This window comes from Vibrio albus (assembly GCF_003144035.1).
GTDB classification, from domain to species: domain Bacteria; phylum Pseudomonadota; class Gammaproteobacteria; order Enterobacterales; family Vibrionaceae; genus Vibrio; species Vibrio albus.
In genome coordinates this window covers 173,015-223,296 of sequence record NZ_QFWT01000008.1, presented here as the reverse complement: position 1 = coordinate 223,296, position 50,282 = coordinate 173,015, and the positions used below count along the sequence as shown (strand labels likewise).

At 45.1% G+C, this 50,282-nt stretch carries 36 protein-coding genes and 3 pseudogenes (1 of these 39 cut by a window edge); 24 read left to right on the top strand and 15 right to left on the bottom strand.

From position 1 onward, the window contains the following. The first annotated feature begins 613 nt into the window (after positions 1-613). Entirely contained in the window at positions 614-1,588 is a 975-nt protein-coding gene (locus DI392_RS14920; protein ID WP_109320481.1) for an integron integrase, read from the top strand. 36 nt (positions 1,589-1,624) lie between these two features. On the opposite strand, the gene gnpA is transcribed toward DI392_RS14920, so the two are convergent. Together gnpA and DI392_RS14910 are read right to left on the bottom strand one after the other, a co-directional pair. Then, positions 1,625-3,808, bottom strand: a complete 2,184-nt coding sequence (gene gnpA, locus DI392_RS14915) for a 1,3-beta-galactosyl-N-acetylhexosamine phosphorylase (protein WP_109320480.1) — start codon at positions 3,806-3,808, stop codon at positions 1,625-1,627. Between the two features lie 74 nt (positions 3,809-3,882). After that, positions 3,883-5,052, bottom strand: coding sequence for a glycoside hydrolase family 88 protein (locus DI392_RS14910; RefSeq protein ID WP_109320479.1), 1,170 nt, complete (start codon positions 5,050-5,052; stop codon positions 3,883-3,885). Between the two features lie 449 nt (positions 5,053-5,501). Here DI392_RS14910 and DI392_RS14905 point away from each other — a divergent pair, with 449 nt between their 5' ends. The 3 genes from DI392_RS14905 to DI392_RS14895 all read left to right on the top strand — a co-directional run bounded on the left by DI392_RS14905 (position 5,502) and on the right by DI392_RS14895 (position 7,443). Next, positions 5,502-5,807: a PTS fructose transporter subunit IIB gene (locus tag DI392_RS14905; protein ID WP_109320502.1), complete on the top strand. Its 306-nt coding sequence runs from the start codon at positions 5,502-5,504 to the stop codon at positions 5,805-5,807. A 6-nt stretch (positions 5,808-5,813) separates the two neighbouring features. Next, complete coding sequence (locus tag DI392_RS14900; protein ID WP_109320478.1) at positions 5,814-6,629, top strand: PTS sugar transporter subunit IIA; 816 nt, start codon at positions 5,814-5,816, stop codon at positions 6,627-6,629. 415 nt (positions 6,630-7,044) lie between these two features. Continuing rightward, the gene (locus DI392_RS14895; RefSeq protein ID WP_109320477.1) at positions 7,045-7,443 is read left to right on the top strand and encodes a VOC family protein; all 399 of its coding nucleotides are present in this window, start codon (positions 7,045-7,047) and stop codon (positions 7,441-7,443) included. A gap of 82 nt (positions 7,444-7,525) precedes the next feature. On the opposite strand, the gene DI392_RS14890 is transcribed toward DI392_RS14895, so the two are convergent. Then, positions 7,526-8,371, bottom strand: coding sequence for a helix-turn-helix transcriptional regulator (locus DI392_RS14890; RefSeq protein ID WP_109320476.1), 846 nt, complete (start codon positions 8,369-8,371; stop codon positions 7,526-7,528). Between the two features lie 384 nt (positions 8,372-8,755). Here DI392_RS14890 and DI392_RS14885 point away from each other — a divergent pair, with 384 nt between their 5' ends. Then, positions 8,756-10,666: a PTS fructose transporter subunit IIABC gene (locus DI392_RS14885; protein WP_109320475.1), complete on the top strand. Its 1,911-nt coding sequence runs from the start codon at positions 8,756-8,758 to the stop codon at positions 10,664-10,666. Between the two features lie 224 nt (positions 10,667-10,890). After that, on the top strand, positions 10,891-12,090 hold the full coding sequence (gene manA / locus DI392_RS14880; RefSeq protein WP_109320474.1) for a mannose-6-phosphate isomerase, class I: 1,200 nt from the start codon (positions 10,891-10,893) through the stop codon (positions 12,088-12,090). A 58-nt stretch (positions 12,091-12,148) separates the two neighbouring features. Here the strand turns inward: manA and DI392_RS14875 are convergent, their stop codons facing one another. Further along, a complete protein-coding gene (locus DI392_RS14875; protein ID WP_245884079.1) occupies positions 12,149-13,000 on the bottom strand; it encodes an SIS domain-containing protein in 852 nt (283 codons plus the stop codon). A 245-nt stretch (positions 13,001-13,245) separates the two neighbouring features. On the opposite strand from DI392_RS14875, the gene DI392_RS14870 reads away from it, so the two are divergent. Continuing rightward, positions 13,246-14,676, top strand: a complete 1,431-nt coding sequence (locus tag DI392_RS14870; protein ID WP_109320473.1) for a diguanylate cyclase domain-containing protein — start codon at positions 13,246-13,248, stop codon at positions 14,674-14,676. Here the strand turns inward: DI392_RS14870 and DI392_RS14865 are convergent. The 3 genes and pseudogenes from DI392_RS14865 to DI392_RS14855 all read right to left on the bottom strand — a co-directional run. After that, positions 14,673-18,368 carry an AAA family ATPase gene (locus DI392_RS14865; RefSeq protein ID WP_109320472.1) on the bottom strand — a complete coding sequence of 1,232 codons (3,696 nt, stop codon included), beginning with the start codon at positions 18,366-18,368 and terminating at the stop codon, positions 14,673-14,675. The two genes, DI392_RS14870 and DI392_RS14865, sit on opposite strands and share 4 nt — an antisense overlap. Continuing rightward, entirely contained in the window at positions 18,365-19,603 is a 1,239-nt protein-coding gene (gene sbcD / locus DI392_RS14860) for an exonuclease subunit SbcD (RefSeq protein WP_109320471.1), read from the bottom strand. The genes DI392_RS14865 and sbcD overlap by 4 nt, the downstream gene beginning before the upstream one ends. 121 nt (positions 19,604-19,724) lie before the next feature. Further along, positions 19,725-19,966 (bottom strand): annotated as a pseudogene (locus DI392_RS14855) (acetyl-CoA carboxylase, carboxyltransferase subunit beta); the annotation flags it as partial. Between DI392_RS14855 and DI392_RS19800 the strand changes: the two are divergent. From DI392_RS19800 to DI392_RS14835, 4 genes and pseudogenes are all read left to right on the top strand, one after another. Next, positions 19,967-20,305, top strand: a pseudogene (locus DI392_RS19800) (carboxymuconolactone decarboxylase family protein); the annotation flags it as partial. 91 nt (positions 20,306-20,396) lie between these two features. Beyond that, positions 20,397-21,293 carry a DMT family transporter gene (locus DI392_RS14845; RefSeq protein ID WP_109320469.1) on the top strand — a complete coding sequence of 299 codons (897 nt, stop codon included), beginning with the start codon at positions 20,397-20,399 and terminating at the stop codon, positions 21,291-21,293. Positions 21,294-21,404: 111 nt separating this feature from the next. Continuing rightward, entirely contained in the window at positions 21,405-21,665 is a 261-nt protein-coding gene (locus DI392_RS19940; protein ID WP_109320468.1) for a protein adenylyltransferase SelO family protein, read from the top strand. Further along, on the top strand, positions 21,622-22,773 hold the full coding sequence (locus tag DI392_RS14835; RefSeq protein WP_181388431.1) for a protein adenylyltransferase SelO family protein: 1,152 nt from the start codon (positions 21,622-21,624) through the stop codon (positions 22,771-22,773). Before DI392_RS19940 ends, DI392_RS14835 begins: the two co-directional genes overlap by 44 nt. 178 nt (positions 22,774-22,951) lie before the next feature. Here the strand turns inward: DI392_RS14835 and DI392_RS14830 are convergent, their stop codons facing one another. The 3 genes from DI392_RS14830 to DI392_RS14820 form a co-directional block, all read right to left on the bottom strand. Next, complete coding sequence (locus DI392_RS14830; protein ID WP_109320466.1) at positions 22,952-24,838, bottom strand: methyl-accepting chemotaxis protein; 1,887 nt, start codon at positions 24,836-24,838, stop codon at positions 22,952-22,954. A 361-nt stretch (positions 24,839-25,199) separates the two neighbouring features. Beyond that, entirely contained in the window at positions 25,200-27,773 is a 2,574-nt protein-coding gene (locus DI392_RS14825) for a bifunctional aconitate hydratase 2/2-methylisocitrate dehydratase (protein WP_425445697.1), read from the bottom strand. A gap of 185 nt (positions 27,774-27,958) precedes the next feature. Then, positions 27,959-29,560, bottom strand: a complete 1,602-nt coding sequence (locus DI392_RS14820; RefSeq protein WP_109320465.1) for a sensor histidine kinase — start codon at positions 29,558-29,560, stop codon at positions 27,959-27,961. Positions 29,561-29,915: 355 nt separating this feature from the next. Here DI392_RS14820 and DI392_RS14815 point away from each other — a divergent pair, with 355 nt between their 5' ends. The 4 genes from DI392_RS14815 (at position 29,916) to DI392_RS14800 (ending at position 34,201) form a co-directional block, all read left to right on the top strand. Beyond that, entirely contained in the window at positions 29,916-30,899 is a 984-nt protein-coding gene (locus tag DI392_RS14815; RefSeq protein WP_109320464.1) for a Bug family tripartite tricarboxylate transporter substrate binding protein, read from the top strand. Between the two features lie 15 nt (positions 30,900-30,914). Further along, entirely contained in the window at positions 30,915-31,403 is a 489-nt protein-coding gene (locus DI392_RS14810) for a tripartite tricarboxylate transporter TctB family protein (RefSeq protein WP_109320463.1), read from the top strand. A 22-nt stretch (positions 31,404-31,425) separates the two neighbouring features. After that, positions 31,426-32,940, top strand: a complete 1,515-nt coding sequence (locus tag DI392_RS14805; RefSeq protein WP_109320462.1) for a tripartite tricarboxylate transporter permease — start codon at positions 31,426-31,428, stop codon at positions 32,938-32,940. Positions 32,941-33,145: 205 nt separating this feature from the next. Further along, positions 33,146-34,201, top strand: coding sequence for a 4-oxalomesaconate tautomerase (locus DI392_RS14800; RefSeq protein ID WP_109320461.1), 1,056 nt, complete (start codon positions 33,146-33,148; stop codon positions 34,199-34,201). Positions 34,202-34,314: 113 nt separating this feature from the next. Here the strand turns inward: DI392_RS14800 and DI392_RS14795 are convergent, their stop codons facing one another. Continuing rightward, a complete protein-coding gene (locus DI392_RS14795) occupies positions 34,315-35,028 on the bottom strand; it encodes a response regulator (RefSeq protein ID WP_109320460.1) in 714 nt (237 codons plus the stop codon). A 572-nt stretch (positions 35,029-35,600) separates the two neighbouring features. On the opposite strand from DI392_RS14795, the pseudogene DI392_RS14790 reads away from it, so the two are divergent. The 5 genes and pseudogenes from DI392_RS14790 to DI392_RS14770 all read left to right on the top strand — a co-directional run. Beyond that, positions 35,601-35,720: pseudogene (locus DI392_RS14790) on the top strand (acyl-CoA thioesterase); the annotation flags it as partial. 142 nt (positions 35,721-35,862) lie between these two features. Beyond that, on the top strand, positions 35,863-36,885 hold the full coding sequence (locus DI392_RS14785; protein WP_109320459.1) for a Fe(3+) ABC transporter substrate-binding protein: 1,023 nt from the start codon (positions 35,863-35,865) through the stop codon (positions 36,883-36,885). 86 nt (positions 36,886-36,971) lie between these two features. Beyond that, a complete protein-coding gene (locus DI392_RS14780; protein WP_109320458.1) occupies positions 36,972-38,600 on the top strand; it encodes an ABC transporter permease in 1,629 nt (542 codons plus the stop codon). Further along, positions 38,600-39,640 carry an ABC transporter ATP-binding protein gene (locus DI392_RS14775; RefSeq protein ID WP_109320457.1) on the top strand — a complete coding sequence of 347 codons (1,041 nt, stop codon included), beginning with the start codon at positions 38,600-38,602 and terminating at the stop codon, positions 39,638-39,640. The genes DI392_RS14780 and DI392_RS14775 overlap by 1 nt, the downstream gene beginning before the upstream one ends. 93 nt (positions 39,641-39,733) lie before the next feature. Then, complete coding sequence (locus DI392_RS14770) at positions 39,734-39,970, top strand: hypothetical protein (protein WP_181388432.1); 237 nt, start codon at positions 39,734-39,736, stop codon at positions 39,968-39,970. Between the two features lie 16 nt (positions 39,971-39,986). On the opposite strand, the gene DI392_RS14765 is transcribed toward DI392_RS14770, so the two are convergent. From DI392_RS14765 to malF, 3 genes are all read right to left on the bottom strand, one after another. Continuing rightward, the gene (locus DI392_RS14765; RefSeq protein ID WP_181388430.1) at positions 39,987-41,432 is read right to left on the bottom strand and encodes a GGDEF domain-containing protein; all 1,446 of its coding nucleotides are present in this window, start codon (positions 41,430-41,432) and stop codon (positions 39,987-39,989) included. 338 nt (positions 41,433-41,770) lie between these two features. Then, complete coding sequence (gene malG / locus DI392_RS14760; protein WP_109320454.1) at positions 41,771-42,661, bottom strand: maltose ABC transporter permease MalG; 891 nt, start codon at positions 42,659-42,661, stop codon at positions 41,771-41,773. A 12-nt stretch (positions 42,662-42,673) separates the two neighbouring features. Beyond that, positions 42,674-44,242, bottom strand: a complete 1,569-nt coding sequence (gene malF, locus DI392_RS14755; protein ID WP_109320453.1) for a maltose ABC transporter permease MalF — start codon at positions 44,240-44,242, stop codon at positions 42,674-42,676. Between the two features lie 863 nt (positions 44,243-45,105). Here malF and malK point away from each other — a divergent pair. Together malK and DI392_RS14745 are read left to right on the top strand one after the other, a co-directional pair. Beyond that, positions 45,106-46,218: a maltose/maltodextrin ABC transporter ATP-binding protein MalK gene (gene malK, locus DI392_RS14750; RefSeq protein ID WP_109320452.1), complete on the top strand. Its 1,113-nt coding sequence runs from the start codon at positions 45,106-45,108 to the stop codon at positions 46,216-46,218. A gap of 189 nt (positions 46,219-46,407) precedes the next feature. After that, entirely contained in the window at positions 46,408-46,935 is a 528-nt protein-coding gene (locus DI392_RS14745) for an XRE family transcriptional regulator (RefSeq protein WP_109320451.1), read from the top strand. Positions 46,936-46,983: 48 nt separating this feature from the next. On the opposite strand, the gene mqo is transcribed toward DI392_RS14745, so the two are convergent. Further along, complete coding sequence (gene mqo, locus DI392_RS14740; protein ID WP_109320450.1) at positions 46,984-48,579, bottom strand: malate dehydrogenase (quinone); 1,596 nt, start codon at positions 48,577-48,579, stop codon at positions 46,984-46,986. Positions 48,580-49,045: 466 nt separating this feature from the next. Between mqo and DI392_RS14735 the strand changes: the two genes are divergently transcribed. Both DI392_RS14735 and DI392_RS14730 read left to right on the top strand, forming a co-directional pair. Then, a complete protein-coding gene (locus tag DI392_RS14735; protein ID WP_109320449.1) occupies positions 49,046-49,519 on the top strand; it encodes a DoxX family protein in 474 nt (157 codons plus the stop codon). Between the two features lie 384 nt (positions 49,520-49,903). Beyond that, positions 49,904-50,282: the 5' portion of a hypothetical protein gene (locus DI392_RS14730; protein ID WP_109320448.1), read on the top strand. It continues 323 nt past the right edge of the window; only the first 379 of its 702 coding nucleotides appear in the window; it begins with the start codon at positions 49,904-49,906; its stop codon lies beyond the right edge, outside the window.

Below are 50,282 nucleotides of genomic sequence, written 5' to 3'. Positions count from 1 at the left end.
CCGACCTCATAACGCCCAACTAAAGGGCAAAAACCAAAGCCCATTTACCCAACCGCACCAGCCGAAACCTCAAAAACAAACCGAACCAAATGTGCCGCGTGTTTTTGTCCCTTTGAGTTGTTTGTTATGACGGCGGCTCCGAACCGAACAAAAACGGCTGACACAAAGAATAGAATGAACGGGCATCAACAGAAAGATTCAAGACACCGCGTTTTCGAGCGGCTTAACCCTTTTTAATAATTGGCAATTAAAGCGGTGAGCCAACGGATTAACAAGGCTCATTTTGCACCAGCGAGAGCTTACAGCCGCAATAAAGACAAGCCTGGAAAATCACCTACAAAACGAAACGCGGCAAGCCACTGAAACCAAAAAGAAAGACCGACCTCATAACGCTTCTTAGACAGAAGAAAAACGCATAGTCACCCTGTCATAGCGTCCACCTATCTTTCTTATCTTTACCATTAAAAAAAGAATAGCACCGATAAATCAGAAGGTTAAATCCCACATCATGGGAAATAAACAGGAATTAAGTGGAATTAGTCCTTTTATCATACTTTTGCGAGGTAAAAATCCTTTACCGTACAGAAAACAGACAAGCAAAAGATCATAACCAATGGAAACCAACTCCCCTTTCCTCAACTATATTATTGAGTTTATGTATGCCCGGCATTATGCCAAAAAGACGATTGAATCCTATCTGTATTGGATTAAACTTTACATTGTCTTTCACAATAAACAACATCCGGAAAAACTCAACGAACTGCATGTTGAGCAGTTCCTGACTTACCTGGTCATGAAACGGAACGTCGCCAAAAAGACTCAGGCACTAGCCTTAAACGCCATCAGCTTTCTATACCGAGAGATCCTGTCCCGACCACTTGAGCTTAATATGCGTTTCCGGCGCTCGGAACTTGAGCGAAAAATCCCAGTGGTATTAACCCGAATAGAAATAGCCCAACTGTTAGATTGCGTAAAACCAGAGCATAAGCTTATGGCTCAGTTACTCTATGGAAGTGGTCTAAGGCTCATGGAACTGATCAGACTACGCTATCAGGATATTGATTTTGATTATGGCCTGATACGGATCTGGCAGGGTAAGGGAGGGAAAAATCGTGAAGTAACTGTGGCAACAGAGCTATACAGCTCACTAAGAGACCAGCAGAAAATCGTAAAAAAGTACTATGAATACGATATTCAGAATCCGGACTATCGCGGCGTCAATATGCCGACAGCCATTGAGAGAAAATACCCGAACGCTAACAAAACACTGCCCTGGCAGTACCTCTTTCCGTCACGCAAACTCAGTACCGATCCGAAAACGAATTTAGTCAGGCGTCACCATGTGAACCCATCGTCGTTACAAAAAGCCATTAAGCAAGCATCAAAACAGGCTCTGATACAAAAAACGGTTACCTGCCATACCTTAAGGCACAGTTTTGCCACCCATCTGCTGGAATCCGGGGCCGATATAAGAACCGTTCAAGAACAGCTCGGGCATGCAGATGTCAAAACCACCCAGATATACACACATGTGCTGGACAGAGGGGCGACCGGCGTCACCAGCCCCTTATCTCATATACTTAAATAAAAGGAGGTGACATGCACCTCCTTTCCATTGGCTTTATTATGACACCCACTGCCACTCATAAGGAGCCAGAGTCAGCGTTACTTCCTGACCTTGCAGATCCGTCACCCGGATCGTCTGAGGCTCATCGCTGAAGTTTACTGCCGTCGCCGCTTTTGTTTCAGGGTAATACGCCACATCCACATAAGGGTTTTCAGACAGCCACGCATGCTGACAGGTTTCGTTGCTACCCAGCCAAACCAGAATATGCTGCAACAAACGTGCGTTATTCATAGTAAACGGCAGGTTACTCAGATACACCGCACGGCCTTCACCATACTCACGAGCCGTCAATGCCAAATGCTGACCCTCGGCGGCAATTACAGACAGGTCATCTGCCTGCGGATAAACATAGCTCAGGTTGCCGAAATCTTCATTACCACATACAAACTGACTCAGGTAATGGCTTTTATCGGCGCTCACCGGCATCGCTACGCGACCCATGGTAAGAGCAGTCTCTTTTTCCAGACCGAAGATATCACCAAGCTGGAAATAACGACCGTTCTTCTGCCATGCCGACGGATCCGACACACCCAGCAAACCACCACCGTTGGCCACAAACTGGCGCAGAGCCACCAGCACGTCCGGCTTATCCCAGCACTCACCACCACTCCAGGCTGAGTTAGCATCACCGGTATTGATGATCACTTTAATATCATCGCTGATACCGTTTTCCTGAATATCTTCGAAGCTGATAAATTCAACATCAAACGGCAGGCCAGACAGACACTCCAGCAGGTTGTTACCGACAAACTCCATCACATCCGGTCTTGGCGGCACATAAAAACGCTGATCACGAGCCTGGTTCTGCAGCCAGCTACGCGCTTTGCCCCATGCACTCAGCACGGCAACCTTACCCGGCAGTTTCTGTGATTCACTGCGCTGAGTATGATTCAAATAGTCACCAAACTCCTGAGAAATATCAGCCACATGGTCGATAAAGTGCGGGAACTTATTTGCCAGAGACAGATAACCACCATAACCGATACGATCCAGCGGTTTTTGCAGCATCGCACGGCGGATCTTGGTCCAGTTCGACATCGACTCAACCACCGGATCGTTGCCTTCACGGAAGACATCCGGGAAGAAGTACGGGTAGAAACGTGCTTCACGGGTCTGCTTACCACAGGAATCCGTCAGGCGACGCAGCGCCACCCCGTCTTCGACCGCACCGATATTGATATCCAGACCAATCTTCTGATAGCTCTCAAGGAACGGTTCGGTACCAATCCAGTGATCGCCCTGGAACATCGCGGTTTTCTTACCCGCTTTATGGGCCATCGACACCAGTTCACCGGCAAAGTCGACTACAAATTCCTGCACAAAGGTCATCCAGTCGCGGTAACGCTGGGACGGAACCTTATAAGTACCGTTGTAGTAACCCGCATCGACAAAGTCTTCCGGGCTCAGCTTATAGCCAAAGCGCTGTTCGAAATCCTGCAGGGCGCGTGGACTTACGGTTTCACCATAGCCTGTCCAGTCGCGATAGATATCCTGATTCTTCTCACCCGTATCGATCACAAACAGAAAAGCAAACGTCGTGAATCGAACCACCGTCGTGTGTGGATGTTCATCCAGCCATTTCTGGAAATGTCGGATCAAATGGGCCCGACATTCCGGGTGATACGGGTCCAGGCTTTTAATGCGAGGCCCGTCCCAGTCATTGGTCAGTGCGTTGTACATAGACACACTGTCCCACACCTGACGGGCCATAAAAGTCACTGTGTACTCATGATATGGCGTCGTATTACGGATCACGACACTTTTCGTATCCGGTTCAAAATCCCACTGTTGGGTATCAATAACCTGATTGGTAGTACGATCCCGAACTTCCCACCATTGTTTTGGATCACTGTCATCATCCAGCTCATATTTGTCTTTGCTGTAACCGCTTAGCGGAGAGATAGATGCACTCTCTTCCATTGCCGTTACCGGGAAAGACATCAGATATTTACGGTGCAGGTATTCCGGATGCTGGTTGGCATACGCCTGATCCCCGCGGACCAGACACATCACCGAATAGATATCACTGTCCTGTTTCGCCAGTGAATCCGGCATGCTGGTACCGTCACTGTCACGCAGTGCATCGGCCTGCCAGCGTTGGTACAAATCTAAAACAACCTCTTCCTGTCCCACTTCGACAGGCAGAGTCATATGACCTTTACGAGAGGCAACCTTTGTCATGAATTACTCCAGAGAATCTGTAAAAGGGCGGGTGACATCATCACCCGCGGCTATAACCAATTATGAGAATCGTATTACCAGAAGAACTTCTGATAGCCATTGGCGCGCATCAGCGCCTCAAGATAGTAGTAGTCACCATAAGGCAGCATGTTGTCACACAGACCCACTTTGACAAACGACGCCCCATGGGCAAGCAGCCCCTGAGCCTGTTCATCATTGGTGAGGTCACAGGTATCCATCAGCCCCTGCAGCAGATACAGACCCCAGTCACGGAACGGTTTGGCTTCCTCTTCATCATCGATGCACTGAGCAATCAGCAGCAGACCAGCCGCTGTGATGGCTCCGGCAGAACTGTCTTTATACTGAATCTCGGTTTTTGGCAGCCGGTAATCCCATACAGGAACACCATCATCAGTGATCTGCTCCACCGCATGTTGTGCCAGCTTTTTAGCCAGAGTCAAAAACGTTTCATCACCGGTATACAGATACGTTTGTGCGAACCCATGTACCGCCCATGACTGTCCTCGCGCCCAGCATGAATCATCCGCATACCCCTGGAAGGTTTCCCCTTTGATTGGCTGCTGAGTGACCGGATCAAAATTAAATGAATGGAAGGTCGAAAAATCATCACGGACAATATACTTCGCCAGCGTTTCACTGTGACGTTTTGCGGCTTCAGCATACACCGGAGAACCCGTCACTTCAGAAGCCCAGAATAGCAGTGCCGTATTCTGCAACGAGTCAATGATGGACTTACCCTGGGTGATCTCAGGGCCAAGAGGATGCGTGTCATTCCACGCGACAATATAACCGCCGATTTTACGGAAGCGGTGCAGCAAATGATCCGCCGCGCGAATCGCCATCATTTTCGATTCTTCATCACCGGTCAGCTTATAATCGGCAACACAGCTCAGGCTATACTGAAAGCCCAGATCATGATCCAGCCAGAAAGGATCCAACAACATATCGGCAAAATAAGATTTACGCAGTTTCGCACTATTCTTAAACTGCTGATCGGCGGTCATCTGATAGCAGAGCCACAGCTCACCAGTCCAGAACGAGGACACCCAGTCGAACTGACCACAATATTCCCACTGATTTTTTTCAGTACCAATTTTTGGGTTGCGCTCACCTATTTTAGGAATATTGCGTTTAATTGCATCTACCACATGTTCTAAATGACCAATAACACGTTTCTCGTCCAACGGAGCCGGTACAGGTCTCAGGGTTACAGATTCTTGCATAAAACCACTCTTATATTCATCTATTAGCTCTTTACGGTTTGGATTATATCTTCAGGAAAAATATATAAAACAGCTTTTCATTTTGTTTGAGGTGATGAGTTGAATTATGCGACAGACATTTTAAAACGGCGTTTTATATTATTGCAATTGACAAGATTAATGATAGATTCCCGTTCAGGAGCTGCGGTGCGCTTTCACTGCTGATTTGGTCGTCGGCGCAGATGAAAGCCCATGCATTGCTGTGAATAACAAGATATAGCTATTCCCTTATTATTTTTTACCTTCGTTGTATTCGGGCACGTTCAGTGCCCTTTTTTACCTCCGCCGATCATCGGTCTAAGCATAGACAAAGTTGACAAGCCTTCCTTTCATTCCAGTCAATCACTTTGTGCCACAAACAGAAACACTATAAAATGACCAGCACCGACTCAGAGAAACAGATAAGAAGCATGAAGATAGCCGCCGTCACCGCCTGTCCGACAGGCATTGCCCACACTTATATGGCCGCAGATGCCCTGCGCAAAGAAGCTCAGAAAAGAAATATTCAGATAAAAGTGGAAACTCAGGGAGCAATGGGCATTGAAGATCACCTCAGTGCGACGGACATCGCTCATGCCGATCTGGTGCTGATTGCGTCAGATATTGAGGTGGAGCAAAGAGCTCGCTTCAGCGGCAGTAAAATCCACTGTGTGACCATTGAAGAAGTGCTGACCGATGTCTCCGGTGTCATGGCCCGCTGCGAGTCACTGTCTTAAACGACCATGAGAATTGAAAGACGAATAACCTTCGTTATTGGTAAAGAAGGGTTTGCAGCCTGGAAGTTAAACCGGTTAAAAACTCTGGCGGGGTATTTTCGTTCTGTCATTATCCTGCAGAATATTACAACCGGGGAGTCCGCCAACGCAGAGCATACCCTGAAAGTCATCAGTCTTGGCTGCAAAAATCTGGATCTTTGTCAGCTATGGATTGAAGGGTCAGATGCTGAGCTCGCCTGCATGGTACTGACCGACTTCATTGCCGACCAATTTGCGATTGTAAATACCTCTCACAAGCGCCGTGAAGATGATATTAACTCGGTTATAAAGCACCACCCAGCCTTCCAGCTACCGTTCCAACTCAAATATGTTTTTGAAGATATTACCGCACATTCGGGTATCAATAAGATGGTTGTGCTTTCAAAAATCAGTACCGCTCTGAACCCTCGCATGGCTCAGTCCGTCTATGAAGCAATGCTCAATAGAGAAAATGTATCCTCTACTGCCATAGGCCATCACATTGCCCTTCCCCATGTGCTTCTGGAAGATATTACAGAACCTTCTATCGCCATCTTTCGCCTGAGTCAGCCTATAGACTGGCACTCACGAATGGGAGATGTCCGTATCATTATTGCTCTTCTGCTCCCGGCCCCACCAGAAATGAACATGATCAAAGCTTTTACAGGTATAAGCCGCACACTACTGAACCCTGATTACTGCCATCTGATCACGACAACTAAAGAGCCTGAGGCGATAAAAGCCATTCTCCTGAATATGATGTCACGATCCTGTCCTCCTTCTGAAATTGACAGAAATGAATAATTCACCAAAATCATCAAACAGTGTGAACTATAAATTATCGTAATCCGGATAAAATAAAACCAGATAAAACACCCCATCAACTTTTACATAAAACAAACATCTTTAATTAAGAATAAGCTCATTAAAACAATGGTCTCGGGTATCATCTTGACCATGAGCCACCATAAAAATTAACATAAAATCACAAAATCAAACTTAAGCACCTTTCATCCCTTTTTGATCTGGTTAACAAATAAAAATACATTTGTGAATTTTTATTGCTAAATGTTCATCGATACGGTTAAAGTTAGACAAAAGTGCAACCCCCTCACTTTTGATCAGGCCATGGACGTGCTGACCAATATACAGACATCGCTTTCCGTATCAGGACGTTCCACCCTCGTTAATAGTTTATGATTTATCGCTTGGAGACATTATGATTGCTAAAGACGCCGTGTTACGGGTAACAAGAAGGACAGATAACCTGGAAAAAATCGCGGACATGTATAAAAAGGCACTAGGGTTCGAATCGCTGGCTGAATTCAAAGACGAAGAAGGTTTTGACGGTGTGGTGCTCGGTCACCCACATCACAGTTACCACCTTGAGTTTACCAATCGTCATGATACAGAAATCCCAAAACACGAAGCCGATGAAGGTTTTCTGGTTTTTTTCCTTCCTTGCAGTAGAGAATGGGAATGGGCATGCCGTTCAATGATTGATGCCGGGTTCTCCTATGTCACCTCAAGAAACCCTGTCTGGCAGCGTGTAGGAAAAACGTTTGAAGATGCCGACGGCAACCGTATCGTTCTTCAGAACCGCGACTGGCCAGCATAAGTTTCGTTTTCATATCACAATATCATTTGGCTAAATAAGACCACGCATCCTCTTCCGAAAGTGGTCTTTTTTAATCGCTTCGCTATCCCATACTCCGGTATTCTGTCGGAGTGCGTCCAGTTTTATTCTTGAATACCCGGAAAAAATAGTTCACATCCTGAAACCCGCAACGGGTTGCCACTTCATTCAGCCGGAACGAATACTTGCGCAACATAAACTTCGCCCGATCAATCCGTACCCAGGTAATATAATCGGCCAGAGTCATATGCCCCTGCTGACGAAACAGCCGGGAAAGATGATTTGGGGAAATATTAAACCTGGCAGCAATACTGGCGCGGGTAATAGAGCGATGGAAATTCTCCTGAATATAGATGCATATTCCCTGGTACAGGTCTTCACTGCGTTTTTTTGCCGCATGTGCCGGGTCAGCGATCATCAGTTGAGCATAGCTCATCAGCGCCAACAGAAGGTGTTCATCAACAGGGCTTCTCTTCGGTTCATTGGCCAGGGCATTCAGTGCTTCAAGAATATGATCAATCGCGTGGCCGGTCCGGGTCTGGATGCTGTGTTTACGCACATCAAAGAAGCCACTTTCTCCTTTCTTTTTACTGACCAGACTGAACCCCATCTGACGTCTGCCAAACAACAAACTCAATACAGAACAGTCCGTATCCCAGTCCGGTTTATTCCAGCAGTTAGGTGGAATAAACAATGCGTCGCCAGCAAGGATATTCACCTTGCTGATACCGTGCTCCGGCTCTTCAATCTCATTGATATATGACCCGCTGATCACCAGCTCCAGACGCGGAAAATTCACCTGATAGCTAAAAGGTGGCGGTGTCAGCTTATCTGCTGCAAACCAGATTCGGTTAACGTTTTCTCTTTCAGCCAGCAGAGTCTCTAACAAATCATGAAACACAGCACCCATGGTTTTATCTCCATCGTCATCACACGAATTCACCCGGACAAACGGCCTGCTTAAGTGACGTCTGGCACAGTTTCACACGCCAACAGAACGCAACTTTAATCCAGAAGACAAAGAAAATAAATAAAATCCAAAGAATAAAAGCCATTAAAAAGATAGACGAAACCAATATAAATGTATGAATTTTAGTTGTTTTTTATTTAAAAATAAGCATAACGATATAGAATTCAATACATGCGTCAGATCACACTTAGATAGTATTGTTACAATAATCCAGTAAATGTCTCTCTTATACACTACCGGATTTTGTTCTGCTGAACGACAATACTCATGACACAGCGAGGGCCTTCGCATCAATACAACAACATAATGTATAGGTGAAACATCATGATCACTGACTTAATCAATGAACAGTTGATATGCCTTGATCTCAATGCAAAAACCAAAGACGAGGTTTTTGCCGAGCTGATCGACGTACTCTACACTCAGGGCAAAATAAACAACCAGGCTCAGTTTCTCGCGGATATTAAAGCCCGGGAAGAGCTGGGAAATACCGGCTTTGAAGAAGGTATCGCCCTTCCCCATGCGAAAAGCTCAGCAGTAACCGAACCTGCTGTAGCGATTGGTATCAGCCGTAGTGGGATAGAATACGGCGCAGAAGACGGTCAGCCATCCAAACTTTTCTTTATGATCGCCTCTCCTGACGGCGGTTCAGACCACCATATCGAGGTACTGGCAGAGCTGTCATCAAAACTGATTGAAGAGGGCTTTGTCGAAAGCTTTATGAATGCAGCCAGTAAAACAGAAGCACTGGAACTCCTGCTGCAAAAAGTAGAACCGGCAGAGGATAACCCAGCAGCAAACAAAGGCTTTCTGATCGGTGTAACCGGCTGTCCTGCCGGGGTAGCGCATACCTATCTGGCAGCGGAATCTCTGGAAAAAGGAGCCGCAGAGCTGGGCTATCAGATCAAAGTGGAAACCAACGGTTCTATCGGAGTTAAAAATCAGCCAACTGAAGATGAAATCGCCAAAGCCGATGCCATTATCGTAGCCTGCGATAAGCAGGTAGATATGAACCGGTTCGCGGGTAAACGTGTGATTGAAACTGGCGTAAAAAGCGCTATCAAAGATGCAAAAGGCCTGATTCAGGAAGCTCTGGATTCACCAAAATATCAGGCAGACGGAGTAAAAACCGAGAGCAAAAAACCCTCTCAAGGCCGTTCTGAACTATACCGCTACCTGATGAATGGCGTGTCTCATATGATCCCATTCGTGGTTACCGGTGGTTTGCTGATCGCTCTGTCACTGGCCATTGGCGGTGAACCAACCGAGGCGGGCATGGCCATTCCTCCGGGCAGTCTGTGGAATAAAGTACTGGATGTCGGTGTCGTCTCCTTTACCCTGATGATCCCGATTCTGGCGGGTTACATCGCCTACGCCATTGCTGACCGTCCGGCTCTGACTCCAGGCCTTATCGGTGGCTGGATTGCCAACAATGGCTCATTCTATGGCGCTGACGCGGGTACAGGTTTTATCGGTGCGATTGTTGCCGGTCTATTGGTCGGTTATTTTGTTCGCTGGCTAACCAGCATTAACTACCATAAGTTTATTCAGCCACTGGTGCCGATCATGATTGCCCCGATCGCAGGCTCTCTGTTCATCTCCAGCCTGTTTATCTTTGTTATTGGTGCACCTATTGCTGATCTGATGAACAGCCTGAATGCGCTGTTAACCAGTATGAGTACCGGCAGCAATGTCATTCTTCTTGGTATCGTTCTGGGTGGGATGGCTGGATTCGACATGGGTGGTCCGTTTAACAAAGTCGCTTTCCTGTTCTCTGTCGGCATGATAGCCAGTGGCCAGACCCAGTTTATGGGCGCGATGGCCTGTGCTATTCCGGTTGCTCCGCTAGGCATGGGACTGGCCACTGTATTAGGTCATAAACTGAACCTGTTTGAAGCCTCAGAATTTGAAGCGGGTAAAGCTGCCGGCGCAATGGGGCTGGTCGGTATCTCTGAAGGGGCGATTCCGTTTGCTGCTCAGGATCCACTCTCCGTTATTCCGGCCAACGTTATTGGTTCGATGGTCGCTGCGGTAATGGGCTTCTCATTTGGTATCACCAACAGTGTCGCGCACGGTGGTCCGGTTGTTGCCCTGCTGGGTGCGATGAATAAACCACTCCTGGCACTTATTTGTATGGCAGCCGGTGCCGTGGTAACCGCTCTAGTCTGTGTCACTCTGAAGAAAATGCGTCAGAAAAAAACGGAAACAGAGTTTAAAAGCACCGTAATGAACTAACCCATACAGCATCACAATATGTCCCTACTTATGCTCCAAGCCTGTATTGTGATGCCTTTTGTCCCTTCTTCGGAAGGGACATTTTTATTTACTAAGTAAGCCATTAAATGTTGATCTCATTTATGGAACACCTACAGTCACTGACGATACACTCCAGACGGTGCAATTCGTAACATAGATCACGTACACTAGGCTCAGGATAAAAACTATATCAGAGGATAACCATGACTCAGGCATCAATGCAGTACTTCTTCCCAATGGACAACGTCATCCAGAATTACGCATGGGGTAGTACAACGTCTATCAATGAACTTTTTGATATCGCTAACCCAGGCAATACACCCCAGGCGGAAATCTGGATGGGGGCCCACCCGAACGGCTGCTCAAAGATTGTTGAGAATGGTGAGATTCAGTTACTGTCCGATTTTATCGATTTAGATAAGTCCGGTATTTTGCACGAAGGGACGGATATCCAGTTTGGCGAGCTGCCATACCTGTTTAAGGTGCTGGCGGCAGGTAATGCGCTGTCTATTCAGGTTCATCCAAGTAAAGAACAGGCAGAAATCGGTTTTGAAAAAGAAGAGCAGGCTGGCATTGCCCGCACTGCGGCTAACCGTAACTATAAAGATCCTAACCATAAACCAGAACTGGTTTATGCCCTGACCCCTTATCAGGCAATGAACGGCTTCCGTGAATTCCCGGAAATCCTGAGTTTATTCAATACAATAAACCTACCATCGATTGCGTCTCTGGTGAGCGCATTTGCCGCTTCACCAGATGAAGAAGGCTTACAGACTTTTTTCCGTTCCATGCTTTCCCTTGAAGGAACAGAGAAAGAGACCGCCGTTCAGGAGCTGCTGACATACGCCAACGCCCATCAGAATGACGATCTATTTGCACTGATCCTCGAGCTTGCCGAACTGTATCCCGGTGATATCGGCCTCTTTTGCCCATTAATCCTAAACGTACTAACACTACAGCCGGGCGAAGCCATGTTCCTGCATGCCTGCACCCCTCATGCCTACCTGAAAGGGACTGGTCTGGAAATCATGGCCAGTTCAGATAACGTATTGCGATCCGGACTGACACCAAAATATATTGATGTGGAAGAGCTGGTTAGCTGTACCCGCTTTGAAGCCAAACCGTTAAAAACCCTGCTGACTCAACCAGAAGAGCAAGACGGAATCCTCGCTTTTCCTGTCCCGGTAGACGACTTTAAATTTGCGATTATTCAATCAACCGACGGACTGACCCTTCGGCCGGAAAGCGCAGAAATACTGTTTGCCATTGATGCAGACATGACTCTGACTCACAAAAGCGGTGAGGCAGTAACCGTCAGAAAAGGCGAATCCGTTTTTATCCCCGCCTACACCAGCAAATATCAGGTGGCCACCGAAGGCAAAGTCGCCCGCGCTTATAACTGATCTCTCTTTCAAAAGAGCCCTGCGGATAACCACCAGCAGGGCTTTATTAAAGTCTTAACTACTCCCGTAATCCCAGAGCTTTATGTGTCGTATTCAGGTTCTTTTCCGCCACATCCGGCATCTTATTGACTATAGTGGCATACAGGCAGTCGATCATGGCCAATTTTACCAGCCTCGCTGTACCATTTTTTCCCATTACCGGCTCGGGAGAAGAAGGAGCATACAAAGGAATATCAGATAACTGTGACAACTCAGCATTATAGTTGTTGGTGATAGATATTATCTTCGCCCCGGACTGCTTTGCCAGGCGAACAGAATCCATCAAATCGGCTGTCTGACCCGAATGAGAGACCACCAGAACAACGTCATGTTCGGTAAGCAGGCTGGCAGACATCAGCATCAGATGCCGCTCCATCGGCACCGATGCTTTCATACCAATACGCAGCAGTTTTTGCTGGAAATCTTCGCACACAATACTGGAAGCCCCGGCAGCGTAAAATTCGATACTTCTTGCGTTTAAAATGGCTTCCGCCGCAGCGCTCAGACTTTGGGAATCAATAAAATCCAGTATCTCAGTCAGCGCATTAATAGAATTATGCAACACCTTGCTTATAATTTCATCACAACTGTCATCAGGCAACAACTGTTCACTCGGCGTAAAATCCGAAGACTCCAGTTGAGCCGTCAACGCATCTTTCAACTGTTTAAAACCACTGTAACCCAGCTTTTTCGACACCTTGACCAGCAGTGCCGGAGACACTCTCAGCCGCTCTGCCACTTCTTTAATGGATGTATTTTTATGCAGAAAGTGGGGCTGAAGAAAGCTCTCGACAATTGACTGCTCTGTCTTGGTCAAAGAAGGCATTCGCATGCGAATATTCGGCAAGGGCTGATCGATATTCATTGACATATAATACATTCCAGTGGAAAACAGGCCCTATTATATACCCGGTAAAAAACAAAAAGAGTGTTTTAATTTACACTTTAAAAAAATTCTGGACAAAAAGGTATTTTATCAGACACATAAACCTCTTTTCAGGATGAACTATACTAATAGTAAGATTGCATACGTGATGGCAAATGCAAAAATTACCACAAACAACAATAGTAATATAAATGCATATATAGATAGTCCGTCAGAGTGGAGTACTTACCATGTTCCATAGAAAAATGACCAGGGTACCTATACTCATACTGGTATCAACGTTCCTTATTCTGGACTTCACTCTGCTGTTTATAAACGTAAATTTAACTCAAAATCTGGAAAGTGATGCTCTGATCATTAACGTAACCGGCCGACAGCGGATGCTTTCACAGAATATCGCCAAAAACCTTCTGTTACTGAGCGAACAACCTAAAACACCACCACTGACAGCCGAAAAAAAAGAACTTAAAGACTCCGCCGAAACATTTAACCAGACTCTGTATACACTGAAAAATGGCGGCAATCTGACCACCCCCGCGGGGACCACCGTCACACATAAAGCCATTCAGGATCTGCGTAGCCAGCAGATTCTGACCAAAACGCTTGAACTCTGGATTCCTGTTTATACTAGCTTGCAGGCCAATCCACTTAATATCCTCAAGCCAGTTCTGCAACACTATGCGCTACAGACCAATAAATCGGTCCTGTTTCAGATGAATGAGCTGACGGTTCGTTCGGAAGAGCTCTCTGTACAAAAATCTCAATTCTTACGTATTGCCCAGATTGGTGTGTTTGCTCTGGTACTGATTAACTTTAGCCTGATTCTTTACCGGTTACACCTGGCAAACAAGAACAGCAGTTACTTTCAGACCAACCTGGAAAGACTATTAAAAAACATGCCTCAGGCCGTGCTGTTGCTGGACGAAAGAAACCGGATTATCTACGCCAACAAAGTCGCACAAGCATTATTTAATCAGTCTGCAATGCAATTAAACGAAACTCCGGTAACCAACTTTATCCCTCACCCTTTGGAAAATAAACAAATCCAGGTTGGTGACCAGCACTTTCAGATCTGCTGTTCTAATGCGATCACCATACCGCATGAACTGAAGCTACTCAGCCTGATGAACATCACCGAATCCGTCGAGCTAAAAGAAAAATCCAATTATGACGTACTGACGCCACTACTCAACCGCAGTGGCCTGATTGAGGAATACATGAAGCTGGCCAAAAAAGTTGATCAGATCTGCTGTCTGTTTCTGGATCTGAATAAGTTTAAGGCTGTGAACGATAATTACGGGCACACTGTCGGAGACAAGGTACTGACAGTGGTTGCCCAGAGACTCAAATCCAGCGTCAAAAAAGCGGATATTATCGCCCGTTTCGGTGGGGACGAGTTTGTCATCATGCTGGAGAAACCGGCCAATATTAAAGATATTGATATCCTCTGTAACCGACTGGAAGCGGTCACCAGAGAAGAGATCAAAATCGGCCAGCATTCCTTCCATATTGATGTCAGCATCGGTGTTTATATCGGAGACCCGCAAACCGAATCATTCGATATGATCATCAATGAAGCGGATCAGGCCATGTACGAGAACAAACACTCCAATAAACTGGTCGAGCATCTTATTCAGGGAAAGGCCTTACATCACACTTAACCCTGGCCTGCTCTGTACCCGCTTTCTAATTCGCTCACCCCCAGCCCACTCTGTTTCTGAACCTTAATCTGGACCGGAATGCGCTCTTTCATGGCTTCCACATGGCTGATCACGCCGATCATCTTGCCGGAGGCATTCAGGCTGTCCAGTGCGTCCAGCGCCATGTCCAGTGTTTCCGCATCCAGCGTGCCGAACCCTTCATCCAGAAACAGAGAATCAATACTGGTTTTGTGACTGACCAGATCGGACAAGCCCAGTGCCAGAGCAAGACTGACCAGAAAGCTCTCCCCGCCAGACAATGTTTTGGTGTCCCGGACGACATCGCCCTGCCAGGTATCCACCACCGACAGCTCCAGCCCCTCACTCTCTTTTCGTTGCAGCTCATAGCGTCCATGTAAGCGCTGAAGCTGTTTATTCGCCAGATACACCAGATTATCCAGCGTCAGTCCCTGAGCGAATTTGCGGAATTTATCCCCGCTTTGTGAGCCGATCAGAGAATGCAGATACTGAATATCATCGTGCACACTGCGATAGGCATCGATCTCTTTGAACAGGGCCTGCTGGCTCTTACGGCGATTAGCGTCTGACTGCAGCTCATTCGCCACTTCACCCTGCCGCTTCGTTCGCGCTTCCATAGTTATCTGCAGGGCCTGGACCTGTTGTTCAAACTCCGCTTTCGGAGTCTGTTGATACCCCTGCGTCACATCATCGGTCAGTAGCTGCTGTTCGGTTTGTACCGCCGCATCCACCAGCGTCTTCGTTTTGCTCCGCTCACTCTCCAGTGCGTCTTTCAGCGCCACCAGCCTTTGCCGCTCTTCTTTCTCCAACAAGGCGGATTCAAACGCCTGAGTCGAATCGAACTGACTCTCCTTCAGTAAGGTTTCCCACTCATGAATGCGGGATTTCTGATTCTGCTGCGCTTGTTCATAAGAGGCCTGCAAATTCGCTATCTCCCCTTTCAGAGACTGCAGGCTTTTTTGCAGCTCCGCCGTCTTTTGCTGCTGATGCTGGTGTGTCTTTTCAGCCACATTCCAGCGTTCCTGAGCGGTCTGCCTTTCCTGATCCACGCGCTTATCCCCAAACAGAGAATATCTTTCCTGTTCAAGCACCTGCAGTCGTTTACCCTGCTGTTCCAGGTCCTGCTCCAGCGCCGCCAGACGCTGCCTTGCTTCCGATACCAGCTTCTCGCCGGTTTCTATATTCGCCTGACTTACGGCCAGCTCGCTCTTATGCTGGTCCCGCGTCTTAATCGCCTCTTTCCAGGCGGTGGCATCCGCCTGTTTTCCCTGCAGCCAGACAGGCAGCGATGCCCGCTCCGGAGGCTCAAACCCTTTTTCACGGATCTGATCAATCAGTCCTGCAGACAGACCGTCTATTTCGCTGAGTGACTTGCTGTGCTGTCCCTGCTTCTTGTCCAGATTGCCACGAATGTGTTCCAGTTGCTGCCCGAGCAATGTCAGTCGGGACTCGGCCTGATGATGGCGCAGTTGTATGGCATCCAGCGACTCTTTGGCCTCGGCCAGACGCTGGTTCAGCCTGCGGTACTCATGAATCGTTTTGTACAGGGTTTCGCTCTGTTTTTCGGTTTCAACCGCCAGCGATTTCAGCGTGTCCGCATCTTTAACGGGAGCGGTGTAGTCCGTCTTACCCGCATGCTCCGCCCAGCTTTCCTCCAGCCTGTTTTGCTCCTGAGCAATGTGCTGCCGGCGTTTTTGCTCATCACCGATGCGGCGCTCCAGAGAGCCAATATCCAGATTAAGCTTATCTCCCTGCTCCTTTATATGGTCCCGCTCTTTCTCAGCGTCCTGCTTTTGCTGTTGAGTTTCAGAAATACTGACCGTTTCATTCTGCTCCGCATACGGGTGTTCAGCCCCACCACAAAGCGGACATGGCTTTCCAGGCACAAGCTGACTACGGTATTCAGCCAGGCGTTCTTCCTGACCAATCAGCTTATCCAGAGCCTTGACCAGCTCATTCTGCGTGGCATAGCGCTGACGCAATTGCAGCCTGTCCTGCTCCAGTTTCTCCTTTTCCTGTAACAGAGCCGGTATCTGCTGATCCTTTTCCTGCTTTTCATTCTGAAAGCTGAGCCACTGGTTCTGTACCATTTGCAATGCAGACAGGGTTGCCATGGTCTGATTTCGCTGTTGCAGCTGATTTTCAAGCTGATGAATATCCTCTTCAACAGCCCGCTCGGTCAGAAACTGTTCTCTCTCACTGTCCGTGTCTGTATAGGTTTTCTGCAACTTAGCGAGGCTGTCAGACTCCAGTTTAAGCTTCTGCTGATCAGCGGCATATTGCTGCTCTTTCTGCTTTAGCTGTGCGGCATCGGCTTCTGTCTGAGCGGACAGTTCCTGAGCCGCTTTCTGTTGCGTCTCTATACGCTCATATTGCGCATTCCAGAGGCCGAGATATTGCTCCAGGCTGGCATCCGCCTGATGCTCGTTAAGGTATTGACTGATTTGTTGCAGAGAGTGTTCCGTTGTTGCGGCATACTGCTGCTGCTCAGACAGGGCGTGCTTTTGCTTGTCCAGATCAGACTTCAACTGCTGCTGACGCCGCGCCAGTTCGGTCTTTTTATCTGTTTCTGCCCGGATGGTTTGATCCAGCGGAATCACCTGCTCATTAAGAAGCTTTTCCAGAGCCCGGCTGGCCTGTTTGGCCTGCTCCAGATGTTCGTTTTTTTCCCGTAACCGGGCTTCCGCATTCTGATACGCTTGCTCCGCTTCTTCACCAGCCTGAGACTTTTGCTTTAGGTTTTCTTCCGTCTGACGACAGTAAGCACTCGCTTCATTCATCAACAGATACGGTACACGTATGGCCTCCGCGGGTTCACTACGGGCAAGTTTATCCAGCTCTTTTGCCGAAGCTGCGACAGCCTCCTGAGCCAGGGTGAATGCCTGTTCCGCTTCCTGTTTATTTTTCCGGACTTTCTCCAGATCATTCCACCAGCGCAGCCCGGCATCCAGTTCGTTTAATGCCGTTTTCTGCAGCTTCTGCTCCTCGACCAGTGCCGCCTGTTCTCGTTCCAGAGTCTGGCATTCTTCCTCACTCAGTAGCTGAACACCCTGAGCTCTGGCCTCCAGCTCGGCCATGGTCTGTTTTGCCTGAGTATAGTGCTCATGCACTTTTGCTGAGATCTGTCCGTAAATTTCCGTTCCGGTCAGCTCTTCCAGCAGCTCTGCCCGCTCAGCTTCCCGGGCATTCAGAAATGCGGCAAATTGTCCCTGCGACAGCAGCATAGATTTAGTAAAGCGACCGAAATCCAGCCCGGTTACGGATTCCACCAGTTCCAGTTTTTTCGTCACCTGATTTGCCAGCACGGTACCAGAGGCGACTTCCGCAAGCTCCGCCTGGGGTGGCTGCAGGTTACCATCAACCTTGCCACGCGAGCGGCGCATGTTCCAGAATGCCCGGTATGCCTTGCCTTTTACCTCAAATTCGACCTCGGCCTTACATTCAGCCGTGCCGCGAGTCATCAGTTCATTACTGGACGCAGAGATATTCCCCAGCCTTGGCGTTTTGTGGTAAAGCGCCACACAGATGGCATCGAGAATGGTGGTTTTCCCGGCTCCCGTAGGCCCGGTAATGGCAAACAGACCCGTGTCTGAAAACGGCGATTGGGTAAAATCGATATACCACTCCCCTTTCAGGGAGTTGAGGTTTTTAAACCGTAACGTCAGGATCTTCATTCACCGTCTTCCTTATGCTCAACTTCCAGTACAATTTCGCTGAATTTCTGTTTCAGACGTGTCAGCCTTTTCTGTTCGTCTTCTCCTTCAAACTGCTCTTTCTCCAGCCGCTTATCAAAGACGTCATAAGGCGTCAGCTCGGCCAGCGTTTCTGTGGCTTCCCGGGTCAGGTTGTCACGCCGCTCACCTTTTTTACGCTTTAAACGGATCACTTCCACATTCAGGCCTTCCGTCATCGCCTGAATACGCAACTGCAAGTCGGACAAATAGTCCTGCACTTCAACTTCGATAAACAGCCAGACCGGTTCGTCCTCTTCCTGAGCCGGCGGGTACTGACTCAGCAAAGACTCAATCTCAGCCAGATCGCCTCGCAGCACCTCCATCTGGCGGAACATAGGTACCTCCACCGAAGTGATCTGCCTTTGCTCATTGTCAGAAAATTCAACCATGACCACCTGTTTTTTCCACTTCAGCTCATCAAAACTGAGTGGGATGGGCGAGCCGCTGTAACGAATATGTTCTGATTTGGCGACAATCTGCGGGCGGTGAATATGCCCCAGCGCAATATAATCGGCGGGAGGGAAGCCGTCGGCGGCAAAGGCATCCAGAGAGCCGATATAAATGTCCCGTTCGGAATCGGTTTTTGTTACCCCCAGAGCGGTCAGGTGACCAGTGGTAATAATAGGTACCTGAAGGTTATGGCTCTCCCGGTGGTCGATCGCTTTCTGATAAAGCGCCCGGTAATGGTCTTTTATCAGCTCACCCAGTTGCTTCTGTTTGTCTCTTCCCGATTCTCCGGCCGCACTTTGCATCACATCCCGGGCACGAATAAACGGCACGGCACACAGTAAGGCACCGACCTGACCTTCGTGATTCTTCAGCTCAATAAGCTGCTGATCAAGCTCACCACTGGTGCTGGCAATAACCCGTGTATTCAGACAAGAAAGCAACTGGCGGGATTCATTGAGCGTGGAAACCGAATCATGATTTCCACCCAGAATCACTAACTGACAGCTAGTCCGGCTTATATCCACCACAAACTGGTTATACATTTCGCGGGCATAGCTGGGTGGCGTACCGGTATCAAACACATCACCGGCAATGATCACTGCATCGATTTTTTCGGTTTTGACCAGTTCTAACAGCCAGCGGATGAATGCCTGATGCTCATCTTTGCGGCTTTTAGTAAAAAAATTCTGGCCCAGATGCCAGTCAGAGGTGTGAAGAATTCGCATGATCTGTCTTATGCAGGAAAAGGTAAGCTATTGTGCCAAGAATATGCAGACCACTCAAATATCTGGTAACCATCGCTTTTATAGTGATATTTATAGAGCAGCTTAGTGACGAGATCGGTAACTACGTTTCTGGTGAAATAGTGGTATTAGTTAATTTAGCCATTTAGTCCCCCCAATTCGTTTACGCATGTCACGCCTGTCCACCATCATATCTATAGCACCGTGCTCTAAAAGGAACTCACTTCTCTGAAAACCTTCAGGTAAGTTTTCGCGCACCGTTTGCTCAATAACACAACGCCCGGCAAATCCTATAATGGCCTCGGGTTCACCGATGTTAATATCACCTAACAGACCCAGACTTGCACAATTAACGTTGAGCATGAGTGTCACTACTGCGTTCCAGCTCATACAGGCATTGCTGATATGATGAAAGTGTCTCCAGCTTTAACCGAAGCCCTGCGTAATCGCGAACCGATGCCTACATAAAAGTTACAAGTATTACATGATACGACACTGGCTATGACACGAAATCGGAGCAACCTGGCACAAAAGCAAGTTGGGCGTTTTTTTGCAGAAGGCTATACTGAACGGCAGTTGCTAGAAATAGTATTGGGTCAAGCGCAAAAACTAATGAGCAACTATACCAACCACCTTGCTAAAACACCGGTTGATAAAGTATTCGAAAAATACACGTGGAAGTAGTTCTGGCAATTAAAACAGGAATAGCAGGGAGAGCGTTATGCCTGCACAACATACTTGGCGTTGTGTATAAAACGCATGCTATAGGATGAAAATGTTCAATCAAAAAAAAGCGTCGACTGTGATCGCTACAGCAACAGCACTGTTGGCGTTTGCCGGAAATTCGGTACTTTGCCGTTTAGCATTAGCTGAAAGAGAGATAGATGCAGGGAGTTTTACCGTACTAAGAATAATCGCTGGTGCAGTAGTGTTAATGCTATTGTGGCGGGTAAGAGAGTGCAGAGCTATGGACAGTAAGTCAGGTTTCCGCTCAAATTGGCTGGCATCAACTTTACTGTTTACTTATGCCTTAAGTTTTTCGTACGCATATCTATCGCTCGATACCGGTTCAGGCGCTTTAATTCTGTTTGGTGTAGTCCAACTCGTTTTGGTTCTAGATAGCTGGCGTTCAGGAAAAAGGCTGGCTTTTACAGAAATTTGTGGTGTGTTAGTTTGCTTCACGGGTCTCGTTTATTTGGTGTTGCCATCACTGAGCACTCCCTCGGCACAAGGTGCTGCTTTAATGGTGATAGCAGGGCTTGCTTGGGCGGGATACACTCTTGTTGGGTATGGTTCGCAATTACCACTACGTGATACTGCTATCAACTTTGTACTAGCTTCCCCTCTAATCATGTTGTGGATGTTGATTGATTATGGTGATCGCTACTACAGTCTGACCGGCGTTGTCTACGCCTTGTTGTCAGGCGCGTTGGCATCAGGTATTGGTTACGCGATTTGGTATCATGCTATAAAAGGTTTAAAAACCTCAACCATCGGTGCTGTACAATTATTGGTTCCTATTATCGCCTCGCTAGGCGGCGTATTGTTTAGTAATGAAACATTGAGTGTACGGCTGGTGGTTGCAACTGGCTTTGTACTCGGGGGATTATTGATCGTGGTGTTACAGAGCCATCAGGGCGATGTTGATTCAGTGAAGTCTAAGTCTTCTTAAAAAATGCTCTATCTTGGCATGTAGTGAGAATTCGGGACATACGACAACTAAAGTTGAAACTAAACACTTTGTTTTTATTCGTCTATAGTCTAATTAATTTGAGTAAACCCTATGCAGCAACTGTATTTGACCTTACCTGACTCTTTATATCAAACCATTAAACCAAGCGAAGTCAAAGATCCTAGCCTTTTGCTATTTAATCAGAAATTGGCATTACAACTGGATCTTCCACAGCAACTACTGGGGAAAAATGCCGCAGAATATTTCTCTGGGAACCGGCTGATAGCACCTGAATTAAGTCTGGCGCTTGGTTATTCTGGCCATCAGTTTGGCTATTACAATCCACAGTTGGGAGATGGTCGCGCCCATTAACGGCTTTGACTGGCAGTTGAAAGGCTCTGGATTAACAAAATATTCCCGTGATGGTGATGGCCGTTGCGCACTTGGTCCAGCTGCGCGCGAATACATTATGAGTGAAGCGATGCACATTCTCGGGGTTCCGACCATGCGCACTCTAGCTGTGACCACAACAGGAGAAACCGTGTATCGGCAACAACCCCAAGCGGGGTCAGTTGTCAGTCGCATCGGCCGTAGCCATCTACGGATTGGTAGTTTTCAATATGCTTCTGCTCTGGGCGTCATCAAAGAAATGGCTGATTTTGCCATAGATCAACTCTGCCCTGAGGCAATTAATGCAGCCAACCCCTATCTGCTCCTGTACCGCACCGTTCAACACAATCAGATTAATACCTTAGTACACTGGTATCGGGTTGGTTTTATTCATGGCGTTATGAATACCGATAACATCGCCTTGAGCGGAGAAACATTTGACTTCGGGCCCTGCGCCATGCTGGGTGAATACAAGCTGGAGCAGGTTTATAGTTCCATCGATCATCAAGGACGCTACGCCTTTGGTAACCAAAAATTGATCATGCAATGGAACCTGGCTCGTTTTGCCGAAACCCTTATTCCTCTGATACCAGGAAGTGAACAAGAGGCCATTGCGTTACTGACTCAAGAAGTGGAGAACTTCTCCGCCGCATTCCAGCAAGCCTACGATCATATGTGTGCCAATAAACTGGGATTTGAGCGGAACAAACACCCTTTGATTGCCGAGTTTTTTGCATTATTGCGCACTCATGCTTGGGATTACAACCAAATCTTTAATCTGCTCTATCAAACACTTAACGGCGAAAACCCGCAATTACCGGGTGAATTACTTGCCTGGTCAGAACAATGGCAACGGGCAATTAATCACGAGCAGGCTTTGATGCTGATGAGTACCACGAACCCCAAAGCCATCCCCCGCAACCACGAAATCGAAATGTTAATTGCCTCCGCCGAAAGCGGGCAGCAAGATATTCAGCAACAAATTGACAACTATCTCAACTACTTAAAAAGTGACGTTTATACAGGCACCTCGTGGGGCAATCCAGATGCAGTATTTGATCAGCAATATCAGACCTTTTGTGGCACTTAAAGAGAAGCCACTCCCCTAATAAATTGACACAGTTCCTGTGCTTGAGCGTAACTACAACATTAGTTTCATACAGTAATAAAACTGTTTAAATAAGCTGTGGTCCTTTCCAGAACAAACTCTGTATCCATGGCGTGAAATAATCGCCATGAAGGCACTGTTCAGCTAATACAATAGATAACTACATTTTAAATTTATGGACTTGTTCAGTCAGTTCTTCTGCAAGCTTATTTAGTTTCGTTGACTGATCTACTCCTTCGCATGCTTCTTGATTAAGCTGATCTGAAATAAGCTTAATTAACTCTGTATTGCTATTAATTTCACGACTTACAGCAGCCTGCTGTTCAGCTGCCGTAGCAATATGAGTAACCATATTATTTATTTCTACTGTAGAATTACGAATATTGGAAAAGCTATCCACAGCATCACTAGTATTTTTCACACTTTGATCTGCTAACTCATGACAATGATTCATTCCGTTTACCGCTTTTGTCGCTGTTTCCTGTAGTCGACGGATCATGAGACTAATTTCTTCTGTGGAATTTCGAGTTTTCAGAGATAAACTTCTTACTTCATCAGCAACGACAGCAAAACCCCTTCCTTGTTCACCCGCTCGGGCTGCTTCAATCGCTGCGTTCAAAGCCAGCAAGTTAGTCTGTTCAGCTATATCATCGATTGCAGAAACAATTAATGTGATCTGCTCACCTTGTTGATGAAGCTCATCAATCACTGAACCTGCGTTTTGTACTTTTTCCGATAGTTCACTAATTGATGTCTGGCTTTTATGCACTAAATTATTGGCTTTTTGACTAATATTGGTCATCTGAAGCATGCTATCTGCAGTTAATTCTGCATTATCTGCAATATTTTCTGTTGTTGAAGCCATCTCTGTCATTGCCGTTGCTACCATAGTAACTTCTGCTTGCTGGTTACCTACTTTAATTTTCCTTTCACCCGACGAGGCAGAGATAAGTCTAGATTGTTGCTGTACTTCGGAAGAAAGCTGATTTATTGCTGACATTATACTGCGTAGTTTTTCTACAAATAGATTAAAACTATCAGCAAGCTTACCGACTTCATCTTGATTCTTTGACTCAATATAAACAGTTAAATCTCCTTCTCCACGTGAAATATCACTTAATGCAGACGCTACTTTCCTCAAATTAGATAATAAATAACTTAGAATAGGATTTAATATAAAAAAAGATAGTAATATCATTATTAAAGCAGTAATCACTTGATAAGTTAGTAATGTTTTAACTGGTTCTAATAATAGTGACTTCTGACTCATCATCATCAGATACCAGTTTGTGCCTGGTATGAATGAAACTGTGCCCAAATACTCTACATTATTAACTTCTATAGGTATCAATTCATCTTTATCAGCCTGTCCAATTAATTTTGAAACAGACACACCTCTAGTAAGTCCAGGAAATAGATTATTTTTATGAGAATTATCAGACTGGGATATGACCGTTCCATTTTCTGAAAATAACAAAGCAATACCTTGGCCTGGAACTGTCATAGAAAGAATATCATTATTGATCTTTTCTAGTGGTATAGAAGCCATTGCAACTCCACTAACTTCATTCTCTCTTTTGATTTTTTTTGAAATCGTAGTGATGAGCTTACCGCTAGATGCTCCAATATAGGGTTGACTTAGATAGACGTTATCAAGCATAAGTGCATTTTTATACCAAGGACGAACTATAGGGTCATAATCTGGCTTGGTATTTAAACCATTTTGTCTATATGTATCGCCATCAGTAGTACTAAACAGTACTGAGCCAAATTCACCAGCTTGAGTAATAGTTGTAATTTCACTGCTTATTTCGCCATAATCTTCTGTTCTGTTCAGTACCTCAACAAATGCCTCCAATGTGTTAACCTTATGATTGATCCACTCTCCAATTGCTTCAGCATTGCGTTTACCATATAGACTATTTGAAGATGTAACATTTTCAATAATCTGTTCCTGAATACTGTAAGTAGATATTCCAACTTGCACTATCGTTAATATAGAAACAAATATAAAACAGATCACCAAGATCTTTTTAGTTAATGACATATATAATTAAGCCTTATGGGTTTTTAACTTAAGACCTTTTATCAAGGTTATTTCGTTAACTTTATTAAATATTAATTCAACATATGAAATAATATTCCAAACACTCGAACGCTTATATTGTTGTGAAGATGTTTCTTACACCGATAATTTTTAACACGGATACCAGAAAATTACGAAAATACGCAACGCCTTTAATTAAGGTAAATACTATATGGTATTTATGACCCCAGTAAACAATAGACAAACTTTAAAGTTTTATATGATCTTTGTCCTTTTACTTCTGCCGATTGAAAAAGTTACAACGATATCACAATCAAACCTATGTAATCTGCCTCTGTTTAACTAGGGTGCCAATATTTAATTATACGGTGAGCAGGTTTAATTCTCTGTTGTAGATTGGATCCTTATCGAATGCTAGATAATTATAGATTTTATCTTTATTTACTTCGAGTCCAGCGACAACTTCCTTATACTCATCAACGGTTGGTAAGCAGCCAGTAATTGCGGTAACCGCTGCTAATTCAGCAGAAGCAAGGAACACGTTAGTGTTTGTCCCCATACGGTTCGGGAAGTTACGAGTAGACGTTGAAACCACAGTTGTACCTTCCATAGCTTGTGCCTGATTACCCATGCATAGGGAACAACCCGGCTCTTCTACACGACCTCCGAACCGAACAAAAGTATTGAAGCAGCCTTCACGACGAAGCTTAATATCATCCATCTTGGTTGGTGGTGCCAGCCATAACTTAGATTTAGCCATTTGGTTCTGTTCAGATAGCAGTTGTGCAGTTGCACGGAAGTGACCGACATGAGTCATACATGAACCGATAAACACTTCCTCAACATTTGTTCCGGCAACGTCTGAAAGAAGTCTTGCATCATCCGGGTCATTAGGGCAGCAAAGAATGGGTTCTTTTATTTCATTCAGATCAATTTCAATGACCTCTGCATATTCAGCACCTTCATCCGCCTTAATCAATACCGGGTTTTCCAACCAAGTCTGAATAGCATCTACTCGGTTTTGCAGAGCAGTAAGATCACCATACTCATTTTCTACCATCCAGTTCAGTAGAGTGATATTTGATTTCATATTCTCAACCACCTTGTCTTCTGAAAGAGCGATGGTACAAGCAGAAGAAGAACGCTCAGCAGAAGCATCTGTGAATTCAAACGCCTCATCTGCACTTAAGTGTTCAAGCCCCTGGATTTCGATAATACGGCCAGAAAAGACGTTAGTTTTATTTGCTTTCTCCAGTGTTAACAGACCTTTTTGAATGGCTGTATAAGGAATAGCATGAACCAAATCACGCAAAGTAATACCCGGTTGCATCTCACCAGTAAACTTAACCAGCACTGATTCTGGCATATCTATTGGCATGGTTCCTGTCGTTGCTGCATAAGCTACCATCCCAGATCCGGCAGGGAATGAAATCCCCACAGGGAAACGAGTATGACTATCTCCCCCAGTTCCCAGAGTATCTGGTACCAACATACGATTTAGCCATGAGTGTATGACACCATCACCAGGTCGAAGTGCAACACCGCCGCGGGTATGGAAGAAATCTGGTAATGTTTCATGCAATTTACTGTCGGTAACTCGAGGGTAAGCAGATGTGTGACAGAAAGACTGCATCACCAACTCTGCACTGAATTTTGTACAAGCCAGATCTTTAATCTCATCGCGTGTCATACCACCAGTGGTATCCTGCGAACCAACGGTGGTTACCTTTGGTGTACAGAACATGCCTGGTTTTATTCCCTCAACACCGCATGCTTTACCTACCATTTTTTGTGCCAGTGTGAACGGGCCTTTTGCTGGCTCTTTGCTTGTCTCCTTTTGTGGAAAGTCAAGAGCGGTACGCACGCGGTTTGTCAAAGATTGTCCTATCAAATAAGGAACCCGACCACCAGCGCGAACCTGGTCGAGAATAGAATCATGCTTTAGGGTAAATTTTGTAATTTCTACATCTGTACCGTTCTTACGAATTACACCTTCATACGGATAAATATCGATTACATCGCCCGTTTCAAGCTGTGTTACGTCGACTTCGATTGGCAGACTACCCGAATCCTCTAACGTATTAAAAAAGATTGGTGCTATTTTTCCACCAAGTACCACGCCACCTGCTTTTTTATTTGGAACAAATGGAATTTTCTCGCCAATATACCAAATAAGCGAATTAGCGGCTGATTTACGAGATGAACCAGTCCCAACAACATCACCAACAAAGCAGATAGGGTTTCCTTTTGCCTTCAGTTCTTCAATCTGAGATACCGGACCAGTTACTCCCACTTCATCCGGTTGCACGCCTTCTCGCGGGTTTTTATACATACTCCTTGCATGCAGAGGAATATCAGGCCGTGACCAAGCATCAGGCGCCGGTGAGAAATCATCCGTTGTACTCTCACCAGCAACTTTAAATACTGTCATCGTCAGACGCTCAGCAACAGCAGGTCGATCAGCAAACCATTCTTCGTTTGCCCAACTATCTACAACCTCCGCTGCATATTTATTACCTGCTTGTGCTTTTGCAATGATATCATCGGCTTTTTCATAAACTAAGATAATGCTTTTCAATTCATCAGCAGCAGTCTGTGCGAGCTCGTCATCTTCAAGTAATGCAATTAGCTTATCAACACAGTATCCGCCAACCATACTCCCTAGTAGCTTGGTTGCTTCTACTGGATTAATTCCATTTACCTTTATTTCTTTTTGCGCGATAGAAAATAGCTTATCAGCTTTAACAAAAGCAGCATCATCTACTCCCGCAGGTGTCTGATACGTAATTAGTTCGACAAGTGCTTCCACCAGAGAAGCATCCGATTTAGTTTCAAGTAATGTAAAACATGCATCAACCTCTTCACTAGTTAGAGATGGCTTATTCACGCCCATTGCTGCACGTTCTTCACACTTATCTAGATATTGCTTATAAATTGCTTCCATAATTACTATTCCTGTCATAATGAACGACATTATTGTCATCATTTTATAACGACAGAAACGTGACAAATGGCCGCATGGTTACCCAATAAAAAAAACAGTATGGGTTTAATGACCATAATTAAAACGCATCAGAATTATACTATCACTCTTAGACAAGGTAGATGCAGGGTGCATAGTTACTCATTAGTTGTATTTTCATTCTTTTTGTCAGAGATAGGCATATAAATATTAAATAAAGCTCCACCTAGTTCTGAACCTTCAACAATAATTGTCCCATCAGCACTAGAAACAATATTATTAATTAAATTCAAACCAATTCCGTGGTTTGGTCCTTCCTTATTAGTATATTTTCGATGAAATATTTTTCCAATATCAGATTCATTGATACCGCTACCGCTGTCTTCTACTTCTATAATCAAGTCATTTCCCTGATGAATATACAATCTTACTAACCTATCTTCAGGTTCTGATGCAACAATAGATTCAAATGCATTGTTTAATAGGTTACCTACAATACAATTTAATTCATTTTCGTTAATGGGGAGGCAGTCTGAATGGATACAACTGAGAGGGTCCACCTCGAGTGTAATACCTAGTTCCTTAGCTCTTGAAACCTTACTCAGTATGAGCGCTACAAGTGTAGATATCTGAAAAGCTTTAGAAATATGATAAATATCACTTTGTTTGCTTTTATGTTCGGAACGAATAAAGTTCATTGCCTTCTTATACTGTTCCATCTGAAGAAGTCCATAAATTATGGACATTTGATTGTTAAACTCATGAATTATAGCTCGTAAATTTTCTTTATCATTATTAGCTGCATTTATAGTTTGTTCTAATTCTTCTATTTCCCTTTTAATCCTAAAGCTAATTACTGCTCCAGTTTTATTACCTTGAGTATTGTACATAAATTTCCGATTTGCAATGAGAGCCTCACCGTTACACGTTATAATCTGATTGGTAACTTCATCTTTATTTGATATATCAAAAAAATCAGTAGGGTAAATATATTCAGATATATAAGAACCATGCACTTTCTCTCGGGGATCTAATATATGTAAATCACGTAAACCAGAGTCATTGATAACAAGAAACCGATTATCTTTGTCTACAGAGACAACCCCTTCAAAAACGGTATTTAGAATTCCCTGTCTTAATTTTAATGCCATTTCAATCTCTTGAGGACTCTGATGATGCATTTTTTTTCGAATATAGCTAACAAGTTTCTGACTAAAAATAGCAAATGCTAATAGCAGTATTAGCGAAAGGAACAAGATAAACCAGTATCGCTGCGAAAGTTCACTAATGGCATCATCATAATTAATACCGACCGAAACAATTCCAAAAAATGTCCCATTATAAAACACAGGAACTCGAGCTTTAATAAGTAACTTATTTTCTATGCCAGTGCTAACGGAAGTAACATCATTACCTGCCTGAATTTTATCAAAATCAACATTTACTAAAGACTGACCAATACCTCTCCCTTCACTGTGAAAAAGACGAATCTGATTACTATTAGAAATCGATACATAGTCGATATTTTCAGGTGGATCATAATTCTCCATTAACCGATTAATCATGATGTTATCTTCATTATAAATTGCATATTTCAGGTTCTGATTAGAGGCAATCAACTTAGCCTGAGTTAAGGCGAGAGATTTCATACTATCCACTCGCACTGAGTTAATATTTTCATAAAGAATAAACTCAAAAGAAAGCACAACACAAAATACTGCAAACAACATCATAAATAAAATTTTGTGAAAAAAAGACATTGGTTTCAAAGCGTTCTCACCTTTAATAATAACCTTCAGCTTGAGTATACATAAATTTCTCGTTTTTTAAACTTACACCACACATAATGTTGTTATATTTGATTTTAATTGCTCCTTGTTAAGGGGTTGTTATTAAATAATGAAGGTTTGCTTGACTGGTAAATCCATATTAAACAATGGGTTATTTGGAATAATGGGGAGAGTTGATACTTTTGTCCATAAACCCCATACTGTCTATTATGTTCCGTTTCTATATCTGCCATCGTCACACTCCTTATCTCAATAGATAGATATTATTACCTCCAGATTCATAGTTTGAATCCGTTTAAAATCCATTTATTTGAGGATGTAATATATGAACAAAATAATTGCCTTATCAAGTGTGGCAGCTGCATTAGTACTTGCAGGCTGCGGACCAGAAAATAAAGCAGAAGATACTGCAGCATACCCTACAAAACCTATTGAAATGATTATTCCTTTCGGTGAAGGTGGAGCCAGTGACACTTTTGCACGCAAATTTTCCACTCTGATGGCTAATGATATGTCCCAACCGATTCAGGCCATTAATAAAAAAGGAAGTAGTGGCCTTGTTGGTATGGTTTACGCCGCACAGAAACCAAACGATGGATACACCATCCTTGAAGTTACTCCATCAATGATCATTGCCGATGCTCTAGGAGTAAGTAGCGCCGTCAAGTTTATGCGTGACTTTGAACCTCTTGCCCGTATTCAGTCAGATATCTATGTTCTGTGTCTACCAGAAGGCAGTCCATTTTCCTCTTTTGAAGACTTGGTTAAATATGGCCAAAATAACCCTGTCACATTTGGTGGTGTAAGCCCTGGAGGTTTAGATGACTTAACTCTTAATGCTCTGGCAGACCAAACCGGTGTACAGATTAAGTTTATTCCTTATAAATCTGGTTCTGAAGTTAAAGCAGCGGTGCTTGGTGGTGAAGTCGATATCTACCTGGATAAGATTGTATCAGCTGTTAACTACATTAAAGATGGCAAAGTGAAGCCTGTTGTTGTGTTGAACGAGAAGCGCATCACTCAAATCGATACATTCAAAGATGTACCTACTACTAAAGAACTTGGTTATGACGTAACTATCGGGTCATGGCGTGGTTTTGTAGTTAAGAAAGGTACTTCACCTGAAGTTAAAAAGTATCTCATTGACAAAATGCAAGCGGCTTATGACACCCAGGAATACAAAGATTTTGCTGAGCTGAATTTAGTAAATATCCGCCCTGGCTATCTTGATGCAGAAGGCTTTTACAAGCAGTGGGAATCTGAATACAAGAAGTTTGATGCTGTAGCGAAGAAAGTTGGACTTAAATAAACGAGGTTTATCCAAATGGGTGAAATAATCTTTCATATATTCCTGTTAGCGGTAATGGGTTTATTTTTTAACGAATCGATGGATATCAATACGGCTCGAATGACGGACCCAATTGGTCCTGCAGGCTTCCCACAGGCCGTAATTATCCTGGCAGTTCTACTTTTGATTCCTTCACTTTATAAGGCATTTAAAGCTTATAAAGTCAGTCAGACTGAAAAGACTGGCGAAAAAGAAAGAATCAAAGAGCTTGATCCAGGCTTCCTGGCAATCCTAGCTGTTATCGTTGTATTTGTAATGGCTATTGGATACGTGGGTTTCTGGTTCGGTACAGCTATCATTATTCCTTCAGTGATGTACATCCTGAATGAAAGAAAACCAGTAAAAATGGCACTGACAACAGTCATCGGTGCGATCGCCTTTACAGTGGTATTTGGTAACGTTTTGAGTATACCCCTTCCTCGAGGAATCGGTATCTTCGAATCGGTTAGTTATCTGCTTTACTAATATATAAATCCGGAGTGAAATAATGGACATTTCGTTATTGCTGGAAGCGTTACAAGTTATCTTTGTACCCGCTAACTTTGCACTAATTATTATCGGAATGTGTCTGGGTGTGTGCTTCGGTACACTTCCAGGTATCAGTTCCTCAATGGGTATCGTGTTGATGATCCCGTTTACATACTACATGGGTATCTATCCTTCAATTATCCTGCTAGTTGCTCTGTATGCGGGTTCAGCATACGGTGGTTCAATTACAGCGATACTGTTTAATACCCCCGGCACAGCTGAATCGGTAGCGACAACGTTTGATGGCTATCCAATGTCTCAGGCTGGTAAGGCGGGTAAAGCTCTCGGCCTTGCTATGTCAGGCTCTTCATTCGGTGGTATTTTCTCAGTACTGGTTATGCTTCTTCTTGCACCAGCCCTGTCTACAATCGCGCTAGAGATCCAAAGTGCAGAATACTTTGCATTAACCCTTCTTGGTATGGCATGTATCTCTTCTGTAGGCTCAAAAAACCTTGGAAAAGCTCTGGCAACAGGACTTATTGGTATTCTCATTGCGATGGTTGGTATGGATCCAATGACAGGAGTATCTCGTCTTACATTTGGTAAGCTTGAGTTCCTTAACGGCATCGAGTACATCCCAATTATGATCGGCTCATTCGCAATGGCAGAAGTATTTAAGCAGATCATTAACCGTGCCTCTAGTGACGATAAGACTACAGGTGACACTGGTAAAGTATCTCTGGAAAGTATTAGTCTGAAAGAGTTTTTCGCTTATAAAGCAACCGTTATCAAGTCTGCTATCATTGGTACATGTGTTGGTATCCTACCAGGTACAGGCGGTTCCATTGCTTCTATCGTAAGTTACGGCGAAGCAGCTCGTTCAAGTAAACACAAAGAGCGGTTTGGTAAGGGTGCTGAAGAAGGTGTACTGGCTCCTGAAACAGCAAACAACGCAGCCGGTGGTGGTGCGATGATTCCAACTCTGGTATTAGGTATCCCTGGTTCACCAACAACAGCAATCATCCTTGCAGCGCTTGTATTACAAGGCCTGCAACCTGGTCCACAGCTGATGACTGAACAGCCTCTGCTTCTGTACTGCATCTTCTTCTCCATGCTGATTGCAAGTATCGTGGTGTTCTTCAGTGGCCGTTTCGCAGTTAAGGCATTCGCAGCAGTACTTAGATTGCCATACGGTTTGATAGCCCCAATGATTGTGATGTTCTCTATCATCGGCGCTTACGCGAGAACCAATGATGTATTCCAAATCTGGATTATGTTGGCATTCGGTATCTTGGGTTACTTTGTTAAGAAGTATAAGTTCTCTTCTGCTTCTCTAATTCTGGGTATCGTACTGGGCAACATGATGGAAGAAAGCTTCCGTCGCCAGCTATTAATATCAGATGGTGATTTCCTGTCGTTCTTCCAACGCCCAATTACTGTAGTTATCTTTATCGCGGTCCTAGCAGTAGTATTCTGGCCAATGATTGGCAATAAAATTGCCAAAGTGAAAGAAAGGAAAACAGCATCTGCATAACTTGTAGATAATCGTTAGCAATATCAGTTAAGCCGTTACATTTACATGTAACGGCTTTTTTATAATTGTCGTAATTGTTTTTATCCATTATACCCATAGTGTCTTTTTTCTTCCGATCAACCCGCTTTTAGACTCTCAAATCTCATTCCTCATTTCGCTGAAGATAGCTCTAACCCCACATTAATCCAATAAAAGAGAGGACACTATGACTCAGCAGAATATACCATGCACCCTGATGAGAGGTGGAACTTCACGCGGCCCATACTTCTTATCTACCGACCTACCGGAAGATCGTGATGCAATAGCAAAAACACTAATGACCGTGATGGGTTCTGGCCATGAACTCCAGGTCGAAGGTATTGGTGGCGGAAACAGTCTGACCAGTAAAGTAGCAATTGTCGGCCCTTCAGAGCAACCGAACGTTGATGTTGATTACTTGTTTGCACAGGTAGGCATTGAAGAGAAGAACGTCGATTTCTCACCAAACTGTGGCAATATTCTGTCTGGCGTTGGTCCTTTTGCAATAGAAAAGGGGCTTGTTGAAATTCAGGGGGATACCACCAAAGTCCGGATACGTAACGTCAACACCAACAAAATTATTCACGCTAACGTTCAGACACCAGATGGTAAAGTAAATTATCAAGGAGACACTTATATAAGTGGTGTTAATAGTCCTGGAGCACCCATCGAGCTTAGCTTTCTGGGAGTAGAAGGTGCTAAGACTGGCAAACTATTCCCAACCGGAAATACGACCGATCAGATCGGGGAGATCGAAGTAAGCTGTGTCGACGCCGCAATTCCAGTAATGATTATCGATGCAGCACAGTTTGGTAAAACTGGATATGAATCACCAGCTGAGCTTGATGCTGACACTGAATTCACACAAAAACTTGAATCTCTACGCCGTCAGGCAGGTGAAATGATGGGACTTGGTGATGTATCTGATAAAGTCATTCCAAAGCCTGTTCTGGTTGCTAAACCCGCAACAGACAGTGGCACAATCAGTGCTCGTTACTATGTACCTAAACGCTGCCACAAAGCGATTGCGGTAACAGGCAGTATTGCTATTACTATGTCTCTTTGTCATCAAGGAACAGTTAGCTCAAACCTAGTTCAGTTAGAAGACAAATTAGTTGATTGCTGTATTGAGCACCCATCTGGTTTTATTGATCTAAAAGTAGCTCGCAAAGGAGATAAAGTATCTTCAGTATCGTTAATCAGAACGGCTAAGAAAATTTTCGAAGGTAATTTGTCGCTTTAAGCTAATGTCAACAAGCCCCTGAAATAGATTCCATTCAGGGGCTCCATTAATATGGGTTAGTTCAGACCTATATATCACCTAAAAGATCAATTAGTAGTTCTTCATAAATCACCCTACTTATGCTCATTGACTGCCGGTGATTTATTGTGAGCTCTACTGAATATGCGTAGAGGTCGTCCTACTTTCCCATACTCTATATCAGCTTTAAGTTGTCCCGTTGTTGTTGCATATTCAAGATAACGTCTTGCTGTTGTTCGACTTATAGCAGTCTTATCGCTTATTTGAGCTGCAGTATAAGTCTCACCCTCACCAAAGGCTGCAACAACTTTTTGTAGTGTAATAGCATCAATTCCTTTGGGATGGGTCATTGCGTTATCTGGGGTTAAGTGTGTGTTATAGATTCTCTTAACAAATGATTGATTGATGTTTTCATCTTTTTCAATAAACACACTTCGGTTGAATTCAAAGTATCGCTCCAATGAGTTATTAATTTGCTCCAAAGAGAATGGCTTTAATAAATAGTCAAACGCACCATAACGAACTGCTGTCACAGCAGTTTCAGAATCATTTGCCGCAGTCACAAAAATAACATCTACCGGATTATCCTTAGCTCTCAGACTCTTAATTAGATCAAGTCCTAAACCATCAGGTAAAAAGTTGTCAAGAAGAATGAGCGATGGTTTAAGATGATTAATCATCATTCGTGCATCAGCTATTGTTGGTGCAATACCTACAACCTGATAAGGATAAAGACCGGAAATATGTTCCGAAAGCAAGCCAGACATTTCTTTTATGTCTTCAACTATTAAAACTGGAATTTTAAACATCTTATGTAGGTCCTGGATATGTAATTGAACGTAGGAGCAGACAATTCTCTTTTAGCGTCTGGGTTTGTTTCAAACAAACCAGCTAGTGACTATCTTTCTCAGTTACTACTAGTGTAATCAATTCATATAGCTTAAAGATTGATTTAAGCCCGTTAGCGCTAAGATATAATAAACAGTATGGTTTTTATGACCAAAATGAACTCTATCTAGCTAAGGGAAATGAGACAAGACCTCTCTTATAACCCCTTATCCAACGTTTCGTATAGGGCTAACGAATATGGGAAGCAGTATTTCTAAAATGCACTTTATAATCAAAATCATAAAGTTTACATATAAATGATCCCCTACAAATTTTATGCTCTATATTAGGTCATAGGAGGTTAATTAGGGATGAGGTAGTAATGTTTCTACAGAGACCCACACCGAACGATGATGAATCATTAGAAAGCTTCTTCATTCGGGTAGCAAACCAAAATGGGTACAGTAACGTTCAGCGCTTTCTAGTTGCTGTCAAACATTACCTTCAAGACAAAAATCATAGCCACTTCAAAACATTCCCAACTGATATTTGCCGTATCCCTGAATGGCCCCCCGTTACCGAAGAAGACATCCGACTGCGCGATTCTGCCGTTAAGCTCATGAATATGCGGAAAGAAATCGAAAATGAAATGGATACTCAGATGCAAAATTAAGCATCCAGAGCACATACGAGAGAGACTTAAAGATTACCAAAATGTGACAAAGCACTTGTCAGCTATTGATATTGTAGATAACATTCTTCTTAACGATAAGCATTATCAATATCATTAATATTACTGTGTGGGGACATCTCGTATGAAAAAGATTTTCACTCTTTCAGCCGCTTCCGTTGCTTTTGCTGCTATGACAACTCCGGTTCAGGCGGCTTCTGATGAAGTAAACGTTTACTCCTATCGCCAGCCTTTCCTGGTTGAACCTATGTTTAAGGAGTTCACTAAAGAAACCGGTATTAACGTCAATGTAATCTTCGCAAAGAAAGGTCTGGTGGAAAAACTGGTTCAGGAAGGTGAATACAGCCCTGCAGATGTGATCCTAACTACGGATATCAGTCGTCTGGTGGAACTGGAGAACAAAGATGTCGTTCAGGCGCTGGACAGTGAAGTCATCGAAAGCAATATTCCGGCTCAATACCGCGACAGCAAGGATAACTGGTTTGCCCTGACTATCCGTACCCGTAGTGTGTATTCTTCACGCAGCCGTACCGGTAAGCTTGGTGCAGGTTTCGATTACGCTGACCTTGCTGACCCGCAGTTTAAAGGAAAAATCTGTACCCGTAGCGGTAAACACCCTTACAACGTTTCTCTGGTTGCCTCTATGATTGCCCATAAAGGTGAAGCGGCGACAGAAACCTGGCTGGAAAACGTGAAAGATAATCTGGCCCGTAAACCTCAGGGCAATGACCGTGCTCAGGTGAAAGCCATTAAAGAGGGTCTGTGTGATGTCTCTCTCGGTAACAGTTACTACCTGGGCAAAATGGTCAGCGATGAAAAGCAAAAAGCCTGGGCTGACTCTGTTTATATCAACTTCCCTAACCAGAACACCACAGGTACCCACGTGAACGTCAGTGGTATGGCCATGGCAAAATACGCCCCTAATAAGGAAAATGCCCGTAAGCTGATGGAATTTCTGACTGGCAATACCGCGCAGCAGATGTATGCTGAAGTTAACTATGAGTATCCGGTTAAAGCTGGTGTAAAACGCTCTGAGCTGGTTGCTTCATGGGGTGATTTCAAGGCCGACACTCTGCCTCTGGAACAGATTGCAGAGAATCACAGTAAAGCAATTCGTCTGCTGGACAAAGTGAAGTTCGATCTGTAAGACCTCATTGTTGTCGATTGGTATAACCGGCAGGGAGAACAAACTTTCTGCCGGTTATTATAACTACATCTACCTGGTTGTATTAAATGAGAAAAAACCAACAACTGACCTTATCAGGGCTGAGCGCCGTATTGGCGTTGTGCCTTTTATTACCAGTCCTGACCATCTTTTATCTCTCTGCAGGTCAGTCTGAAGCGCTTTTTTCCCATCTGTTTTCTACCGTTCTCCCGATATACACACTCAATACCGTGATTCTGGTTGCCGGAGTCATGGGAGTCACACTTTGTCTGGGAGTTCCGACGGCTTGGCTGATGGCAATGTGCCGCCTGCCCGGAGAAAAGTTTCTGCAATGGGCCCTGGTGCTGCCTCTTGCCATGCCCGGCTATATCGCCGGTTATATTTATACAGACTGGTTTGATTATGCCGGCCCTGTCCAGTCGCTACTGCGCTCACTGACAGGCTGGAGTGCCGGGGAGTACTGGTTCCCGGATCTACGGACGCTGCCAGGCGCGATCTTTATCCTGTCTCTGGTGCTCTATCCCTATGTGTACCTGATGGCCAGAGCTGCTTTTATTGAGCAGAACCAAAGCTTATTGCAGGCAGCGCGCTTGCTGAAATGCTCTCCCTGGAGCAGTTTCGTCCGTCTTTCCCTGCCCATGGCCCGTCCTTCAATTGCTGTTGCTTTGTCTCTCGTCGCTATGGAAAGCCTGGGCGATTTCGGTACCGTCAGCTACTTTGCCGTGAGTACTCTAACCACTGCCGTCTATGATACCTGGCTGGGGTACGCGGATATCAACGCCGCAGCAAAAATATCTGCCATTATGCTGGTGGTCATCGTCCTGCTGATCAGTGCCGAACGCATGAGCCGACGCCGGCAGAAACAATTTCAGTCCGGCCACAGCAACCGTGATGACATCCGTTATCCGCTACAGGGCAAGAAGAAATGGGTGGCCCTGATCTGGTGCTGGGGACTGCTATTAGCCGCATTTATTCTTCCGGCCCTGCAGTTAGTATTGATGGCGTTGGATTATCTGACCGAGAGCTGGACCGCAGACTTCAGACAATACACGTTTAACAGCCTTAAGGTATCAATGCTGGCCGCCATGAGCGCAATCCTGATAGCTCTGATACTTAACCTGAATCACCGGCTCCGGGCAGGAAAACGAAACCTACTCTTTATGCGCCTTGCCTCGATGGGCTATGCGGTACCCGGCACCGTGCTGGCCATTGGTGTTCTTTATACTCTGACCAGGATGGATCACCTACTGAATGACGCCGCTATACAGCTTAACCTGGACAGGCCCGGACTGGTTCTGTCCGGATCGATCGCCGCTCTGGTATTTGCGATGGTGATCCGCTTTTCTGCCGTTGCCATCGGCAGTGTCGAAAGCCACCTGCACAAGATCCCACCATCACTGGACATGGCAGGCCGAAATCTGGGCTGTAATACCTCTCAGATGGTCACACGAATCCACCTCCCTCTGGTTCGCAGAGGCATTTTAATCGCCGGTCTGCTGGTGTTTATTGAATCGATGAAAGAGCTGAATGCGGCTCTGCTGCTCAGGCCATTTAATTTCGAAACACTGGCTACCTATGTTTATAACTTTGCCTCAGATGAACAGCTGGAACTGGCCGCTTTACCAGCATTATTACTGGTATTGGTCGGACTGTTTCCTCTGATCATCATTAACCGTTATCTGGAGCAAGCACACTAATGAGCCGTACCTTATCCATTGAACACTTGTTCTGCAGCTATGATCACCACAGTGTGATCCGTTCCCTTTCCCTTACCGTACAGAAAGGGGAAATCGTCTGCCTGCTGGGCTCCAGTGGCTGTGGCAAAACCACATTACTGAAAGCAATAGCCGGGCTACACCCGATTACTTCCGGTACCGTCAGACTAAGCGACACAGACCTTGACAGTGAATATGGTCATGTACCACCGGAAAAACGAAATATCGGCCTGATATTCCAGGACTACGCGCTGTTCCCCCACCTGACCGTGGCCGAAAACGTCGCATTCGGCCTGCGAGGAATATCCTCTGAAGAGAAACAAGCCATTGTTACTGAGAGGCTGGCTCTGGTTCACCTGTCTCAGCATGAACAACGCTACCCGCACCAGCTTTCAGGAGGACAGCAGCAACGGGTAGCCATTGCCCGCTCACTGGCCTGTAAGCCAGACCTCCTGCTGTTGGATGAACCGTTCTCCAACATTGATACCCAAGTCAGGCAAGGGCTGATTAAAGAGATCCGTTCTATTTTTAAAGCGCAGGGGGTCACTGCTATTTTCGTTACTCACAGCCGAGAAGAAGCATTTGCATTTGCGGATAAGATGGCCGTCATGGATCATGGGGAGATAAAACAGTTTGGCAGTGCCAGAGAACTGTATTACTACCCTACCAGCCGCTTTGTCGCTAATTTTCTTGGGGGGGGGAGCTACCTTCCGGCCCGTAAAGAAGCTGAAGGCATATTTTCTACGGTGATCGGTAACATCAACGCTTATGCCAATGCGCCCATGTCTGTCGGAGAGTCCTGCGATATTTTCCTGCGGCCCCAGCAAGTCACGATTACCCCACAGGAACAAGGTCAGGCCAGAGTGGAAGAGCAGCAGTTTATGGGCGATCACTGGCGATACCTGGTTGATCTGCAAGGGTATAAGCTATTTTCGACTTCTTCAGACCCCATTTCCGTCGGTGAATATTGCCAGTTGGAAGTGCATGACTCTGCGGCAATAGCATTTCCTGCAGAAAAATAATACTATGGCAGCGCAGAGGCTGTCATATTTTTTTCATAAATTTCTGCTTTAATTCTTGGACTTACCTTTACCATAGTCCATCTCATTTTGAACATCGCTATCACATTAGATGAAAAAACCATCAGTAACCCGCATGCACTTGAATACCAGTGGGTAAGGACACTCTACGCTGAAGGCTACGGTGATGAAGCGATTGCTCACTACATTTATACCTGCTTTGGCGGCGATATGGTCTTTGCTGAACTGTTCCGGAAAGTCGCTATGCATCAGGAGAGTATTTATGTCCTGATGCAATACCTTGGCTGTGCCCCCTCCAGCAGAGAGCTTTGATCGCAGATATACGGGCTCAATAACAAACCCGGTTACGCCCCTCCCGTTTGGCTTTATACAGAGCCTTATCCGCCCGTTTGAAAAGCGTTATAAAATCATCCCTGTCATATAGCTCGCTAACCCCAAAACTGCAGCTAAGCTGCCAGGACTGGTTAAAGGTGAGCTTCTGTATCTCTTGCCGGATGCGTTCGGCTTTTTGTACTGCCTCTTCCAGGGTGGAGTCAGGCATCAGAATCACAAACTCATCACCACCATACCGCCCGAGCAAATCCGTCTTACGCAGCTTAAGCCTTGCAGTCTGGGATATATGTGTCAGAGCCTTGTCACCTTCGACATGCCCCAAAGCATCATTAATCGATTTAAAGTTATCCAGATCAAAGACGATCAGAGCAAGAGAGCTTCTTTCTGTATGGCTTTTCATCACCTCAAACTGTGCCTGATGCACAAGGTGATCCCGTGATGCCACCCCGGTTAGGTTATCGGTGAATGCGCGGTGCCTCAGGATCTGATTATTCGCTAGCAAAGAGGGAATGGAAAGGTAGAAGAACGCGCTGGCAGCGACAATGCAAATGGCAAACTGATAAACAATTACATGATCCATCAACCCAAACAGATTGACCAGAAAAGCGACACAAAAACTGAACAAAGCAACGCTAATCGCGATTCGTACCGGGCTTTCGGTATAAGAGATCCACATCACCGGAATCAACATAACGAAAATAGCAAAGTTAGTTTCAGGGACTGTATACCGGTAGGCAACTAACATTACCGCCGTCAGCAGCACACAGCAGATCAACAATTTTGCAGCGAATCGATCAGATTGATTGATATCTGAAATATCGCGCAGCTCTCCAATCCAGAACTGAGATTGAGGGTAAACGCGACTGAGAATAGCAACAAAAACAGGTCCCATGGCAATCACTCCGGCCATATCCCCAACCCAAAAAGGCATCCAGGCTGCGACAATATCCGAATAGCTCATCAAACCGGTGAACACCAGGCCGTATAAAATCGAAAAAGTCGCCACCAGTGTACTGATCACCGCCACGATCAAAAAGATGAGCACCAGAGCGGGTAACTGACTAACTCTATGGTTAGCCAATCGTTTTAAAATATAAGTAGCGATAAAATACGGGATGATATGGGTGATGGAAAAAACCATACCAGCAATAAATAACTCCGGAATGGTACGGTCCAGGTGATAAAGAAACCCCGCCCAAATGGTCGAGATAATGCCACAAACGACGAGCGCCGGTACAATACGTACCCCAACGACCAAAAGCGCCGCGAAAGTCAGCCCGGCCGGAGGAAACCAGACACTGGCATGGTTTACGTACTCAACCACATAAGCTAAAAACCAGACACCAAGCCAAGCCACAACAAATACCAATGACTGCACCCAAGCTCGTTGCTTAATACTCTTAGTTAAACTGTGTCCCAGAGCCGATAAACCCGTTACCACTACATTCACCTACAATAATCCCGTCAGAAAATTATTATTTATTCAGCTTTCGTTCTTTCCCAGCCCTGACAGTCTCTTCGATTAAAGTTGATATTGAGTGAATAATCAAGCGTTCTCTATATGTGAGCCGCTTTAGCGTCTGCTCGGCAGACAATAAAAAAGCCCGGCATATCAAGTCCGGGCTCAGGTGACAAGAACTATTAACTATCGGAGTAAGGAGTCCAGTTAACAGCCAGCTATGCGTACCTTAATTCAGTACTGAGTCTTAACTTGTCGGCGGCCAAACCAATAGGTGTTAAGTCAGCACAAAGGCAGCCATCAGGCTGCCTGTATTATTGTTATCCTTTCACACCGCCCGCTGTCAGGCCACCAACAAGCCAGCGCTGCGCTAATAAGAATACGACGGTAATAGGTACTGCAGACAATACCGCTGCCGCCGCGAAATCACCCCACAGGTAGTTCTGTGGATACAGATACTGCTGCATACCTACTGCAAGCGTATACTTGTCCACATCAGTTAGCAAGAGTGTTGCGACCGGTACCTCACCAACAACCATAATGAAGGAAAGAATGAACACAACCGCCAAAATTGGCACTGACAGCGGCAGAAGTACCAGACGGAATGCCTGCCATAGCGTCGCACCATCCAGTGCTGCCGCTTCTTCCAGAGAGCCATCGATGGATTCAAAGTAACCCTTGATAGTCCATACATGAAGTGCTATCCCGCCAAGATAAGCGAAGATAAGGCCACCGTGGGTATTGATACCGAGGAACGGGATGTACTGTCCAAGCTTATCAAACAGTGCATACAGAGCCACCAGTGCCAGTACCGCCGGGAACATCTGGAAAATCATCATCGCTTTCAGAATCGTGTTTTTACCACTAAACTTAAGGCGGGCAAACGCATAAGCCGATGTGGTAGACAGCGTTACAATAAACAGTGATGAGATACCGGCAATTTTCACCGTATTCCACAGCCACAGCAGAACCGGGAAAGGTGGTTTTGTTATCGTACCGTCATCATTCGTTACCGCAAATCCAAAGGCCAGTTTCCAGTGCTCCAGTGACGGATGTTCCGGGATCAGGCTCCCTGTTGCAAAGTTACCTTCACGGAAGGAAATAGCCACAATCATCAACAGAGGGAAGATAATCAGTGACAGGAACATGCACAGACCAATATGGGTCGCCCATACACGATATTTCAGATTCTTACCTTGTACCATTGCCATGATTATTACTCCTTAATCTTGTTGTGGTTTAGCGAAGTGCAGGTTAATCAGTGCCAAAGCACCTACCAACAGGAAGATCAGTGTTGCAATCGCACTCGCCAGACCAAAGTCCTGACCACCGCTACCTTCAAAAGCGATTCGATATGTGTAACTCACCAGCAAGTCTGTATAACCGGCCGGCTCTGTAGTACCGATCATGTTCGGGCCACCAGACGTTAACAGGTAAATCATTACAAAGTTATTGAAGTTAAATGCAAAGCTCGCAATCATCAGTGGCGTCAGCGGCTTCATCATCATCGGCGCAGTAATACGGGTAAAATTCTTCAGTGGGCCCGCACCATCAATAGCCGATGCTTCATACAAATCGTCCGGAATAGCTTTCATCAGACCCATACACAGAATCATCATGTAAGGGAAGCCCAACCAGGTGTTAACAATAATCACCATGGTTCTTGCCATTACCGGGTCAGAGAACCAGTTAGGACTTAACCCGAACATGGCCTGAAGAACCACATTGATCTCACCAAAGCTCTGGTTAAACAAACCCTTAAAGATCAGAATCGAGATAAACGCCGGAACCGCATAAGGAAGAATCAGTAATACTCGATAAATAGCACGGCCTTTCAGCTCTTCCCACTGGACAAGACTCGCGAGTACCAAACCAATAATGGTAGTGAGTACAACGGTCAGCAGAGAAAATACGATGGTCCAGATAAAGATAGCGATAAACGGTTCCTGAATACCTTCGTCCTGCCATACCCGCTCAAAGTTCGCGGTGGCAACGTTAACGATAAACCCAGGGGAAATGGTATTGCCGATAAATGCACCAGTGTCGTCAACAGGCTGGTAATAACCCACTGCCATATTCGGCATTAACGTTTCACCCGTTTTATTATTGATTAGGGTTTTTCCGTCAGCCTGAAGCGTATAAAGAGGGACAACAGAGGCAAACTTACGTAAACCACTCATGCGAATAACCGACCCATCAGGCGTTCTCAGATTAAGATCACTCAGAACACTGCGGTTCTTAATAATGGTCTTAATCTGCGCTTTTTCACCGTCAACGGATGGGACAGGGGAAAGATCTAAATCCGCTTCTGTTAAGCTGTCCAACTGGACTTCCCGGGTCGCTAAAACCTGCTCACCCTTTGTAATCACCAGCCGGTAGCCAGCCTCTGTTTGATACAGAGTGAAAGGATAACTTTCACCACTTTGGTATGTTCTGTCCAGCAATACCTGCTGCGCGCGCCCCAGCTCCAGCTGGTTTTTCGCACTGTAATTGGTAAATGCCAGATTTACAGTGTAAAGCAGAGGGAAAAGAATAAATAGAATCATCCCCGCCATACCCGGATAGATATAACGATGAGCGTATGTTTTTTTACTGCCGAAAATATAGATGGCTAATGCGGTAAGTACCACAGTGAGCATTGCAAATGCCAGCTCACCACGAGAATACATTAGAACAGTCGCGTAACCGTTAATAACACCGACTGCTGATAATAGTGCCCACTTAAGAAACACTTTTTGACCTAGTGGTGCATCGTCGGATGCGACCACACCTGAACCTTGAACTGACTGCATAGAATCAAACCTGCTAGCGATAAGGAAAATGAAAATTAGGTCGAAGTTGCCTTCTTCCCAAAAGTAGAACTAATAGGGTAAATTTGCTTATCTCACTCTCTTCATGCTCATATCCTTTTGAATTATTTTTACTACGGGGCTATCCGGAACGATGAGCCTTAGGGTTGAGGTACATCATCTATAATAATAGGCACTACATCATCCTCCTAATTACTACGCCCCCATAACAACCCGTTAATTTCGTGATCTCCGTCGTTAACACTTTCCGATCACCGTCACAAAAAATATACAATATGTGACACATGACACACTTGAATGGATGCATTTTTTTGAAGTTGATCTAACTTTCCTTCTCACCCCTCTATCTTACTCCTCCTTTTCTACTCCCCCCGAAATTAATTCTTTCGGGAGGATGTTCGGGCTTATCATTTTCAGCAAACTACAGCTATCCAAGAGTGGATAGATAGAACCCTTACCAGCTCTCTGGCGTTCAGATACTTGTTATCTGTTCACTGAGAATAACGCTGGATTTACATTGCCGCGTGAGTTGATATACACATTTGAATCTATCGTTTACGGGGGAGAGTTCAATTGTGAGGGGAGGATTAACTCACCTTTGGCAACACGGTGGGTGGTGTCGACCTAGCCTGTAGGCACCACCCTTTTTTTAACTTTTATTCAACAAATAACGTATGATTATCAGGATTGTTTATTTTTCAAATTTATATCGTTTGAAGATTGAAACATAAACAACCCCGAAACGGTTTTCTAGAATTACCGGTCACCATACAATAACAGGCTCTTAGTGAAGTATCGTCTTCTAGGTGAGTCGGAACAGATAAAAATTATTGAGGACAAACTACATGGCAAGTGTAACGCTTAAGAACGTATGTAAAGCATATGATGACGTGTTGATTTCAAAAAACGTCGACCTGGAAATTAAAGAAGGCGAATTTGTTGTGTTCGTTGGTCCGTCAGGCTGTGGTAAGTCAACACTGCTACGCTGTATTGCAGGCCTGGAGGACATTACTTCTGGTGACTTGTATATTGGTCAGGAACGAGTCAATGATATCGAGCCATCGAAACGTGGCGTAGGTATGGTATTCCAGTCATATGCACTTTATCCCCACCTGAATCTGTACGACAACATGTCTTTTGGTATGAAGCTGGCAAAAGCTGATAAAAAGGATATTGACCAGCGCGTTAATCATGCAGCCGACGTTCTACAGTTAACCCACCTGCTGGATCGACAGCCAAAAGCATTGTCTGGTGGCCAACGTCAACGTGTTGCGATTGGCCGTACTCTGGTATCACAGCCAAAAGTATTCCTGCTGGATGAGCCCCTGTCTAACCTGGATGCCGCATTGCGCGTAAACATGCGTAGTGAAATCACCAAACTGCAGCGTAAACTTGGCTGTACCATGATTTACGTAACGCACGATCAGGTGGAAGCGATGACCATGGCAGACAAAATTGTCGTGCTTGATGAAGGCCGCGTGGCACAGGTAGGTCGTCCGCTGGAGCTGTACCACTACCCTGAAAACCGTTTTGTTGCAGGCTTCATTGGCTCTCCGAAAATGAACTTTATGAGTGTTCAGATTGAAGATGTTGAGGCAGAACGCGTCATGGTGCAATTGTCCAATGGTGAAACCTTCTGGATTCCAGTAGATGGTACGACAGTGAACAAAGGAGACCGGATGTCACTGGGTATCCGCCCTGAACACCTGATCAGCGCAGATGTTGGCGACGGCACCATTGAAGGTGATGTGCAAATTGTAGAGAAACTTGGTAACGAAACTCAGGTTTACCTGCACCTTGACGGCGCTGACGCTGACGTTATCTACCGGGTACCAGACACTCTGAATGTTGAAGTTGGTGACAAATATTCTATCGGTCTGCCAGCTAACCGCTGCCACCTTTTCCACAGCAACGGTGATGCATGTCGCAGACTGTACAAAGAACACGGCGTAGACTAGATTCCAGCCAAGTTACTAAGGGCTCCTGAAGCCCTTTACTACCCAAGCCCTCGGACTGTTGCTGAGGGCTTTTTCTTGACGGTCATTCTGCTAACATCTTAAAGACCGTAGGTTTTTGCCATAATCCTGCCTATAATGACATTCTCTTTTTATTCACCTGAAAAATATAAGTGACAGTGAATACTCACCATGACAGAGCAGCAGTTTAAACAGGGTATCGCCGCCCACCTGAAAGAGATCCGAAAGCAACGTCAACTGAGTCTGGATGCCGTGGCCAGGTTAACCGGTGTCTCTAAAGCCATGTTGGGGCAAATTGAACGTGAAGAGTCCAGCCCGACTATCGCGAAACTCTGGCAAATCGCATCCGGACTGGAAACGTCATTCTCAGCCTTTTTCACTCAGACTCCGGAACCGGATACACAACAGTATTTTCCAGATCCGGATATGACGGTGAAGTCGATTTTTCCGTACAGCCCTACCGTCAATTACGAAATCCATGAAATCACGCTGACGAACCATCATTGTCAGATGTCCGATGCTCATGCCCTCGGCGTGATAGAGAGTATTATTGTTCTGGAAGGAGAAATGGACGTGCTGAATAATGGCTGCTGGGAAAGGGTTAAACAGGGTGGCAACCTGCGCTTTTATGCCGATCAGCCCCATGGTTATAAAGCCGTTACGGAAACTGTAGTCTTTCAGAATATCGTCAGTTATTAGGGTATATTTCGAGCCGGCACGAATAATGCCGGCTCTTTTATCATCAGGTTAGGCCCGAAGTGGCTGCCTTTGAAATTCTGCATTGTCTTTACTTGAACGGACCTCAAACAGGTCTTGCTCTAAGTGTAATACCTTACTGGTTTGCAATAAAATCTCTTGGTTCAGCTCTGGATTTTCATCTAAAGACAAACCGTAGGATGGGATCATTTCCTTAATCTTATCTTTCCATTTGTCTGAAGACATCTGACTGGCAAAGCAATATTCCAGTAACTCCAACATAATTGCAGCAGAGACTGAAGCACCAGGTGATGCGCCCAGAAGCGCCGTCAGGCTTCCGTCCTCTGCGTGGACAAGTTCTGATCCAAGATGCAGTTCTCCACCCTTACCTGATACACTTTTAATAATTTGTACACGCTGACCCGCTTGCCACAACGTCCAGTCTTCCACTTTTGCCGTTGGGTAAAACTCACGCAGGGCATCCATACGATCCTCTGTACTTTGAGTTAACTGGCCGACAAGGTATTTAATAAGATCGAAACTCTTCAGACCCACTTGAGTCATAGGCAGCAAATTCGACGGGGTCACAGAACCAAACAGGTCAAACAAAGAACCATTTTTCAGGAACTTACTTGAGAAGCTTGCAAAGGGGCCAAACAGAACGACCTCTTTTCCATCGATAATGCGAGTATCCATATGCGGAACAGACATCGGTGGCGCACCCACTGGTGCTTTACCGTATACCTTAGCGCGATGTGCTTTAACGATGTCCGGATTCTCCGTCACCAGAAACTGACCACCAACAGGGAAGCCGCCATAACCATTCGCTTCCGGAATACCTGATTTTTGCAAGAGAGTGAGCGATGCACCGCCTGCGCCGATAAAAACATATTTAGTATGTACGGTACGCGTGGTGCGATTCACAAGATCTTTCACCTTTACCTTCCAGGTGCCGTCCGCCTGACGCTTCAGTGAACGCACTTCATGTTTGGTGTTCAGTGTGAAATGTTCATTCTGAGCAAGGATGTCGGCCATGTGATGGGTGAGCGCACCGTAATTGACATCGGTACCGAAGCGGGAGCGAGTCGCTGCAACTGGCTGGGATGGATCCCGATTTTCCATGAGCAACGGTGCCCAGGCTTTAATGTGATCGGCATCTTCGGAATACACCATGCCATCGAAAAGAGACGTTGTGCGAAGTAATTTAAAGCGCTTACGCAGAAACTCTACATTCTTCTCGCCCGAAACAAAACTCATATGAGGGGTGCTGTTAATAAAAGAACCCGGGTCTTTAATCAACCCTTCCTGAACCAAATATGACCAGAACTGACGCGATAGCTGAAACTGTTCGTAGATCTCGACGGCTTTACCCATCTTTACTTCGCCGTCCGGGGTTTCTGGTGTGTAGTTGGACTCTGCTAGTGCAGAGTGCCCAGTGCCGGCATTATTCCATCCATTAGAGCTCTCTTCCGCGACCTTATCCAGACGCTCAAACATCTCTATTGTCCAGTTTGGTTCTAACTGCTGGATAAAAGTACCGAGCGTAGCGCTCATAATACCTCCCCCGATTAGAACGACATCGACCAGTTTTTCTGTTGCATTCGCACTCAACTGGTTAAATCCATTTTGACCAGAAACCTTATTCATGGGACTTTAATCTCTCTCAATAACAAATATTTATAATGAGTATTTACCCGCTCTTTATTTGTGGTTATCACCGGATAACCACGGAATCTTATTTTTAATTGGTGTTATATTTTGAACGGGAACCGTTCTGGGAAATACTCTGTTTCCAGAACCGAAAATGTGTTTTAGGTAGTTTAGTTGATAACTACATCACTACATCACTACATCGGGCGCAAGTGTGCCACATTTTTGGTGTATTTTTAAGCAAAAAAAGAGCACACCTTCATTAAGGCCTGTTGATCTGATATTCAGAGAAAAGACCATATGGCGTTCCCTCCACAACCTGACGCCATGTCAATCACATGGTCTTCCATTTAACAACACTACATTGATAATAAACCAATAAAACTCACATTTATCTTTAATACGGTAAGTAATACATTAGCACCACAGACACTTGCTATGCTCCCGGATTAGGATAAACATTATGAACAGCCAACTGCTCACAAAACTACTTTCTTCAGACTCGATTTTTGCACCTCTGGTGCTTAGAGTACCTCTTGGATTGATTCTTGCGTCTCACGGATCCCAAAAGCTGTTTGGCTGGTTGGGTGGCTACGGGCTCGAAGGCACCGGACAGTGGATGGCGAGTATCGGATTTGAACCTGGCTTTCTGATGGCTTTACTGGCCGGTAGCGCTGAATTTTTCGGTGGGCTGGCACTGTTTCTTGGCCTGCTGACTCGACCTGCTGCCGTTGTGACCGCATTTACCATGGCGATGGCAATGACAGTACATATTGGCAACGGTTTGTTTGTGACAAATAACGGTTATGAATTTGCGCTTATTCTGCTTGTTGCCTGTTTGTCTCTGGCTTTCCAGGGCGCTGGTCGCGTTTCCGTTGATTACCTGCTTGCTAAACGTTTAGGTCTGCACCCTACATCTCTACCAGTCACTAACTAATAAATGATTAAGGCGTGGCAGGTAATACATACCTTGCCTGCCACTCCAATCACATCAGACAACCGTTTGAATAACTTCCCATCAAAAGCGCATAATCACGCACATTACTTCTTTTACAGGTAATCCCACCGCAAAGCACTAACCTGGTGCAAAAAATCACACTATTGACCAAAAACAACTCAACCCTATTATTTCCCTCCAGACAGCCTCTCACCACACGAGCATAAAACCAGACAAACAAAGCAAATACAGCATTAATATCTACATACATGCCAATATAAAAGATATAAAACCACACCCAAAATCATTAAATTTGGCATGTATGTTGTATTCGATTGATATGAACACGCTGACAATTAACGACACGTTTTTAAGGAGACTAGCATGTTTGAATTAACGACTTTGGATACTTCGGAACCTCCTCACCCTGCTTCTGGTCCGGAGGCTATCAGCCACACAAAAAATACCATTGAAAAGAGTATCACCACCCATTTTTCTCAACCATTTTCAAGACCTATAATCTTTTCGGGGTTTTCTTCTCTCGCAGAAAAACTGAGCGAGCAATACGATATTACCTATGTTGATAAGGATCAGAAATCCTCTTTAAAAACGCAAAAAGTAGTACAAGGAGATGTGCTGGAATTTATCTACTTCAACGCTTCACCTTGCCTGGTTATTTCAAGTACGACCAGTGCCAACTGGCACTACGCTTTCCAGTTGGATAAGTTAACGAAAGCGGTTGAACGTAATAAATATAAGCTGG

Excerpts from the sequence above, each read along its gene's own strand:
- DI392_RS14920 (WP_109320481.1), top strand. The coding sequence starts at position 614 with ATGGAAACCAACTCCCCTTTCCTCAACTATATTATTGAGTTTATGTAT.
- gnpA (WP_109320480.1), bottom strand. The coding sequence starts at position 3,808 with ATGACAAAGGTTGCCTCTCGTAAAGGTCATATGACTCTGCCTGTCGAA.
- DI392_RS14910 (WP_109320479.1), bottom strand. The coding sequence starts at position 5,052 with ATGCAAGAATCTGTAACCCTGAGACCTGTACCGGCTCCGTTGGACGAG.
- DI392_RS14905 (WP_109320502.1), top strand. The coding sequence starts at position 5,502 with ATGAAGATAGCCGCCGTCACCGCCTGTCCGACAGGCATTGCCCACACT.
- DI392_RS14900 (WP_109320478.1), top strand. The coding sequence starts at position 5,814 with ATGAGAATTGAAAGACGAATAACCTTCGTTATTGGTAAAGAAGGGTTT.
- DI392_RS14895 (WP_109320477.1), top strand. The coding sequence starts at position 7,045 with ATGATTGCTAAAGACGCCGTGTTACGGGTAACAAGAAGGACAGATAAC.
- DI392_RS14890 (WP_109320476.1), bottom strand. The coding sequence starts at position 8,371 with ATGGGTGCTGTGTTTCATGATTTGTTAGAGACTCTGCTGGCTGAAAGA.
- DI392_RS14885 (WP_109320475.1), top strand. The coding sequence starts at position 8,756 with ATGATCACTGACTTAATCAATGAACAGTTGATATGCCTTGATCTCAAT.
- manA (WP_109320474.1), top strand. The coding sequence starts at position 10,891 with ATGACTCAGGCATCAATGCAGTACTTCTTCCCAATGGACAACGTCATC.
- DI392_RS14875 (WP_245884079.1), bottom strand. The coding sequence starts at position 13,000 with ATGTCAATGAATATCGATCAGCCCTTGCCGAATATTCGCATGCGAATG.
- DI392_RS14870 (WP_109320473.1), top strand. The coding sequence starts at position 13,246 with ATGTTCCATAGAAAAATGACCAGGGTACCTATACTCATACTGGTATCA.
- DI392_RS14865 (WP_109320472.1), bottom strand. The coding sequence starts at position 18,368 with ATGAAGATCCTGACGTTACGGTTTAAAAACCTCAACTCCCTGAAAGGG.
- sbcD (WP_109320471.1), bottom strand. The coding sequence starts at position 19,603 with ATGCGAATTCTTCACACCTCTGACTGGCATCTGGGCCAGAATTTTTTT.
- DI392_RS14845 (WP_109320469.1), top strand. The coding sequence starts at position 20,397 with ATGTTCAATCAAAAAAAAGCGTCGACTGTGATCGCTACAGCAACAGCA.
- DI392_RS19940 (WP_109320468.1), top strand. The coding sequence starts at position 21,405 with ATGCAGCAACTGTATTTGACCTTACCTGACTCTTTATATCAAACCATT.
- DI392_RS14830 (WP_109320466.1), bottom strand. The coding sequence starts at position 24,838 with ATGTCATTAACTAAAAAGATCTTGGTGATCTGTTTTATATTTGTTTCT.
- DI392_RS14820 (WP_109320465.1), bottom strand. The coding sequence starts at position 29,560 with ATGTCTTTTTTTCACAAAATTTTATTTATGATGTTGTTTGCAGTATTT.
- DI392_RS14815 (WP_109320464.1), top strand. The coding sequence starts at position 29,916 with ATGAACAAAATAATTGCCTTATCAAGTGTGGCAGCTGCATTAGTACTT.
- DI392_RS14810 (WP_109320463.1), top strand. The coding sequence starts at position 30,915 with ATGGGTGAAATAATCTTTCATATATTCCTGTTAGCGGTAATGGGTTTA.
- DI392_RS14805 (WP_109320462.1), top strand. The coding sequence starts at position 31,426 with ATGGACATTTCGTTATTGCTGGAAGCGTTACAAGTTATCTTTGTACCC.
- DI392_RS14800 (WP_109320461.1), top strand. The coding sequence starts at position 33,146 with ATGACTCAGCAGAATATACCATGCACCCTGATGAGAGGTGGAACTTCA.
- DI392_RS14795 (WP_109320460.1), bottom strand. The coding sequence starts at position 35,028 with ATGTTTAAAATTCCAGTTTTAATAGTTGAAGACATAAAAGAAATGTCT.
- DI392_RS14785 (WP_109320459.1), top strand. The coding sequence starts at position 35,863 with ATGAAAAAGATTTTCACTCTTTCAGCCGCTTCCGTTGCTTTTGCTGCT.
- DI392_RS14780 (WP_109320458.1), top strand. The coding sequence starts at position 36,972 with ATGAGAAAAAACCAACAACTGACCTTATCAGGGCTGAGCGCCGTATTG.
- DI392_RS14775 (WP_109320457.1), top strand. The coding sequence starts at position 38,600 with ATGAGCCGTACCTTATCCATTGAACACTTGTTCTGCAGCTATGATCAC.
- malG (WP_109320454.1), bottom strand. The coding sequence starts at position 42,661 with ATGGCAATGGTACAAGGTAAGAATCTGAAATATCGTGTATGGGCGACC.
- malF (WP_109320453.1), bottom strand. The coding sequence starts at position 44,242 with ATGCAGTCAGTTCAAGGTTCAGGTGTGGTCGCATCCGACGATGCACCA.
- malK (WP_109320452.1), top strand. The coding sequence starts at position 45,106 with ATGGCAAGTGTAACGCTTAAGAACGTATGTAAAGCATATGATGACGTG.
- DI392_RS14745 (WP_109320451.1), top strand. The coding sequence starts at position 46,408 with ATGACAGAGCAGCAGTTTAAACAGGGTATCGCCGCCCACCTGAAAGAG.
- mqo (WP_109320450.1), bottom strand. The coding sequence starts at position 48,579 with ATGAATAAGGTTTCTGGTCAAAATGGATTTAACCAGTTGAGTGCGAAT.
- DI392_RS14735 (WP_109320449.1), top strand. The coding sequence starts at position 49,046 with ATGAACAGCCAACTGCTCACAAAACTACTTTCTTCAGACTCGATTTTT.